Below are 57,671 nucleotides of genomic sequence, written 5' to 3' on the forward strand. Positions count from 1 at the left end.
TCACATAATCAGTTTCCTGACGCATTTCCATCATCACATAAACCACATTATCTTTCACTTCAGCAAACCAAGAATGCCCTTCATTTAGTTGATCACCTAATACTAGCCTTAAGGTCCTTTTCATAATTCAAATTTGAATATCAACCCCGATAGTTAACAATTGTTAATAAATGATGACAAGTAATTGCATTAAAGAAAGATTAATGCAATTAATACTAAAATAATAATTGAATACCCCACCTTATTCTGTAAGTGTCGTTAATAATTTATAAATTTACTGTAGTATAAAATCAAGATTAAATTATGAAAAAGCTATTAATCATCTTAGGTAGTATAATTGCACTATTTGCTCTAACCATCGTTTTGGTTCCTATTCTTTTTAAAGATAGAATAGTTTCTGCCGTTCAGACAGAAATTGATAAATCCGTTAATGCAAAAGTGAATTTCGAACCTTCTAAAATCAGTATCTCACTTTTATCGGACTTCCCTAATCTAACCTTAGGGGTTCGTGATTTTTCCATTACAGGTAATGATACTTTTGAAGGCGATACTTTATTTGCTGCTAAAGATTTTTCTGTTGAGATGGATATTGTAGCTATTATTAAAGGGGAACCCTTAAATATTAAAGGCATCATGCTAGATCAACCTCTGATCAATATTTTAGTTTTGGAGGATGGTTCTGCAAATTATGACATCACTTTTCCTTCGGAAGAAGAGGAAGAGGAAACTACTTCGGATGAGGAATTAAAACTTGGAATTGACCATTGGGAAATCAAGAGTGGTAGAATTAACTATTATGACCAAATGAGTGATGTAGCACTTTCACTTATAGGAGTAGATCATACAGGGAATGGTGATTTCACCCTCTCTGTTTTTGATATGGAAACCAAAACAAGCGCTAAAGATTTTTCATTTGCCTATGGAGGAGATGTATATGTTGCTCATAAAAGCCTAGAAGCTGAATTGCTATTGGGAATGGATTTGGACAGCATGAAATTTACATTTAAAGATGCAAAAGCAACCTTAAATGAATTTCATTTGAAATTTGATGGCTTTTTTGCCATGCCTACCGATGATTATGAAATGGATATCAATTTCGCAACCACTGATACGCAATTCAAAAATGTCCTTTCATTAGTACCAGGCATGTATGCTGATGGTTTTGATGATTTGGAAACCCGCGGTGAATTTGATTTCTCTGGCTTTATTAAAGGAGTTTACAGCGAAACAAGTATGCCTGCTTTTGCTGTTGATTTAATTGTGAGAGATGCTTTTGTGAAATCTCCAGACGTTCCTCTTCCTATTGAACAAATAGCAATGGAAATGCATGCCAAATCAGAATCTGGAGATTTGTCAGATGGATATCTAGAAGTGAAAAATTTCGGATTAACTATCGACAAAGACCGATTCACTGCTAAAGCAAAGGTTAATAATTTTGATTCTCCAATCTGGGATTTAAGTATGCAGGGTGGATTAAACTTGGATATAATTTCAGAAATTGAGCCTTCTCAAGATTTCAAAATAGGTGGTATTATCAATGCTAATATCAATTCAAAAGGTTCCTATGCTGATGTAGAGAAAGAAGATTATACCAAGCTAGAAACCACTGGTAATCTTAAAATGCAAAACTTTTCTTATGCTGAAAAAAACGCACCTGATTTTATTATCTCTAATGCGGATATGAATTTCAATCCTGAATCAGTTAACCTAACTACTTTAAAAGGAAATTACGGTAAAAGTGATTTCAGTTTGAATGGAAGTATCAGCAATTATATCGCTTATGCCATTGATGATAGTGCAGTCATCAAAGGAAATATGAGATTAACTTCTACCCTATTGGACATAAATGAAATGATGGGTGTTTCAGAGGAAGAAACCGAATCAATTGAAGATACAACTGCCATGGAAGTAGTCGTAATTCCTAAAAACATAGATTTCACTTTTGATGCCACAGTGCAGACTATTAAATATGATAATTTCGAAATGAAAAATGCTGTAGGACAAATAAAAGTGAAAGACGGTATCTTAACACTTGATCCTTTAAAAGTAGATATGCTTGAAGGAAATATAAAAATGACAGGTTTATATAATAGTCAAGATGAATATGAACCTAAATTTGATTTCACACTAGACATATCACAATTAAGTATTCCTGAAACATTCAAGAATGTAACGACAGTCCAAAAATTCGTTCCAATTGCTGAAAAAATGCAAGGAAAATTCAGCACTGATTTCAAAATTAGAGGATTATTAACGCAAGAAATGATGCCTGACTTTGCGACTGTACAGGGAGCTGGTCTAATCAAAATTATAGATGCTGCAGTAAAAGATTCTAAAGTAATTAATGGAGTTACTTCTTTATCCAAATTAGATAATACCGATGAAGTAGTACTTGATAATGTTCAGGTTCAAGCTGAAATCAAAGATGGGAGGTTTAGTGTAGAGCCGTTTGATGTAAAAATGGGAGACTATAAAGCCACTGTGGATGGAAGCACAGGCTTAGCTGGAGACATTGCTTATAATCTAAAATTGAATGTACCTACAGGCAGCATGGGACAAGCAGCCAATACAGCAATCTCTAATTTATTAGGAAGTAAAGTAAAAGCAGTAGGTAGTTCCGTCAACCTCAATTTCAACATTCAAGGAACTTATGATGACCCAAAAGTAAAATTAGGAAAAACTACTACTGAAGGTGGGGGGTCGGTTACCTCCTCAGTGAAAGAACAAGTTGGTGATAGGATTGATGAAGAAAAAGATAAACTAAAAGCAGAGGTTGAAGCTCAAACACAAGCTGCAAAAGACAGTGCAAAAGCGGAAGCTGAAAGACTAAAAAAGCAAGCAGAAGAAGAAGCTAGAAAAAAAGCAGAGGAAGAAAAAGAAAGACTTAAAGACAAAGCTAAGGGTAAATTAAAGGATATTTTTGGGGATGGAATTTAATGTCAGACAATAATTAGATGTAAAGGGCAGGGATTTTAAAAAATCCCTGCTTTTTTCATTTATAATTAATTGCGACTTTTTTGATACAAAGATTCTCATCTCATTTAACAAATAAATCCTCGATAGAAAATCACCCACTTTCCAAACAAAATATTTTAAAATCGTAAGCAGAGAAGAGAGGTGAATTTTCATTGCTTTTGGTAAGGCAAACTGAAATATTTACCTAATTTTAGATTTTTATTTTTCATAGCGTAAAATTATTACAGATTATGCCAACAGCAATTTATAAGGTACCTATTCCAAAAAACGAACCGGTAAATAGTTATGCACCAGGAACTCCTGAAAGAGCCTCTTTACAAGCTAAGCTTAAAGAATTAAGAGCACAGGAAGTTGATGTTCCGATGTATATTGGTGCTGAAGAGGTAAGAACAGGAAAAACACTTCCTTTAAATCCTCCTCACGATCACCAACATAAATTAGGACAGTTTCACGAAGGTGATGGTAGTCATGTTGAACAAGCTATTAAAGCTGCTTTAGCTGCAAAGCAGGAATGGGCTGATTTGCATTGGCAACAACGAGCTTCTGTTTTTCTAAAAGCTGCTGATTTAATTGCTGGTCCTTACAGAGATAAAATCAATGCAGCCACTATGTTGGGACAATCAAAGAATGCATATCAAGCAGAAATTGATTCCGCATGTGAGTTAGCAGATTTCTTAAGGTTCAATGTGAAATACATGACCGAAATCTATGAAGAACAGCCTTTTTCACCTGATGGGGTTTGGAACAGAATGGAATACAGACCTTTAGAAGGATTCGTATTTGCATTAACACCATTCAACTTTACCGCTATTGCAGGTAATTTACCTTCAAGTGCTGCCCTAATGGGAAATACGGTAGTTTGGAAGCCTGCTTATTCACAAATCTATGCTGCGAATGTAGTAATGGAAATTTTCAAAGAAGCGGGTGTGCCTAATGGTGTGATCAACTTGATATTTGTAGATGGTCCAACTACAGGGGACATTATATTCAAACATCCTGATTTTGCAGGTATTCACTTCACAGGAAGTACAGGTGTATTCCAAAATATCTGGAAACTAATCGGAGAAAACATCGAGAAATATAAATCTTATCCAAGAATAGTTGGTGAAACTGGTGGTAAAGATTTCATCTTAGCACATAAAACTGCAGATCCTAAGCAAGTAGCTACAGCAATTACCAGAGGTGCTTTTGAATTCCAAGGACAAAAATGTTCTGCTGCTTCAAGAGTATATATCGCCAATAATATATGGGATGAAGTAAAAGAAAACTTGGTGGCTGATGTAAAAGATATAAAAATGGGCGGCCCTGAAGATTTTGAAAACTTCTTCAATGCTGTAATTGATAGAAAAGCATTCGATAAAATCAAAGGATATATTGATGCAGCCAAAGAAAGTAATGTTGCAGAAGTAATTGCAGGTGGAGAATGTGATGATTCTAAAGGATATTTCATTCAGCCAACTGTTATCGTCACAAAAGATCCGCAATATGTAACAATGCAAGAAGAGATCTTCGGCCCAGTAGTTACCATTTATGTTTACGAAGCTGAGAATTTTGAAGAAACTTTAACATTAGTGGATGAGACTTCTCCTTATGCATTAACTGGAGCTATCTTCAGTAATGATCGTTATATCGTTGAAAGAGCAACCAAACGCTTAAGTCAAGCTGCTGGTAACTTCTATGTAAACGATAAACCAACAGGGGCTGTTGTAAATCAAAATCCATTTGGAGGTGCTAGAAAATCAGGAACTAACGACAAAGCAGGTTCTAAATTGAACATGTTACGTTGGTGTTCTGCAAGAATGGTGAAAGAAACATTTGTGACACCTACTGATTATAAATATCCTTTTATGGGAGAATAAGAATCTAGTTTTTAGATTTAAAACATAAGACTAAGCCTTCGGAAGAAATTTCGGAGGCTTTTTTTGTTTTTCTTGGAAGGCGGAATTTCTTCATATTTAAAGAATATATAATTTCTAACTAGCCAAATCAAAATCAAAATGATTCTACTTTTTTAGAGCCAATCCAAATCTTTTTTAGTCATTTCATTTTCAGTATTTCCAGTATTTAGAGTTGATGAAGGCTCAAACAGCATTACCCAAACCTCCTCTTCTGCCACTGGTTTATGTTCTACTCCTTTTGGGACGATCAAAAACTCGTTCTCACTCACTTCAACTGTCCTATCTCGATACTCCATTTTGAAACTACCTTTCACTACAAAAAAGAGTTCATCTTCCTCATCATGTTTATGCCAAACAAACTCGCCTTTGAGTTTAGCAAGCTTTACATGTTGTCCATTAAGTTCACCTACAATTTTGGGTGACCAATGCTCTGAAAACAATGAAAATTTCTGATTTACGTTTACTTTTTCCATTAAAAAAAAATTGACCTTGAAATTCAAAGATGTTAATTGTCACATAGCCACTTGAACTAAAGTAATTATAATTCTTTCATTACTAAATAAACAGTATAAGAAATATAAAACGTTAATAGAAGAGCGGCTTCCCAACGGTCTAGCTTTTTTCTTTTGCCCGTTACCATAGCTATCAACAAAAATACTGTCCCTCCTATCAAGATATATAAATCCAAATTAAATTTCGGATTGAATTCTATTGGATTAATGATGCTGCTTATCGATAAAATTAATAAGATGTTAAAAATATTAGACCCAACAACATTACCTATGGCTATATCACTATTCTTCTTGGTGGCAGCTACAACTGAAGTTACTAATTCCGGCAAGGATGTTCCTGCAGCTACAATAGTTAATCCAATTATTTTTTCACTAACCCCCAAACTATTGGCAACATTCACTGCATTAGTTACCACTAGCTGTCCTCCAATTATTAAACCGGATAATCCAACGGCAATTAGCACCCAGATTTTTGTTGTCGATTTTGGTACAATATCTGATTGAATATTCGGATCACTTTTCATTTGATTGAATACATAATACAAAAACATAAGAAACAAGATTAGCATGATGGTGCCTTCTAATCTGCTTATGCTACTGGGCTCAGAAAAGCTAAAATCATTGATCAAAAACAACATTAAAACAGCTACAAATAAAGAAATAGGGATTTCTTTCCATGCCGTTGATGACTGAACAGAAATGGGCAATAATAATCCAGAAATACCCAATATGATAAATAAATTGAAATTATTGCTTCCTACAATATTTCCAACTACTATATCAGAATAGCCTTTAACTGAACCCACAATATTAACTACTAGTTCTGGAGCTGAAGTACCAAATGCAACAATGGTCAAACCAATTGCTAAATCCGACACATTATATTTTTTTGCTAAAGATGATGCTCCGTCCACCAGCCAATTTGCCCCAAAAACCAAGCAAGCAAATCCAACGACAATCAATAAGATTTGAACGATCATAATATCTATAATTTAATCTAAATGTAATAGATAGATATTAATTTTGTACATAATGGACTGACTTTTTGAGTTAATCAAATTATATAATATGGTGATTTACTGATGAATTATTTATTATAGTATTTGGATTGAATTACTGTTGATTAATTGTAAACTTATGTGTTTACTAGTCAAGAACCATGTCCATCTATAGGTTTACTTGTAATAATTTTATGTTGAGAATTACTTAAATAAGTCGGAAATTTCATTTTTCACTTAACTCCATACAAGCCTTTTACCTTTTCAAGATCAGTTGCCTCACCAATTTCATAAAAATACTCAATTTGCCATTTTTGAGTTCTTATGGCTTGTTTACTTTTGGCTATATCCCAAATTGGATAAACACGAATAGCTCTTTTCCCTTCTTTCTTGTTGGTGCTGATTACTCCCTTTTTAATCAACACTGATTTAGGAAAAACAAATTGACCGAATTTATCTTCAGCCTGAATATTCACTACAAAAAAATCAATTGGATCCGATTCATGAAAAGGTTCAATTGGTCCATTTCCATTTCGCTTCCAAAAAGTCACAAATTGTCCAGCTTTTTTAGGTGTTACTTTTGCACTTCTGCTGATAACATTCAGTCCATTTAATTTAAATTGACAAGCATCATATTCTTTGCTTTCTGATTCGGCTTTAAAGTTTAAAAGTGCTAGTCCGCATTTGTTGTAGATAGTGTTCTGGATGGATTTTAGGCTTTGGTTCATTGGTTTTCCATTATTATCTTTTGTATTATTTCTGACAAGGCCCAATAAAGTATTTCATGTGCATGTTATTTATTTTTAAGATCTTTAATTCTTGTTTCTAAGGATTCGCTGGGTTTCAAGGCTAATTCTTTTTGGAAATACTCAATTGCTTTATCTTTCTGATCTTGAGTAAGGTAAAATTCAGCCATTGAGTTATAAACTTTAGGGCTGTTTGGATAATTTTTTATATTCATTTTAAAAAATGCATATGCCTTATCATAATTTTCAGACCATATCATTTCATATCCATATGAATTAATCCAGTTTTCGGGAGGAGCTATTTCATATTCGAATTTTTTGGTTAAATGTTCAAAGTGAGATTCTACTACTTCTACCAATCTTTCAGTACTGAGTGAATCCTCAAAAAACTGATAGGGATTTTCAAATCTGTACCAAGAGAAGGTCGACCGCATAGCATCATAGGTTGAAATCAACGGTATACTGATATGATTTTCATTTTCATAAAATTTCCAATCGAATTGCAAGCCATTCTGACTATTTGATAAAGCTGTATTTGAGTAATCTATAATGGAACGTACATGTTGAGAAATAATAGAAGTATCCTTTGCTAGGCCTTCCAAATCCAAATCTTCAATATCTGGATCAGAAGCTGCCACAAATAGGGATTTATTCACAAATTTCTTACTCCGAAGGATTTCTTTTGAGGCTTCATTAAACTTACCATTATCCCACCAGAGACTAGGATCTAATGCAATAAAATTGTTGAAATACTCGGTGTAATTCTCCATTGCATATACCGCCATCAACCCTCCATATGAATGACCAATAAGTGTTTTGTAGGAAGTTGTTGGGTAATTATCATTAATATATGGCATAAGTTCGTCTACCATAAACTTCATGAACTGATCTCCTCCACCTGTATCTTGCAACCACCAAACACTAGCAGTAGTATCTACTGGATAGGGTGTTAAGTCTCGGGTTCTATTGGTATTTTTAATGCCAACAACCATCATTTTTGGCCAATATTGATTTCCACCATTGCTAAGGTGTTTAATGGTAGCAACTGTATGTTCAAAATTGTTACGAGCATCCAAAAGGTAGACTACAGGAAATTTTTCACTTTTGAGTTCATTCTTTGGGACATGTATTAATAACGCTCTGTTTTCACCCAATATTTTAGAATAAAGGCTGTCTGTTTTGCCGATTACAATTTCACCATTTTGAGCCGTTGATTTGATGACAGAAAGTAAAAGCAGAAATGTTAAAAGGATTTGCTTTTTCGTCATGATTAAATTCTATGTTCTATTAATTGCTGCTGATTTTTCGCGATATAAACCCCAAGTGATTTCAGAGCTACTAATTTATCAAAGTATAACAAACTTTGATGGGGAAAGAAATCTCTTTATTAGCACTTCGACCTAGTGGTATATAACCACAGATACTAAATTAGCAATTTTTAGGCAGTTTCAGGAATATATCCCCATGCAATAAGTTCCTTTTTACTTTTAATTTCTTTTGTACCACCATCATGAATTATTACAATCCGAGTTGCCATGTCAAGAATATTCCTATAATCATGGTCAGTAATTATAAATCCTTTATCAACCGATTGTTTTTTTATCAAATCTTTTATGGCCTCCTTATAAACCGGGGCGATCCCGTTAAATGGCTCATCAATCAGCGTATAAGCCGATTGCGAATATATAATTAAAAAGATTTCCAATAATCTTTTTTCTCCGCCAGAAAGTTGCTTACTCTTTCTATTAAGCATTGGTGCTATTAAATCATGCTTTTTAATCAATTCAGTTTCATTTTTATCGCAAAACAGCTCAATTATAGTTTTAACTTTCACATGATTTGGCAAAAAATTATCTTGTGGTAAATATTTTATCAGTTTTCGATTATCAAAAAGACCTGAAGATATTTTTTCTCCTATTTTAACAAATCTACTATCGGCTTGTATTGAACCGAATATTATTTTTAAAAGGGTTGATTTTCCAGTTCCATTTCGTCCAAGTAGTCCAATTATTTCTCCTTTTTGACAGGAAATAAAAACATCTGTCAATATTTGCTTGGTAGCAAAGCTCTTTATTACGCTATCAACGTGTAGTTTGCTCATAATAAGAAAAAAAATAGTCCGATTGATAAGTTTAAAATAAATGTGATTATCCAAAGACTTAGTCGGCTTAACCACAAATTGTAATAGAAATAATATTCATTACTATTTTCTACTTCATATATAAAATAGTGGAATAAAAGTCCTAAAAAGATATAGGAGACTCCTGTAGTTGTAAGGGAAAATTCTCCTGTGATTCCAAATCCAATTAATGCCATTAATCCTGATAAAACTAAAGTAGGAATAATCAGCTTTTGATAAAAAATCAATATGGTTTTTACTATTCGCATGGTCTAACTTCTGCTTGCTTGCGGACTTATAAATCCCGTTGACTATAATAAGCTATAAAATACTGAAAGTGGCAATGGATGTGATTTCTACATATCTGCCAATTTTATTAATTGCAAAATATTAGAATCACATTGAGCAATAATTGAACCAGAAACTGCTTAGTTGCTAATTTTAACCCGAAAAATTGATATGAATTTTTCGTCCGAAGGACAGACAATTTGTAAAAACCCGATTATTAGATAATCACTTTATAATTCTCATATTAAAGCATAATTTTAAAAACACCCAAATTTGGGCCATAAGGTTTTTAAAATTATCGGGGTTAACCCTAGTGTAATCATTTGATAATCAGTTATTATAACTTGAAAATCGCTATTCCTCATAACCTTATCATGAATAATGTGGGTTAAAATGCAAACATAAATTTGAACTAGTTCCCTACAAATTTTCTATTGGGTGTTTTCAGATGGGCTTATAGTATTTTATTAATCTTCACTATGCCAACGCTCAGTCTCCGAGTTAAACCAATTAGTCACTCCTAAGTAGCTATCATAGCTCAACCAATATCGACTAGTGGTATCTGTCCTGTATCGAAATTGACGTATTCCTATTCCTTGGCCAGTAGAAGGTATTGATTTTATTTGTTTACCTGCTAAATCATCAAGCCTTGCAGGATATTTATGGTTTGATTTATGAAACCTATTTATGGCTTCGATCAATTTATTTGCTCGATTAGTAGATAAGTTGCTCTGAATTTTACTTACTATAAAAAATGAAAATATAGAGATTAAAATGAGGAGCGGAAATACCAAAAAAGGTATGTAAAATCTAGATTTTGTCCTCAATGCTACTAATAAAATAATAAGACCTAAGATCAATGATTGAATAAGTACTATAACAGATCCAATAAGACCAATAGGAATCAGTCCAAAAGATAGTTCCATTATTGCCAAAGTCATAAATACTACTGCTAGCAAACAGAGAAAGATTTTAGTTTTTGAATTCAAGATTGTTTGTTTAATAAAAAGAGCACACTAAATACAATTAGCAATCCTTCCCAAAATACTTTTTAAAATTGACCTTAATTTTTGATTTTTTCATTCAATCTTTGATTTCTTGTAAAATGATGAGTGTGACATAGAAAATACCAAGCTTGACATCTGCACACAGCCACAGCAATTAATAAATTTACAAATTGTGGCTGACTTTCCAAGTACCGCCAAACTTTCCTGACTGATGAAACCCCATTCATTCATAGGTGATGTTGCCAATCGTTTTTGGTCGAAAAGTTTTTCGGATAACAGGCTGGTTCTGATCGTCAAATTCAGTTAAAATAAGGGTGGTATACTTACCTACTTCTATGAGCTCAGAAATTACATTTCCTTGTTTATCATATTCGTATTCAAATGAGTTTGATCCATGTAGGGAAGAATGTGTTTGTTTGATCTCTCGCCCAAGTTCATCGTATTGAAATTTGGTTGTTGATATTGTATCATTCTCCTGTATATTTATGGCTCCTATAAGTCTATTTTTTAAATCAAATTTATTATATGTTACTGTAGTGTCGATTTTATTTCTTCCCTTCAGTTTAGATTTATTTAACGTGACTATTCTGTTACATTTACCTTTTTCATCATAGTACTTAAGTATCTCAAGTTGCACCGTATCTACATCCACTATTTCCATCTGATCATTGTAGTCAGGTCTGATAGATAAATATTCTGTACGTCTTAATTCAGTATTTTTATAAAAATTTATTTTGTGTTCCTGAATTAACCCATCGACAGAATCAATTTCTTCAACTAATTGTGAAGTTTTATTGTATCGATTGATTTGATGTTGCCATTTAATTGAATCACCATTTTCTAGCTTATAGTGAATCTTTTCAAGAAAGAGTGCGTCTTGATATTTTCTTACTATAACTGACGTGTCAATTAACTTTATAAGTTCAGTATTGGTATTAAATGAAGAGTAGATAATCTTAATTCTTTCATTTCCATTTTTAATATGGTCGAAAGTCTCCGTCCACTTCAAATCCCAATTATCAAGTATACTCTGACCTTTTGAGGTATAAGACATGAGAAAAGTAAATAACACTAGTATAATATATCTAATCATGCTTTTCTTAGGGAATATGTTTGCTAAATGTTAAGAATATGAGGCATTGGGCATTTCAAGGCTCTAATCTACCAATCCAATGCATATTTTCTTAAATGTAATCATTTTCAACTTTAGCACTATCTGCCCCATGACCTATATTTAGTGTTAGCAAAAGTTCTTTACTCTTCAGTTTGTAGTTTTATCCAAGCTTCAATTTCCTCTAATGCAAGCGGTGAGAAAGTCTGTTCGATGGTTGAGTACTCATCTGGCAAACCAGTGTCAGCTTCTTGAAATAAATGGTTCAGTTTCGGCATTTTTTTGATCGTCACCATATCGTTTCCCCCTTTATCTAAGGCCGATTTTATTGCACCTAAGTTTTCTTCTCCTGGAATTTGCAGATCTTTTGCTCCATTTATTGCCAAAACCGGACAGTCCACTTGTTCCAGAGCGACACTTGGATCATACTGAAGAAAATTTTGAAACCATGCAGCCGTAAAAATCTCAAGAATTTTATCTACGTCCTCAGCTTTCACTTCATCAGGTAAACTCTCTGGTTGAGCTTTTAAGGATGCTGATAGGTCAGATCTGGTCTCCTCTAAATCGCTGGATTCAATAACAGCACTAAAGATGCTTTCATAAAAGACTAATTCGGCTTCTGTTATATCAGCGCTAATTCCTTTGGCTTTATTAAGGGTTTCTGTCTGTAGTAAAATCAACTCATATCCAGAGATGGCTGGGGCAGCCATCATCACGATAAAACTTATATCCTTTCTTCGGGAAGCAACTAATGGAGCTATCAATCCACCTCCACTATGACCAATCAGACCAATTTTATTTGAATTGACGTCTTTTCTAGACTTCAAATAGGCAACTGCGCTCTCTACATCACTTGCTATTTCAGCGTAAGCAGCGACTTCATATTCTCCTTCTGACTGCCCTACACCTCTGTCATCATACCTCAAAACACCAATTCCGTTTGAGGTTAGGTAGTCAGCGATTACTAAAAATGGTTTATGTCCTGCTACTTCTTGATTTCTATTATGCGCGCTGCTCCCGGATATTAAAACCACTATTGGAAAATCAGTTTGGCCATTAGGTAAAGTTAATGTACCAGATAATGTAATCTTTGCTTCTTTATTTTGAAACTTTACATCCTCTGAAAAATAAGGGTATGGCTCTGTTGGTTCTTGAGGCCTTGGTCCAATTTCAACATCCTGAGCCGTTAATGGATAAAGCGTAATCACTAGGAATAATAAGATTATAAGATGCTTCATATAATTTTTGGTAATGTTACATTGGTTAAGGTGGATTCAATTTTCGCCAACGGGCTAGTATAAAAATAGTAGCGCATTTATATTCACTAACCCTTTTTATATTTACTTTCTTCCCTGTAATCGCTTTTATTTTTAAAGTTGTTGGCAAAAGTATTTTCTTTTTCCCATTTCTTGATTATCACAAACCAAATTACGATTGAAACACCTAAAATCACGATTTTTTCAGTTCCGTCAATTCCGTTTTTTATTAACGCATTAAACATCATAATTTGGATAATCATATGAAAACAAGCACTCGCTACAATCGACTTTGTCGATTCAGCTACTTGTCCAATTCCCCAACTTCCAAGAATCATCATTCCTAAAAAGAATAGGTTATCTCCAACAGTTGCCTTTGTTAAAAATGTCAAATGCCATAAATACCATATAAATCCGATTATTAGATATTTTTTCCAAGGCTTCAATGTTTTTAATTCTTCTTGCAAGTATCCTCTCCACCCATATTCTTCCATTATACAATATAGAAAAGTCCCAATGGCAGCTATAAGTCCGTACAGGTGATATTCCATTTCAAAGTCATTTGTTACTCCAATTATTGTCAAAATTATAATTGGAATAATAACCATTACAAGGCTTTTAGACTTTGAAGTTCCAAATAATGATATTTCCGTCTTTCGCTCTTTCTTCAAAAAAGGAATAATAATTAATGCGCCTATTATCACTCCGCTACCTTCTAGAAGAACAGTAGTAAATATAAAAACCCAAGTTGGTAGTTTTTCTAATACAGATTTAAGTTCAAAAATGTCAAATCGGAAAATATTCGACATTAAAGTGGCGATAATAAAAAATATCACTACTCTTTTCCAACTTATATTATTCTTCTCCATTTCGTCTTTTATATTATTGCCAACGTTTAGTATAAGAATAGTAGCCGATTGCGTGGCACTTTCCTGTCAAGTTACAAGAAAGTTGAAGCGGGTTACAACCCGTGAATTTACTACTACTTCGGCTATTATTTTTATACATTGTTAGCCACTGGCATTTATCCAACTGTTAATATTATCACCTTTGAATTATCAGTCAATTTCTCCAAATTCTCGGAGATAGCTTTTATTCCTTCCAATTCGGCTTTTGCAAATTCAGGGTCAGAATCCTCAGAAAAATCTTTATTAAATTCAATTAGTTCTTCAGTTGTGATATTAACCGAATTAAGCTTTTCTAAATATAACTCCTTAAGTTTATATGTAAAAATTATCGTTGATATTCCACGTTTCTCAGAAATCCAATTGGCAATAGAGTCATGTTCGCTGTCAAGTATATTAATCTCCTTTTTCTCTTGTAAGAAAATCAATAGATTGCCAAATACATAGCCTGACCAATCAAAGTCCTTTAGTTTTTCTGAGTTGGAATCAAGAAATGTCCAAAATTCGTCAATCTTTTCTTTTTTAAACAATCCTTTTTTTACTGTCTTGACCTCTGATTTCTCTTTTAATTCGTCAAGTTTATTTGTTTCTATAATCCTAAATTCTGCTATTGCTGACATAATTAATTATTTTATTTCACTATCAAGTAATTCTTTATAGCTATTTGCTTTTTTAACCGAATCAATCCATTTAGGAACAAAGTCATTAGTATTTATTTCGTCTAATCGTTCTAACATGAAAGTCCTTAAATCGTCAAGTGTTACTTTCTTATTTTCTTGAATGAAACTAAGTTCTACTTTGAATACATTTGGCAGAAATCGAAAAAAGTTCCGCCAAAAAGAAACAGGTGGTCTTCTATCAACTACCTTAAATACATTTCCCTGACAATCACAAAATTCTTTATCCTTGTAATACTGTATAAATAAATCCTCTTGGTTGGTATAAATAAATTCGTCAAAGAGCATGTAAACTGTTAAATCATCCTCTTTGTCCCAGTTTTTATCGGATATGTTTATCATCGGATATTTAATGCTCATTTTTTGCAGTATGTTCTTTTTGCTTGTGGCTAACGCCACTGTATAAATTCGTGGCTGATTAAAAGTATAAAAATTTGCGTTAACTAACGAGGCAATCCGCAGGATTGCTTACTAGATTAAATTCTTATAGGTAAGTCAATCCTTATCTTATGGATAAAGCAAGAGAGTTCAGGTAGTTTTTGTCATATTTTTTATTGTTACGAATAACCGCAAATAATCGATGAATGAGTTTAGACCGAACCGCATTTAAAACTAGCATTTTATTTTTTCCCTCTTCCACTTTTCTAGTGTAGTAATCTCTTAATTCCCCATCAACCTGGATGGCTGAAAGGGCTGCCATATGAAAGACTTGCTTTAATTTTTTATTAGCACGTTTAGAAACTCTTGCTTTGGTTTTTAAACTGCTACCAGACATAAATTGAAAAGGAGCTACACCAGCGTGACAAGCGAACTTTCTTGGGTCTGAAAAGTCTTTAAATCCTCTGGTAGCCACAATAGTTTGTATTGCTGCTTGTGTTCCTATTCCAGTTATTGAGGTAGATAGATTAAACTGATGCTTTAGATTATCATCGTCAGTTATGAGGTGATCAATCTGATCCTGTATGGATTTAAGCTGCAAGACCAGCGTTTTAATAATAGCCTTATATCGTTTGACTTTGTTTTTGTAGAAAGAGTCAGGGACATGTCCTTTTTGATCTTTGATTTGAGCAGTGTATTTAGTTTTGTCTGTTAAGATTAAATCTCTTTCATTTAATAAAAATTTGAGTTCTTCAATAACTTCATCATCTCTATTATATAATTTCACTAAGTCTTTAAATCGGAAAGCATAAATGGCTATTTTTTCAGAATCAATTTTATCATTTTTAGATCTAGAGATACCCGAACGGTGTTTGATCTGAGCAGCATTTTCAATCCACAGATCAATAGCCATAGCTTTACAAGCTTCAACTAAGGAGAAAATATAAAGTCCGGTAAACTCTGCACAAACCAAGCTGTTTTCAATATCAAAGCCATTTCTTTTAAGTGACTTTAAATGTACAATAATACTTTTAGAGTTGTTTTTACAAACTGAGTGATTGAGTTCACCATCTGTGTTTAAAGTAGTAATGTCAATTTTAGCTTTGCTAATATCAATACCAATAAAATTAGAATAATTCATAGATTTACTTTTAAGGATGAAACATAAAGGGATTAAGTACACTCCTAATGACCTTAATAGTCGAGACTAATATCTTATTGAGGTTTTGAGTACTTAAAAAATAGAATAGTACCTATAAGGATTCTAGATTTTATCTAGCGGATTGACTGGTTTACTATTCTACCTCCTTTCTTATTATAATACAATATCGTAAATCTAAGGTGCGGATTGACGGGCTTTCTACAAAGAGCAGAAGTCGCAATCACCTACTAAACAGCCATGATTTATAGCCCCTATGTAAAAGCATAAGTCCTTAACAGCTAACTTCTTAAATTAGGGTTGGAGAACAAAAATTAAAAGAAAGGAGCAAGGACTTATGAAGACTAAAGTTAATGATTTTTCAGGAATGAATATCTATGCAGGAATAGATGTTCACAAAAAGAGCTGGTCAGTCACTATTCTAGTAGATGAACAGGAGCATAGAACATTTAATCAACCACCAAGTGCAGAAGTACTATACAAGTATTTAAACAAACATTTCTCAGGGGCTAGCTATCATAGTGCCTATGAAGCTGGCTTTTGTGGTTATGGACACCATCGTCAACTGCTGGAACTAGGAATTGATAATATGGTTATCAATCCAGCTGATGTACCCACGACTGGTAAGGACAAGGCAGGAAAGACCGATAAAGTAGATAGCCGCAAGATTGCAAAAGGCCTTCGAAACGGGAGCCTGACTGGTATCCATATATTTGATGAATCGGGTCAGGACCTACGGAGCTTTGCCAGGATGAGGCATAATATGCAGAAAGATTTACGCAAAGCAAAGCAACGCATAAAAGTGTTTCTCAATTTTAACACCATTACTGTTCCTGCGCATCTTGATGATGATAATTGGAGTAAAGCTTATGAGACCTGGCTTGAAGAGGAGGTTAAGTTCTCTACTGAAAATGCACGGACTGCTTTCGATTTTATGTTGGCCAACTATCATTATCAAAAACAGCAAGTAAGACAGATAAGCAAGGAACTTAGAGCCTACTTTCGCAAATATCATAAACAAGATTATTTCCTACTGCGGACTATTCCCGGTATTGGTCCATTGTCAGCCATTGCCATTATCAGTGAAGTGGGAGACATTAATCGATTTGCTAATGTCGATAAACTCAGTAGTTATGTTGGATTACTACCGCTGACCAATAACAGTGGAGAAACTGAAAGAGTAGGAGGCATGAGTTATAGGTGTAATAATTATCTACGCACTATTCTAGTAGAAGCCTCATGGCAAGCCATCAGAAAAGATCCTGCCATGTTGCTCTACTACAAAAAGCACGCAGCCAAGGGGAATGGAAAGCGGGCTATTGTGAAGGTGGCTGCCAAGTTGCTCAATAGAATCAGATATGTATTAAAAAACAAAGAAGAATATGTGTTGGGCGTAGTAAAGTAATAAATTCTAATGAAAATAATTTTTAACCAATTATAAGACAATTAATGAAAGAGGTGATCGCAAAACATTCGTTGCAATGCTTTTTTGAAAGTAGTTGCATTTATAGCATGCGACCCTCTTTACATAAATAAGACATTACAGGGAAATACGAAGAAGCAGTGCTTTTATCGCAAATAGCAGCATGGTCTTATAATTTCATACACACAGCGCAAAACCGTTGACAGTGGATAAGTTGGCATCCCAAGGGCCCTGCCCAAAACTTACCCACAATCAACAGTTTCAACAATGACAGTAGTGATTTGAAATAAATAGTGTAAATTTATAGAGCAGACCTCCTAATTATAGTTGGCTGGAACTCTTATGGCTTTTCATAGCACAGGATGTTGGCGGTAGTTTTTTATTTTTTAATAGTCGTATTCAGCAACATAAATGAGTATTCTTTTCCTTCGTCAATTAAGTCACCAGATACTTTTATTTTATGATTGGATGTCAATTTTTTCTCATCTGATTTCTCGAGAAAAAGCACGATGATTTTTCTTTTTTCTCCTTCGTATTCGATTTCTGTCGAAATGTAATGGTGTCCACCGTCAGCACCATTTGATAAAACCTTATAGTCGGTCAGTTCCGCTTCAAACGGTTTGGATTTTATCATTTCAGAGTTCAATAAGTATTTGGTGTCACCTGGTTTATTTTCGTAAAGCCAGTTTTTCCGCTTAAGAAGTTCCAGTGTTGAGTCAAAATCCACTTCATCATCAAATTCCATTCCTAGTTCGTTCCGAATATCAATGTAAAATCCTGCCCCGTTATGGTTTTTCAGATACTCAATTATATGTTGCTCTTTAGCTGTCATTTTAAATTACCGCCAACGTTAAGAATATAGAGCGTTGGGCACTTCAGGGCTCAAAGCTATCAATTCCCAACATATTTTCTTAAATATAATCATTTTCAATTTTAGCACTATCTGCCCAATGAACTATATTTAGTGTTATGCATTTTTCTATTCTCTGCTATTTCTTGTTTTTTGTTGCATTAAAATATCCTACCCATAAGGGAAGTAATATAGCCAATGTTCCAAATAGAATTACAGGAACTGAAACACCTTTAATTATTGCATATATTATGGATAATAGAGAGGTCGCTGTTAGTATTAGCAGTACTGGCAAGACCCACTTTCGTTCAAAAAATGACTTTTCTTTTATTATTTCATTTGCATTCGCATCATTATATTTTCTAAGGACTTCATCAAGACTCTTGCAGTAAATGTCAAAACCCAAGGGGTCACAAAAATTTGAGTTTGCAAGGATTTTAAATTCTCTGCTGTCTTTAAACTTTATTCTTAGTTTTGTGCCCTCAAAATTTTCAATTTGATAGTTTTGAATTCCATTGAAGTCCACTCTTCGATTGAATGTCGATAAGTTAAGGTCGGTAAAAGAATCTTGAATTATTGCAGAGCCCTCTTTTCTAAAGCCTCTCTTTTTAACCCAGAAAAACAAAATTGGTATAGAGAATGAAATAATCAAAGCTATTATCACTCCTAGAGATTTAATGAATATAAATGTTAGAATCATTAAGCACGCAAAAATCAAAGCAGTTATACCGAATATTTTAAGGATGTAGTTTGTGTCGGTATATTCAAAGTTGTATTCTTTCATTGTTGTATTTCTGTCCATGCGACATTATGCATAACGCCACTGTATAAATTCGTGGCTGATTAAAAGTATAAAAATTTGCGTTAACTACCGAGGCAATCCGCAGGATTGGCTTATTAAATTAATTCTTACCCAATAAATCAATCCTGCAGATTGACGGGCTATCTACAAAGAGCCGAAGTCACAATAACCTACTTACAGCCATGATTTATACAGAATGTTGTGCCCAGTTTTCTTTTATATTCTTGGTTTTTAAAATCCATATTAACATTCCCAAACAAAGAAGTCCAAAGCAAATGATTGCAATTGCTGCTATTGAATGGTTTTTTTGATAGTCAGAATGATTTACAATTATCTGTCCGTTAGATTCTATTTGATAAACATTATTTGTTGGGCTTTTATCAGAGGAGTCGTAGTAAAATATTGTTATTTGTTTCCCTTGGTTTAACTGTTTCTGTAATTCATAATAGGACTGCTTAGGGTTAAAGGTTCCAAACAACTTGTCATGTTCTTTTAATTTAATTCCAAAATAATCTTGGTCAGTGTAGGTAAATGGTACAGCTCCTACCTTTTTATTATCAGTTACAATTTGAGTTAATTCAATAGTCCCTGTCAATTTGTGTGTGTCGTCTAGATTTCTCGTCTGGTTATCAATTAGCATCTTGAGACCCAGAATTGACATCACCAGTCCAAGTCCACTAAGACTTATTAATGCAAGAATGTTTTTTAATATGGTTTTATTCATTTTTTAATTGGGTACAACAAGTGAATATAGTCACCCCCCGGTGACTATATATCTATTATACATTTCTAAACTTACTAATAAATTAATTGAAAAAAAAGACCTTAATAACTGACTTAAATAAACTATTCAGCCATTAACCGTAGAATTAAACGTTTATTAAACGTTTAACTCTACGGAAAAATATTACTCCAAAATCTCTTGAATAGGCTCACCAGTGGCGCCATTTGGCAGGGAAGTCCCCAAAATGTGAGCCAAGGTCACTGCTATATCGTCTATATTTTGTCTTTTGTAGGATGTTCCGCTTTTGATGCCGGAGCCATACCAAATCAGTGGCACATGAGTATCATAAGCATAGCCTGTTCCATGGGTAGTGGCTGAGCGAGTTTGGTAAAACCAGCCTGGTTCTAATATTAACAACACATCTCCAGAGCGCTTAAAATTATAACCCATTTGCAAAGCCGCAGCTTTATGTTGTGTAAATTGAGTGCTTTGCATATCGGTAGCCGAATAAGCTTCTGCTACTCCTTCTAATTTTAAAGCTTCATTAACCATGAATTTTCTGATGGCATCTAACTCAATATTCATTTCAGTTATTAAATCATGATTTAAGAAAAACTGCTCATTGGAAAAATCTTCAATCCATTCGCCTTCACCAAATTTCTGATTTAAAGCATTACTCATATTTTTCACATAGGCTTTGCCATCATAATGATCCGCAGGAATTTTATTGGCTTGCAAATATTCAGGTACTTCCGCACATCCGTGGTCAGAAGTCACAAAAATCAGATAATTACCTTTGCCCACTTTCTCATCTAAGTGTTTGAACAACCGGGCTATCTCTTGGTCTAATTTGATGTAAGTATCTTGCACCTCCACCGAGCGTGGACCAAATCCATGACCGATATAATCTGTTGAAGAAAAGCTAAGCGCTAGAAAATCAGTAACATCATCTTTCCCCATTTCTTCTCCTTCCAAAGTGGCAATAGCCAAATCAGCCAAAATAGTGTTCCCATAGGCGGTATTCGGCAACAAGCTAAAGTTTCCATTTTCTGCTCTTAAAGCTTTCAAATTATAAGGAAAAATGGGTTTCTTTTTACCTCTTACCATCATTTCATAAGGCATATCATCTGCAGTGGATTCAGTATAGTCTGCCAAAGGCATTGAAAGCTCCCATGTTTGGTTTAAATAATCATCCGCCAGATTACGGTTATTGAAATCTTGCAGCCAAGTCGGTAATCTCTTTTTTCCATAATAACTACTGCTTACAAAATGTCCATTGCTTTTATCATACCAAAAAGAACCCGTTGGGTTATGACCAGCTGGCAAAATTGACCCTCTGTCTTTAATGGAAATCCCTATTACTTTTGATTTGAAATTGGTAGCCAGTCCTAACTCATCCGTAATGGTGCTGCTCAACATTCTGTGTGGCGACATTAAGCCAGCCTCAGAAGTAGAACCAATGGTATAAACAGAAGTATCTTCTGCGCAATACACAGAGGTTCTGATATTTTTATCATACCAATTATTGGCGATTATTCCATGCGTAGCTGGTGTAGTTCCGGTATAAACTGACGCATGACCCGGGCCTGTAAAGGTTGGGATATAGTTGTAGTGAGTGTTATGGTTATAAAATCCATCCGAAATCAATCTTTTAAAACCATCTTCTCCAAAATTATCAGCATAACGCTCAAAGTAGTCATGGCGTAGCTGGTCAATCACAATTCCCACCACCAATTTAGGCTTTTTTACTTTTTCTTCTTTTTTCTGAACCGCTTGGCAAGAAAATAAAATCAATAGAGCCAAAGCTCCGCTAAAATATCTCATCATTGAAATTGAATTATAATTTTTTGCAAATTAAAAATTTGAACCGAGTTATGATAGGAATTTAAGATTAAGGTTATGTGAATAAAAAAAAAGCCCTTAGCTCCCAAAGGCAGAATTCAATATTATTAAGTTAAGAAGATTTCTATTTTTCGCTTTAGCGAAAAACCTTTTGTTTTCTTTTATATCTCTTGTGGTAAAAAAATCTTTGTTAATGTGGACTAACCTCAGCAAATTTCTACCACAAAAGAAACAACAGAACACAAAGTAAAATATCCAAGGTTATTTTACAGGATTGTATTAAAAGTTAAGGCTTGAAAGCTTAACTTAATAGCATTGAAGGGAATTGGATAGTCTCACAGATTTGGCTTAGCAGAAAACTACAATTTTCATCAATATTCTTTGTGAATTTAAACCAAAAAATTGATGGAGTGGCTCTGGAATTCGCTTCGGTCTGACGGTTTTCCACCGTCTAATCGCTCTGCAGTCTTGCCTAAACTACGATCAAAATCCTGTGTGTACACCCTTTAGGCATTAGGGGCTGGCTGGCGTTAATCACAAGCAGTTTCAAGATAATCATCAAAGTTTAGTCCTTCTTTGAATAAAACTCTTCCGTTTTTATCAAAATAAGCAATTACTATATAGTTGATTTCTGACAGTCTTCGTTCGGCTATCCAGTAGAGCTCACCTTTACTTTCATGAGCTTGCAGCTCGTTGAAAATAGATGGAATAATTTCCTCACCTAACTGATTGAGCACTCCATATCCTGCGCTTCTTCGGATGATATAAAATGGTTCTTCTGCAAATACCACTCTTTCCCAAGTGTCTAAATCTTCATACAGATATTCATTTTGGTAAATATTCAATATTCCGATTTCTCCTTCCTCCTCTACTATGGCAGTCGAATCATTAAAATATTCAATGGATTCAAAATCTGCATTCAGTAAAATTTCGGAGGAAACATCGCTTATTCCTACTAAATCATCTTCCTTGAAAATATATAAGGAATCTTTGAGAAACTCTTCCAATTTACTTTGAGAATGAGCAGGGATGATTTTCAAGCTATCCACTATTAAAGCTCCAAACTTTTTATTTTGCAAAATTGGAATCAAACCATTTTGAAATGCTCCAAAAGCCTCAGCTTTTTCAATTTTAATTTCATTGCCGGCAGAATCAATTAATTGCTTCTTCTTATTTTGATGGATTTGAATCAATTGGGGAGTTAAGATATTGATATCGAGTTTTTCGCCTTCTTTTATTTTTCTTCCAAATCCATTATATAACTTGAAATATCCTTTATCATTGGAAATTTCCACAAAGCGTATTTGATCCGCAGATTCTGAAAAAGCAACATTATAATTCTTCAAGATTCTAAAGGATTCCTCTCCTTCTAATTGGATTTTTTTACCTGATTGAAAAAGCAGAGATTTAGCGGAGTCCTGAACTGTAAATGTTAACCAGCCATTAAAAATTCTTATCGAATCATATTCAAATTTTGGAAATCCTTTTAATCCATTATTAAAAACTGACCAAAGACTATCTTTTTGCAACGCTAATACACCTGATTTAAATTGATAGTCATCTAACTCCTCTTCAAATAAAGAATTTCTATTTTCATCTAAAACACTAATATTACCATCTTTTTCCTTGACCCAGAAATTGTCAAAATAGTCAAATCTAGCTTTCTCTAAAGGAAAAATAACTAGTGCCTGATTATCAATAATGGTTTCATAATCATTTGAATATAACCTGATATATTGCTCACCTAACCAATCGTAATCATCATAAAGAAAGCTTAATGATTTTAAATCATCTTTAGCTACTTTTTTGAAATCAGCTGAAGAAGCAATCGCCATATCATCTCCTTTTTTGAAAAAGAAAATACCTTCTTCTTTCCAGACACTGTCAACCGGCTGTTTTAAAATAGGCTCCCCCAAAATTGAAACCAATTGCCATCCCTCAAATTCTTTTTTTGCAATATGAAACTTATCCAATGCTAGGAAAGCTAGCGCTTTTAGTTTCAACTCTTCTTTTAAGCTGTAATGAATCAAGTTTTGCTCACGACCGAAATCATTTATTTCAAAAAATCCCGAAGTCATATAGTCAATAGACTTGATTTTTAATTCCTCTATTTTTTTACCGTTTTTTAAATATGCATGGATCTCATTATTATGATTACTTAAAATGTACGGATTCTTGATAAAAAAGCAAGAATCCGTTATCACTTGATCAAATTGAAAGGACAATAAGCTTTCTTCCTCCAAATTATAGAAATAGTAAAGGCTATCTTTTTTATGAGCCAGCAATTCGGGCACACGCTCTTCATAATTCAATCCATTTAGAATTGATAGTGCTGTTTTAGAAGCCTCAAACTTCTCATATTGATCGATGAATCGTTTATAATCTGAAGATTCAGCTCCAGCACTTATTATATTTAAAATTATTTTAGCCGCTTCTTCAGCAAATGATGTTTGTGGTCTTTCTTCCACATATTCAATATATTTACTAAGTGCTTTATTTTGGGTTTTCTTCTCGTAATAAAGTGTTTCAAAAACATTTCGTGCCTTTTGAGCTTGAGGTGCATCAGGATATTTCTTGAAAAACTCACTAACTGCCTGAGTAGTATTTTGTGCTATGGCATCTTCATAAGCAACCTGATTTCTTAATTCAATAGCTCTCTCTTCAAAAGTTAAATATTGATAATTGGTGAGATAATGATTAAATGATTCTTCTTTATTTTTGGATAACGCTCTCTCAAATGCCAAACTATCAATAATTAAAGCTTGATTCACTACATCTAGACTATCGAAGCCATTTTTTGCTAATTTTTCAGTGCTTTCATCATTAAGCTTAGGAAAAGTATCGCTCACGGATTGGATATAAAGGTGCGCTGAATCTACTGCATCAAAAGACCAGACTGGATGGCTGTAATATTTGGCCAACATAAATTGAGCGGCAGGATTTTTAGAATTCTTTTCCACCGCCTTATCAATTCGCTGTTTAGCCTTTGCCATTTCGTTTTTCTCCAAAAATTTATCCGCCTTTAGTACTTTATAAGCACATCCAGATAAGAGTGAAATGGCAGTAATTGTAAATAGAAAAATTAATAGTTGACGCATACACCTCATGATATTCGCTTAGAGCGTCTTAAAAATACTCGACAAAGTTATAAATAATATTAAAGCTTATGGAAGGTTTGATAGCAAACTGAAAGAATTAATAAGTGAAATAAATAATGTAATTGCCAATTGCCGGCTAAATAGTATATTGCGCATTGTTTTTAGGCAGGTATAAAACTATGGATAAAATAGCCATTATAGATTTAGGCACGAATACTTTTCACTTACTCATTGTAGAAGTTAAAGATGGGGAAGAGAAAATTATTCATAAAGAAAAAATTGCAGTTAAGCTTGGTGAAGGTGGGATAAGCGAAGGCAACATCAGCAAAGATGCTGAGGAACGGGCTGTAAAAACCATGCTTTATTTCAAAGATAAAATCAATGAAGAGAAGGTAGATCAAGTATTTGCTAGTGCAACTTCTGCTATGCGTAATGCAAGCAATGGAACGGAAGTTATGCAAAGAATCCACGATGAAACAGGGATCTCCATAGAGTTGATTTCTGGACTAGATGAAGCAAAATTTATTCATAAAGGAGTTAAGAAAGCTTTAGAAATTGGACCTGAACCAGCTCTAATTATGGATATTGGAGGCGGTAGTGTTGAATTCATTATCTGCAACGAGACTGAGGTTTTCTGGATGCAAAGTTTTGAGATTGGTGCTCAAAGATTATTGGATAAATTCCATAAACACGATCCCATCTTACCAAAAGACATTGAGAAGCTTGATGATTTCTTAAGAAAAGAATTAGCTGATCTCAAAGTGAAAATGGACATTTACCAACCTCATCATCTGATTGGTTCTTCCGGCACTTTCGATACTTTGATAGATATTAACTACCTACAAAAAGGAGATGATAAACCTGAGGATGTTGCTTTTTCACTTTCTCTTGAAGATTTCGATCGTATGTTCAATGAAATCATCCAAAAAACTAGAGAAGAAAGAATGGAAATCCCCGGCATGATTGAAATGCGTGTGGATATGATAGTAGTAGCCGTTTGTTTAATTCAATTCCTGATTGAAAACAATGAGTTTATTGATATCAAGGTATCCACTTACGCGCTTAAAGAAGGTTTATTGGATGCCATTATATCAGATGAATTAAAATTATCATAATGAGTCCCTACAATTACAAAGCATTACAAAATTTCGTAAAAGAGGTATTCAGTCAAATGGGTTGCCCTGAAAATGAAGCTGCGGAAGCATCTGAAGTTTTGGTTAATGCAGATTTACGCGGAGTAGATTCTCATGGTGTGGCTCGTTTGCATGGTTATATAAGACTATGGGAAGAAGGCAGGATTAATGCAAAACCCAATATTAAAATCGTGCATGAAACGCCCAGTACTGCAGTAGTTGATGGAGATAAAGGCTTAGGGTTGGTAGTAGCGCCATTTGCCATGCGAATCGCCATGGAAAAAGCAGAAAAAGTAGGTACTGGCTGGGTATCGGTTAAAAACTCCAATCATTATGGGATAGCCGGCCACCATAGTATGATGGCCTTAGATAAAGATATGATTGGGTGGTCGATGACGAATGCAAGCCCTTTAGTTTCCCCTACATTTTCAAAAGAAAGATTATTGGGTACTAACCCGATTTCCATTGCTATCCCCACCAAAAACCAACCTCCTTATGTAGCGGATTTTGCGACTACTACTGTTGCGAATGGCAAACTAGAGGTTCTAAAAAGGAAAAATGAAAAAGCTCCTTTAGGCTGGGTACAAGATAAAGATGGAAAAGGAACAACTGACGTAGATGCTTTGAAGAAAGGTGGTAGTATGCTGCCTTTAGGTGGTTCAAGAGAACACTCAGGTCACAAAGGATATATTCTTGGTTCTATTGTAGACATCTTCTCTGCAGTACTCTCAGGCGCAAACTATGGTCCTTGGGCTCCTCCTTTCGTTAGCTTCTTGCCATTGAAAGAAAACCCTGTAGGTGAAGGCTTAGGTCATTTCCTAGGAGCGATGAGAATTGATGCCTTCCGACCTGCCGAAGACTTCAAATCACATATGGATAATTGGATTAAAACTTTCAGGAATGCTGAAACAACCGGTGAAAACGATAAAGTACTAATTCCTGGTGATCCGGAAAGAGAAATTAGTGAAGAGAGGAGAGCAAACGGAATACCGTTATTGCCAGCAGTGGTTGAAGATTTAAGTGAAATCGGTAAGAAATTCGACTTGAACTTTCAAGACTATTTTAATTTACCACAATAACAAAAGAATACAAAAGGACAGCCCAAGGCTGTTTTTTTTTTACCACAAAGGAACCAAAGATAAATCACAAAGTTACACAGAGGCTTTCATAACTTTTCCCAAAATATCTAGAGAATTCCTCTAAGAAATAATCAGAAACTTAAAAAAAGTATAACTAAAGCATCTTATGAAAAAGAAATAACCATCATTACATGTTTTATTTTTGCGCTCTTAGTGATAACCTCTGTGTCACTCTGTGGTTAAAGTAAAAGTAGTCTTTGACTACCTTTCTAGTTCCAAAAAACCTAAATAGCAAAGCCTACTCGTAGGACAAAAGGAGATCCATAAGGTGAGCGGCCAGGATAATGTAGCAAATTATATAGCGCCATCACGGTCACACCTGCTCTGTTTCCTAATGGTTGAAAATAACCCCCACCAATGAAATATGCGGGGACCCATATTCTACTTAAATCAGAAGACGGTGTTGGTCTAAAATCCCTATTAATATTCTCATATTCAGTATACCCAAAAAGTTGATTGGAAAAATTATATCTACCAAATAATTTACCGCCATAAATATTGGTTTCATAATCGCCTACTTGGCTATTTCCTCTGATTCTAAAGTACTGGTAGATTACTCCAACCCCTGCTGATAGCTTATCATTTATCATATAACCAGCAATGGGTGATGCCTCTATGTGAGTGTAGCTCCCAAATTGGAGTCCAAAATTTCCTCCAAAGTATAGTCGGTCTACAAATCCAGAACTTTCGTCCACATACTTCTGGGCAGAAACAGTTTGATCTGAGAAAGCAATCAAAACAGTAAAAAGGGAGAAAAATGTAATGAGATTTTTCAATGTTATTCTTTTTCGACAATAACGAAAAGATCTTCGGATTCTTTTTTCATGAGATATCTTTCTCTGGCAAATTTCTCGAGCAATTCATCATCACTCAAAAGCCCTTCCCTATCCAGTTCGACATCCTTTATCATTTCTTGATAATATTCTTTCTCCTTCTGCAAATCACTATACCTTGAGGCAAGCCTCCATTGAGAAATCAAATCATTACCATCAATGAATAGCATCCAAATCAGGAATACGGCACCTGCTATGAAGTAAAAATTCTTAAATATTTTTGGAATCCTATCCATGATACTCATTACTACTATTGATACTTTAAATGTAATATAAAAAAATGTAATCGCCTAAAAACCTGAATTCGATTCAAATTTAGGTAAAAAGTAAAAAGGCTATTGGCGAATACACCAATAGCCTTCTTATGGAATTATATAATATTAGAAGTTAATGCCAGGGAAATACGCCATTTCGCCTAATTCTTCTTCAATTCTTAACAATTGATTGTATTTCGCCATTCTATCAGAACGAGAAGCAGAACCAGTCTTAATTTGACCAGAACCCATTGCAACCGCTAAATCTGCAATGAATGTATCTTCTGTCTCTCCAGAACGGTGAGAAATGATATTTTTATAGGAAGCTTTATCTGCCATTCTGATGGCATTGATTGTTTCTGTTAAAGTACCAATTTGGTTTACTTTAATCAAAATTGAGTTTCCAATTTTCTCATCAATTCCTCTTTGTAATCTCTTAGTATTGGTAACGAATAAATCATCCCCCACTAACTGAACAGTTCTTCCGATTTCACGGGTTAGTTTTTCCCATCCTTCCCAATCATCTTCTTGCATTCCATCCTCAATAGAAAGGATTGGATATTTTTCTGTCCAGGTTTTCCAATAAGCAACCATCTCTTCAGATGTTAGCTCATCACCCGTACTTTCAAATACATATTTCTTTTTGCCTTCGTCATAGAATTCAGAAGCTGCTGCATCTAAAGCAATAAAGATATCTTCACCTGACTTGAAACCTGCTTTTTCAATAGCAGTTAAAACTACTTCAATAGCTTGTTCATTTGATTCGATATTAGGTGCAAATCCACCTTCATCACCTACGTTAGTGGATAATCCTTTGCTTTTCAATACTTCTTTCAAGTGATGAAAAACCGTAGTCCCCATTCTTAATGCCTCCGAAAATGACTCAGCATTAACAGGCATTACCATGAATTCTTGGAAATCAATTTTATTATCAGCATGACTACCACCATTCAAGATGTTCATCATAGGAACTGGTAAAGTATTAGCATTTACTCCGCCAATATATCTGTAAAGTGACTGACCTGAAAGTTGAGCAGCTGCTTTTGCACATGCCATAGAAACGCCTAAGATAGCGTTTGCACCTAGCTTTGCTTTATTTTCAGTTCCGTCTAATTCTATCATTATTTTATCGATAAGGTTTTGCTCAAATACAGAAAAACCGATTAGTTCTTCTGCAATAGCGCCATTAACATTATCAACAGCTTTCAAAACCCCTTTTCCCATGAAAATGGATTTATCCTTATCTCTTAATTCTACAGCTTCATGAATTCCAGTACTAGCTCCAGATGGAACAGCAGCTCTGCCGAAACCACCATTTGAAGTAAATACTTCTACTTCTACTGTAGGATTCCCTCTTGAATCCAATATTTGTCTTGCGTGAATGTTCTCTATTATACTCATAGTTTTATTAGTTGATTAGTGAAATGAATTGGTCGAATAAATATCTTGAATCATGTGGACCGGGAGATGACTCTGGATGATATTGTACTGAAAACACCTTTTTGTCTTTCATCCTTAATCCTTCAACCGTATTGTCATTTAAATTCAAATGTGTGGCTACAACCAAATTTGATTTCTCAACATCTTCTGTGACAATACTAAATCCATGATTCTGGGACGTAATTTCGCTTCTTCCAGATTCAGTATTCAAAACAGGTTGATTCAAACCTCTATGCCCATTGTGCATTTTAAAGGTCTTAATTCCGTTTGCCAATGCAATTAACTGATGCCCAAGACAAATACCAAATAAAGGCTTACCACTTTCAATTATTTGTTTACTATTATTAATAGCATCTGTCATCACCCCTGGATCACCAGGGCCGTTTGATAAAAAGTACGCTTGTGGATTCCATTCTTCGGTTTGTTTAAAATTATAATTTGAAGGAAATACTTTACATCTAAAACCACGCTGTACTAATTGCTTTAAGATGCTACTTTTAATACCATAATCCATTACAGCTAACTTAGTACCATCTTCTTGCCCTAATTCAAAAGGTTCCTTGGTAGTAACATAAGACGATAGCTCAAGACCTTCCATTGAAGGGACTTTAGCTAATTCTTTCTTTAGTTCATCTATGTCTGTAATTTCAGAAGAAATAATAGCGTTCATAGCACCCTTGTTACGAATATGTCTTACTATTTTGCGTGTATCAACATCACAAATTCCAGGTATTTCGTGCTTAATAAGATAATTATTAAGATTATCTACAGCTTGACCTCTACTATAATCATCCGAAAAGGCATTGATTACCACACCGAAGATTTTTGGGCTGTCTGATTCAGATTCGTCAGGATGAACACCGTAATTACCAATGTGAGCATTAGTATTCACCATAATCTGTCCGTAGTAGGAAGGGTCAGTGTATACTTCTTGGTAACCCGTCATTCCAGTGTTGAAACAGATTTCACCACCTTTAGTACCTGAAAAACCGATTGATTTGCCATGGAAGACAGTTCCGTCTTCTAAAAGTAAAATTGCTTTGTTTTTGTTTTTATACTTCATCAGATATCATTCTGAAATTGAAAATGAAAAGGAGCTATATTTTAATCGAGACAAAAATAAATAAAAAAAAAGGGATTGAATAAATATCCAATCCCTTTTATTAATTCTATTTATAGAAAGATTATTCATCTCCCTTTTTCTCATCTGCTTTATCGTCAGATTTTGTTTCTTTATTCTCATCCTTAGGAGCATCCTCTTTCTTAGCCTCAGCTTTTGGAGCTTCCTCCTTTTTTGCCTCTGCTTTTGGAGAATCGTCTTTCTTAGCTTTTTTAGGAGCTTCTTCCTTAGTCTCTTTTGTTGTACTTTCAGTCTTAGCTGATGCAGATTTAGAGCTACCACCTCTACGGCTTCTTCTAGTAGTTTTCTTCTCTTTCTTATCTTCACCACCTAATAACATCTCATTATAATCAACTAACTCGATCAATGCCATTTCAGCATCATCCCCAAGTCTAGATCCTAATTTGATAATTCTGGTATAACCTCCTGGTCTGTTAGCGATTTTAGTAGCTACTTCATCAAAAAGTTCTTTAAGTACTTCTTTATTTTTCAAAGAAGAGAAAACAATTCTTCTATTGTGAGTAGTATCCTCTTTTGATTTTGTCAATAAAGGCTCAACATACTTCCTTAAAGCTTTTGCCTTAGCAACAGTAGTTGTAATCCTTTTAGAAAGGATTAAAGAACCTGCCATGTTTGACAACATAGCGTTTCTATGGGAAGCAGTTCTACTTAAATGATTAAATTTCTTACCGTGTCTCATTGTCCTTATTCTTCGTCAAGTTTGTATTTGGATAAATCCATTCCAAAGGTTAACCCTTTATCAGCTACCAATTGCTCTAGTTCAGCTAAAGATTTCTTACCGAAATTTCTAAATTTCATCATGTCAGAAATTTCAAGTGCTACCAAGTCGCCTAAAGATTTAACATCAGCAGCTTTCAAGCAATTGTAAGCTCTTACGGAAAGATCTAAATCATTTAGAGCTGTTTTAAGTAATTTGCGCATATGCAACATTTCCTCATCTACAGCTTCTGGCTCATCAGATCCACCTGCATCCAATACCATATTTTGATCAGAAAACAGCATAAAGTGTTTGATCAAGATATTTGCAGCACCCTTCAATGCTACTTCAGGATGAATACTACCATCAGTTTCAATATCCAAAACTAATTGCTCATAATCAGTTTTTTGTTCTACCCTTGTATTTTCAACGCTATATTTAACGTTTTTGATTGGGGTAAAGATTGAATCGATAGCAATATAATCAGCCACCTGATCAACTAATGTGTTTTCCTCAGAAGATACATATCCTCTTCCCTTTTCGATAGTTAATTCTATCTCAAAATTAATTGATTCATCCATGTGGCAAATCAATAATTCAGGATTTAAGATTTCATAAGCAGTAGTGAACTTGTTAATGTCACCAGCTTTGAACTCCTTAGTATTTTTTAGAGAAATATTAATCTTGTTATCAGCAACTTCTGAAATCTTTTTAAACCTTACCATTTTGAGATTTAAGATTAATTCAGAAACATCTTCCACTACACCTTCTACTGCAGAAAACTCATGCAATACACCAGGGATTTTAATACCTGTTATAGCATAACCTTCAAGTGAAGATAACAAAATTCTTCTTAGGGCATTACCTACTGTAACACCATATCCTTTTTCTAATGGTTTGAATGTAAAAAGCCCGTGAAAATCATCTGCTTTTTCCATTGCAACCTTTTCAGGCATTTGGAATGCTAAAATGGACATATTATAAAATTTCTTTAAATTAACTGATTATTTTGAGTACAACTCGACAATTAGCTGCTCATTGATATTCTCTGGAATATCTTCTCTTTGAGGAATATTTACGAATTTCCCTGACATTGAAGATTTGTCGAATTCTATCCAAGAATATTTTGATACTGTATTAGATGAAAGACTATTAGTAACAGCTTCAAGAGATTTAGATTTCTCTCTAACACCAATTACATCTCCTTCTTTCACTTGGTAAGATGGGATATTTAAAATTTCTCCATTTACCAAAATATGTTTGTGACCTACCAATTGTCTTGCCGCTCTTCTAGTAGGAGCAATTCCTAATCTAAATACAACGTTATCCAATCTGCTTTCCAATAATTGAAGTAAAACCTCACCAGTAATACCCTTCTTTCTTGAAGCTTTATCAAATAGGTTAGCAAATTGCTTTTCTAATACACCATAAGTGTATTTAGCTTTTTGCTTTTCCATAAGCTGTACAGCATATTCAGACTGTTTTCTACGTCTTCCTCTGCCGTGTTGCCCAGGAGGATAAGCTTTTTTGGATAATGCTTTACTTGCACCAAAAATTGGTTCATTAAACCTTCTTGCTATTTTGGATTTTGGTCCTTTATATCTAGCCATTTTCTTTAATTACTTAAACGATGAATTAAACCCTACGTCTTTTAGGTGGACGACATCCATTATGAGGTAATGGAGTAACATCTTTAATCACCGTTACTTCAATACCTGTATTCTGTATAGTTCTGATAGCAGAATCTCTTCCTGCTCCAGGACCTTTTACAAATACTTCAACCTTCCTAAGACCTAAATCATAGGCGGTTTGTGCAGCATTTTGAGCTGCAACCTGCCCTGCATATGGAGTGTTCTTTTTAGAACCTTTAAATCCCATTTTACCTGCAGACGCCCAGGAAATTACCTGACCTGTAGAGTTTGTTAATGAAATAATGATGTTATTGAACGAAGCTCTGATGTGAGCTTGGCCTATAGCCTCAACATTAACAACTCTTTTTTTAGCTTTATCTTTTCTCTTTTGAGCCATGATCTAATGATTACTTAGTAGCTTTCTTTTTATTTGCAATAGTCTTCCTTTTTCCTTTACGAGTACGAGAGTTATTTTTAGTTCTCTGCCCTCTCAAAGGAAGCCCTTTTCTGTGACGTAAACCTCTGTAACATCCGATATCTAACAATCTTTTGATGCTCATTTGAACCTCAGATTTTAGTACACCTTCTGTTTTAAAGTTTTCACTTATGACAGTTCTAATGCTATTCGCTTCGTCATCAGTCCAATCACTTACTTTTTTATCAGCATCAACACCAGCCATTTCTAATATCTTTGCTGATGAACTTCTACCAAGACCAAATATATAGGTCAAGGAAATAACTCCCCTTTTATTATCAGGAATATCTACTCCGGAAACTCTTGCCATAATTACCCTTGTCTTTGTTTGAAACGTGGATTCTTCTTGTTGATCACATAAAGCTTACCGTTTCTTCGGACTACTTTACAATCAACACTTCTCTTTTTGATTGAAGCTTTAACTTTCATAATCTTTTTATTTGTACCTGTATACTATTCTACCTTTTGTTAAGTCATAAGGAGACATCTCCAATTTCACTTTATCTCCAGGAAGAATTTTAATATAATTCATTCTCATCTTTCCTGAAATATGAGCTATAACCTCATGACCATTACTTAATTCTACACGAAACATAGCATTTGATAATGCTTCTGTTATTGTTCCATCTTGCTCTATTGAACTTTGTTTTGCCATAATTATTAATTAAGCTACCGCTGTTCTTTGTGATGAACTACCTTTTACTTTACCTGATTTCATCATTCCTTCATAATGACGCATCAATAAATAACTCTCAATTTGTTGCAAGGTATCAAGAATAACACCAACCATAATGATTAGTGAAGTTCCACCAAAAAATTGAGAGAATTGAGAACCAACTCCAGCTCTAGCTACAAATGCTGGTAATATTGCTATTAGTGCTAAATAAATAGAGCCAGGTAAAGTTATTTTTGTTAAAATATTATCTATAAAATCAGAAGTTTCTTTTCCTGGCTTAATGCCTGGTACGAAACCACCATTTCTTTTCATATCATCTGCTATTTGACTAGGATTAATCGTAATAGCTGTATATAAGAAAGTAAATACTATAATTAATAAAGCAAATGTTAAGTTATACTGCCAACTTTGAAAGTCAGAAAAAACATTCCCAATATAAGCTGCAGTGTCACTGTCATCAGCCCATAAATTTGCTAATAAAGCAGGAAGGAACATTAAAGATTGAGCAAATATGATCGGCATTACACCTGATGCATTCACTTTTAATGGAATATATTGACGTTGACCGCCATAAACTCTTCCACCTACCACTTGTTTAGCGTACTGAACAGGTATGCGTCTCGTAGCTTGAACTAACATTACTGTTACCATCACTACAAAGAATAGTGCCACTATCTCAAGAATGAAGAATAATAAACCACTCATTCCTAATGAAATAGCTTCAGCTACTATTGAGCCTGGGAAACGAGATATAATTCCTATCATAATCAACATAGAAATACCGTTTCCAATACCCTTATCTGTAATTTTCTCACCTAACCACATACAAAAGATTGTACCAGCAGTTAAAACAATTACTGAAGTAAAGGTAAAGAATGTCTGACTCATCATAATTGCTTCACTTGGAATAGTTCCGGCAACATAACTCACACCTTGTACAAATGTGATAGCGATGGTCAATACTCTTGTAATTTGTGTAATTTTCTTTCTACCAGATTCGCCTTCTTTTTGCATTTTCTGGAAGTATGGGACAGCTACAGTTAATAACTGAATCACAATACTTGCAGAAATATAAGGCATTATACCTAACGCAAAGATGGATGCGTTTGAAAACGCTCCACCTAAAATGGTATCTAATAGACCGAATATACCCTGGGCATCCCCTGATAATTTAGAAGGATCCACTCCAGGCAAAACTACAAAAGAGCCTAAACGGAAAATAATTAAAAACCCAATGGTATTTAAAATTCTATCTCTAAGCTCCTCTATAGAGAAAATATTCTTTATGGTAGAAAAAAAACGATTCATATTATATTTTTGATGCAGTTCCTCCAGCTTTCTCGATTGCTTCTAATGCAGTTTTTGAAAATGCATTAGCAGTAACATTCAATTTAGCCTTTAAGGTTCCGTTCCCTAAAATTTTAACCAAGTCATTTTTAGCAACAAGTCCTTTGCTTTTCAATAAATCCAAATCAATGGTGTCAACACTATACTTCTCTTGAAGTATTTGAAGATCACTTAAATTGATAGCTTTATAGCTTACTCTATTGAAATTATTGAAACCAAATTTAGGAACTCTTCTTTGCAATGGCATTTGTCCACCTTCAAAACCTTGTTTTGAAGAGTAACCACTTCTAGATTTAGCACCTTTATGACCTCTTCCTGCAGTACCGGCAGCACCAGATCCCTGACCTCTACCAATACGCTTTCTATCTTTAATAGAACCTTCTGCTGGTTTTAATGTATGTAATTTCATCTTATCCTTCAGTTACATTAACTAAGTGATCTACTTTCCTCAACATTCCTTCGATTTGAGGAGTTGATTCTTTAGTCACAGTTTTATTAATTCTACCTAATCCTAAAGCTTGTATTGTCAACTTTTGGTCTTTAGGTCTTCCTATTACACTTCTGATTTGTGTTACCTTTATTTTCTTAGCCATCGTAATTACCCGTTAAATACATTAGAAAGTGCAATTCCTCTATCTTTGGCTACTGTATAAGGATCTCTTAATTTAAGTAGCGCATCAAAAGTAGCTTTCACTACGTTGTGTGGGTTAGATGAACCTTTAGATTTAGCTAAAACGTTATGAACACCAGCACTTTCGAATACAGCACGCATCGCACCACCTGCAATTACACCAGTACCTGGAGAAGCAGGCTTCACTAATACGAAACCACCACTGTATTTACCAATTTGTTCGTGAGGAACAGTACCTTTAAGAATAGGAACTTTTACCAAATTCTTTTTAGCATCATCAATTCCTTTAGTAATAGCATCCGTTACCTCATTGGCTTTACCCAATCCATAACCTACAACACCATTACCATCTCCCACAACTACGATTGCAGAGAAGCTAAATCTTCTACCACCTTTCACAACCTTAGCAACCCTTTTAATGGCTACTACCTTCTCTTTCAATTCGATTTCGCTTGCTCTTACAGATTTTATATTACTCTGAGACATATTTTTAGAATTTTAAGCCACCTTTACGAGCACCGTCAGCCAATGCTTTTACTCTACCATGAAATCTGTAACCACCCCTATCAAAGACAATTGCTTTGATACCAGCATCTTTTGCTCTTTCAGCAAGCGTTTCGCCTACTTTAGAAGCCGTATCGATGTCAGCATTACTTTCAGCTCCAAGTTCTAAAGAATTGGCAGCAACTAAAGTATGACCTTTTAAATCATCGATTACTTGTGCATAAATGGCACGGTTACTTTTAAATACCGTCAAACGAGGTGTTTCGGCAGTTCCGGAAATCTTTCTACGAATTCCTAATTTAATTCGAGCTCGTCTATCTTGTTTACTAATAGCCATTTTAAATATTATTTAGCGGCAGTTTTACCTGCTTTACGTCTAACTTGTTCACCCACAAATCTAATTCCTTTTCCTTTGTACGGTTCAACAGTACGTAAGGACTTAATTTTAGCGGCTACTTGTCCAATTAATTGTTTATCAAAACTTTCTAAAGTAACGATAGGATTTTGTCCTTTAACCGTTTCTGCAGATGCTTTTACCTCATCGGGTAAACCTAACAATATACTGTGAGAATAACCTACGTTCAACTCCAATATATTACCTTGTACGGTAGCTTTATAACCTACACCTACAAGTTCTAATTGCTTTTTGTAGCCCTCAGACACTCCAGTAACCATGTTGTTCAATAAAGCTCTGTACAAACCGTGCATTGCTTTATGTCTTTTTGATTCTGTAGCTCTTTCAAGTTCAATTACTCCATCCGTATTTTTAACAGAAATAGCATTATCAACTTGCTGCGTTAAAGTACCTTTAGAACCCTTTACCGTTACTAAGTTATCCTTAGCAATTTCAAGCGTTACATCTTGAGGCAATTTTATAAGACTTTTACCTATTCGTGACATTTCTATTATTTAATATACGTAGCACAATACTTCACCACCGATTTTAAGCGTTCTTGCTTCTTTATCAGTGATAACTCCTTTAGAGGTTGACATAATTGCAACACCCAAACCATTTAAAACTCTTGGCAAATTCTCAGAATCAGAGTACTTTCTAAGCCCTGGTTTTGAAATTCTCTCCAAGTTTGAAATAGCTGGAGTTTTAGTTTCAGGATCATATTTCAAAGCAATTTTAATATTACCTTGTGCGTTATCTTCCTCAAATTTATAATTCAGGATATAACCTTTTTCATGAAGCACTTTGGTCATACTCTTTTTCAAGTTTGATGCCGGTACTTCTACGATTCGGTGTTTTGCTTTTATAGCATTACGAACCCTTGTAAGAAAATCAGCTATTGGATCAGTTACCATCTCTTAATTAATTATAATTTCTAGTTGCTCTGCCGAAACAGGCGTGCAAAGTTAAGAAATTAATTTGTTTATAAAAATAAAATATTAAAAATCACCAACTTGCTTTGGTTACTCCTGGTATTTTCCCCTGTGAAGCCATTTCACGGAAGGTAACTCTGGAGATTCCAAATTTACGCATATATCCTTTTGGACGACCAGTTAATTTACATCTGTTATGTAATCTCACTGGAGATGCATTTTTAGGTAATTTATCTAAAGCCTCATAGTCGCCATTAGCTTTTAGCTCAGCTCTTTTGTCTGCGTATTTAGCGACTAATCTTTCTCTTTTTTTCTCTCTGGCAATTACTGCTTTTCTAGCCATAATTATTTATTGTTTTTACTGGCAAATGGCATTCCGAAAGCTTTCATTAATTCGTAGCTTTCTTCATCTGTATTTGCAGTGGTTACAAAAGTAATATCCATACCGGAAATAGTTGAAACTTTATCAATACTAATTTCCGGGAAAATAATTTGTTCTTTAACACCAAGAGTATAATTTCCTCTTCCGTCAAAACCTTTATCTTTCACACCTTGAAAGTCACGTACACGAGGTAAAGAAACAGATACTAATCTATCTAAAAATTCGTACATTTTTTCTCCTCTAAGCGTAACCTTAGCTCCAATCGGCATTCCTTCTCTTAACTTAAAATTCGAAATTGAATTTTTAGCATAAGTAGGTACAGCTTTTTGACCAGTTATCATAGTCAGTTCTTCAACACCTATGTCCACTAATTTCTTATCAGCTGTAGCTGCTCCGATCCCTTTGTTAATCACTATTTTAGTGAGTTTAGGGACTTGCATTGCAGAGCTGTATTGAAACTTCTCTTTCAAAGCGGGAATTATTTCACCCAGGTATAAATCTTTTATTCTTGGATTAGCCATTGTTGATTACCTCCCCCGTTTTTTTTGAATATCTTTGCAATTTACCTTTATCATCAAGCTTGCGCCCAGTTCTAGTTGCATCTCCAGTTGCAGGATCAACCAACATCAAATTACTGATGTGAATTGGTGCTTCAACTTTATCAATACCACCTTGAGGACTATTTGCAGAAGGTTTGTTATGTTTTGTTATAACATTAGCTCCTTCTACGATAGCTCTTTCTTTCTCGCCTATCATTTCTAACACTTTACCAGTTTTGCCTTTAGCATTCCCAGCAATAACTTTCACAGTGTCACCCTTACGGATATGAAATTTCTTTTGTTTATTTTTTTTCCTTTCCATAATATTATAATACTTCAGGTGCTAAAGAAACAATTTTCATGAATTGCTTTTCACGCAATTCTCTAGCAACAGGTCCGAAAATACGAGTACCTCTTGGCTCATCATTAGGGTTCAATAATACAGCTGCATTATCTTCAAAGCGAATATAAGAACCATCTTTTCTTCTAACCTCTTTCTTAGTGCGTACAATTACAGCCCTAGAAACGGTACCTTTTTTCAAACTACTTGAAGAAAGAGCAGACTTAACAGTTACAATAATCTTATCGCCTATGGAAGCATACCTTTTCTTAGTACCGCCCAATACACGGATACACAATACCTCTTTGGCACCACTATTATCCGCTACACTTAATCTTGATTCTTGTTGTATCATGGTTATTTAGCTCTTTCTACGATTTCTACTAATCTCCATTTTTTATTCTTGCTCATAGGTCTAGTTTCTTGTATTCTGACGGTATCGCCAATCGTACAATCATTAGCCTCATCATGAGCCATGAATTTGGTATTTTTCTTTACGAATTTACCATACATAGGGTGTTTGACCTTTCTTTCTATAGAAACGGTAATGGACTTATCCATTTTGTTACTTACAACTAACCCTACTCTTTCCTTTCTAAGGTTTCTTTCCATCTTAGCAATTATTTAGCAAGTACTTTACTTCTTAGTTCAGTCTGCAAACGAGCAATATTCTTACGAGTATCTCTTATTTGCATAGGATTCTCTATTGGAGAGATTGCGTGTGCAAACTTCAACTTGTGAAGTTTTTGTCCTTCAACTTTTATATTCTCATTGAGCTCGTCAATGGATAATTTTTTAATATCAGCGTTTTTCATGATACTATATTTTCTGCGTAATCCCTTCTAACTGAAAACTTGGTTTTCACTGGTAATTTCTGAGCAGCTAGTCTTAGTGCTTCTTTGGCATCAGCCATTGATACACCACCAGCTTCAAACATGATAGTACCAGGTTTAACGGTTGCTACCCAATATTCTGGAGCACCCTTACCTTTACCCATCCTTACTTCGGCAGGTTTTTTGGTAATTGGTTTATCAGGGAATATTCTGATCCAAACTTGACCTTGACGTTTCATCGCTCTAGTCATGGCAATCCTTGCTGCCTCAATCTGTCTACTGGTAATCCAACCCGGCTCCAGTGACTTTAAAGCAAAACTTCCGAAGGCAATTCTATGACCTCGTTGAGCAATTCCTTTTACTCTACCCTTTTGCTTTTTCCTAAATTTTGTTCTTTTTGGCTGTAACATTTTCTAAAAATCTTTTACCAAGAAAGCGCTTATTTACGCTTTCTTTTAGGACGTTCACTTCTTCTATTATTAGCCGGGCCACCACCTTTATTACTAGGTGCGCCTGCCCCAACATTAAGCGACAAGTCTCTCTTGCCGAAAACCTCTCCTTTGAAAACCCATACTTTCACACCAATAGTTCCATAAATTGTATGTGCTGGGGTTGTTTCATAGTCGATATCTGCCCTCAATGTATGCAAAGGAATTCTACCTTCTTTATACATTTCGGTACGTGCCATTTCAGCCCCGCCTAAACGACCTGAAACTTTTATCTTTATACCTTGTGCTCCTACTCTCATAGCTGAAGCAATTGCTTGCTTCATTGCTCTTCTGTAAGATATTCTAGCTTTCAATTGTTGACCGATAGATTCACCAATCAATTTGGCATCTAATTCAGGACGTTTGATTTCAAAAATATTGATTTGAACATCCTTAGCTGTCAATTTTTTAAGCTCCTCTTTCAATTTATCAACTTCACTACCACCTTTACCAATTACAACTCCTGGTCTAGCAGTATGTACAGTTAAAGTGATTCTTTTTAAAGTTCTTTCGATAACAATTTTAGAGATCCCACCTTTAGGAATACGAGCTAATATATATTCTCTTATTTTTTGATCTTCTATTAGTTTATCAGAAAAAGACAAACCCTTTCCCCCGTACCAGTTGGACTCCCAACCGCGAACGATACCTAAACGAAAACCTATTGGATTAACTTTCTGTCCCATTGTTATTTATTTTCAGCGTTATCAGTTTCAGCCAATACCGCTTCACTCGCAGCACTGTCAACAATCAAAGTTACATGGTTTGATCTCTTTCTAATTCTATGAGCTCTACCCTGAGGAGCAGGTCTAAGTCTTTTCAAAACCCTACCACCGTCTACTTGAACAGATTTTACAAATAAATCAGCATCTTCAAGATCAAGTTCTGGATTGGCTTGTTGCCAGTTGGCAATTGCAGAAAGCAATAATTTTTCAACTCTAGCTGCTCCATGCTTAGATTCAAATTTTAGAATATTCAAAGCACGATTAACCTTTTCACCTCTGATAAGATCCACTACCATCCTCATTTTACGAGGAGAAGTAGGTACGTTATTTAATTTAGCTATTGCTTCCATTATCTCCTACCTTTATCTTTTTTGTTAATATGACCCCTGAAATTTCTAGTAGGAGAAAACTCACCTAGCTTATGTCCTACCATGTTTTCAGTTACATAAACAGGAATAAATTTATTCCCATTGTGAACTGCAAAAGTATGACCAACAAAATCAGGAGAAATCATAGATCTTCTTGACCAAGTTTTGATAACCGACTTCTTTCCGGAGTCATTCATATTATCAACTTTCTTTTCAAGACGAAAGTCGATATAAGGTCCTTTTTTTAACGATCTAGCCATCTATTATTTCTTTTTACCGATAATTAATTTATTGGAATATTTTTTAGGCGTTCTGGTTTTCAAACCTTTCGCCAATAAACCTTTTCTTGATCTTGGGTGACCTCCTGAAGATTTACCTTCACCACCACCCATTGGGTGATCAACTGGGTTCATAACAACCGCTCTTGTTCTAGGTCTGCGACCTAACCAACGTTTACGACCTGCTTTACCTAACTTCACAATCATGTGATCACCATTAGAAACAGTTCCTACAGTTGCCATGCATGTAGCTAATATCAACCTCATTTCACCAGAAGGCAATTTTAAGGTTGCATATTTACCGTCTCTTGCCAATAACTGTGCATATGAACCAGCACTTCTTGACATAGCACCACCTGCACCAGGCTTGATTTCAATATTATGAATGATAGTACCTAAAGGAATATCAGATAACGGTAGTGCATTTCCTACTTCAGGAGCAATGCCTTTACCTGATACAATAGTATCACCTACTTTCAATCCGTTTGGAGCTAAGATATATCTCTTTTCTCCATCAGCATAGTGCAATAAAGCAATAAATGCTGTTCTTCCCGGATCATACTCTAAGGTAGCTACTTTAGCAGGAATGTTTAACTTATTCCTTTTAAAATCAACAATTCTTAAACTTTGTTTATGACCACCACCTAAGTAGCGCATTGTCATACGTCCTGAATTGTTTCTTCCACCTGATTTTTTACTTGGAGCAAGTAATGACTTCTCAGGAGCCACTTTACTTAACTCGGTATAAACCGGTGCTAACCTATATCTTTGTCCAGCTGTAACTGGTCTTAATTTTTTAACTGCCATTTTTCAGATCATTAAATTTCGCTGTAGAAATCGATTACCTCTCCTTCTGCTACAGTTACAATTGCTTTTTTGAAACTAGGCTTTCTACCAGTAAGAATCCTAGACTTAGTGTAACGAGATTTTTGTTTACCTAAATACTTCATAGTATTTATGCTCTCTACATTTACACCGTAAGTTTTTTCAACCTCAGCTTTAATTTGGATTTTGTTTGCATTGATATTGACAACAAATCCATATTTACCATTTTCGTTGAGGGCTGAGACTTTTTCCGTAACAAGTGGTTTTATTAAAACGCTCATATCTTTTACTTAAATAAGTTTTCAATTTTCTCTAAAGAACCTTCAACAAAAAGTAACTGATCAGCATGAAGTACATCATATGTATTTAATGAATCGACTGTAGTTACTCGCGTATTTTTAATATTTCTACCAGATAAAACGATATTCTTATCTACTTCTGGAAGAACTAAAAGTGTCTTTTTAGCATCTAAAGACAACTTGTTCAACATATCTGTATAGTTCTTAGTTTTCACTTCATTAAAAGTAAAGCCCTCTAATACAGATATCATCTGATCCTTTGCTTTGTAAGTTAAAGCTGATTTTCTAGCAACCGCTTTTAACTTTTTATTTAATTTAAAGCTGTAGTCTTTTGGTCTTGGACCAAAAACTCTACCACCACCTTTAAAGATTGGTGATTTAATACTACCAGCACGAGCAGTACCCGTACCTTTTTGCTTTTTAATCTTTCTAGTTGAACCAGAAATTTCAGCTCTCTCTTTAGATTTATGCGTTCCTTGTCTCGCATTAGCCATTTTCTGTTTCACATCTAAATAAATAGCGTGATCATTTGGCTCTATATCAAAGATGGCATCCGATAAAGAAATTTTTCTTCCGGTGTCTTCGCCTGTATGTTTTATAATTGAAAGCTCCATCTTTATTTCTCTATTATTACAAATGAATTTTTAGCACCCGGTACTGACCCACTTACTAAAAGTAAGTTTTTTTCAGGAATCAATTTCAAGACTCTTAAGTTAGTATTCTTAACTCTATCGCCTCCCATTCTTCCAGCCATACGCATACCAGGGAATACTCTTGCCGGATATGAAGCACCACCAATTGAACCCGGTGCTCTTTGTCTATTATGCTGACCATGAGTTGCTTGACCAACTCCACCGAAACCATGACGTTTTACAACACCTTGGAATCCTTTTCCTTTTGAAGTACCTGCAATATCAACAAAATCACCTTCTTCAAAAACATCGCTGATGGTCACTGTTTGACCTAAGTTGTAGTTATCCACGAAAGTATCATAACCTTCATATTCACGAAACTCAACTAGTTTTTTCTTAGGAGTTGTTTGAGCATTTTTAAAGTGCCCTTGCATTGCTTTTGGTGTATTCTTCTCCTTGCGCTCATCGTAGCCCAATTGAATAGCAGAATAACCATCGGTTTCCTCTTTTTTTACTTGTGTAACCACACAAGGACCAGCTTCTATCACCGTGCATGCGACATTTCGTCCATCGACACCGTAGATACTAGTCATTCCGATTTTCTTTCCTATTATTCCAGACATTATTAATTTGATTAACAACCTTTTAGCGGGTTTTACCGTAGCTTTTCCCGAAAGGACTGCAAAGTTAGTAAAATATTATAAGCTACAAAACTTACAACATTAAAAAATGTAAAATTATAAAAAAGAAAAACCAATGATACCCTGACCATTGGTTTTTCTTTTTTTAAATAATAATCTATTACACCTTAATCTCAACATCAACTCCACTAGGAAGCTCAAGTTTCATTAAAGCATCAACTGTTTTTGCGCTATTTGAATAAATGTCAACTAATCTTTTGAAAGTACATAGCTGATACTGCTCACGTGATTTCTTGTTCACGTGAGGAGAACGCAAAACTGTAAATATTTCTTTCTCAGTAGGCAAAGGAATTGGACCACTCACTACTGCACCTGTTGTCTTTACAGCTCTCACAATTTTCTCAGAAGACTTGTCTACTAAATTGTGATCGTATGATTTTAACTTTATTCTAATTTTTTGATTCATGATTCCTAATTATTTAACAGTCTCCCCTTTAGATTTTGCAATTACTTCTTCCGCAATATTACGAGGAACTGGGTCATAGTGTGAAAAAGTTAAGGATGCAGTTGCTCTACCAGAACTAATTGTTCTTAGATCAGTAACATATCCAAATAATTCAGACAATGGAACGTCAGCTCTAATTACTTGAGCTGCACCTTTAGGATCCATCCCTTTCATTAATCCTCTTCTCTTATTTAAATCACCTGTAACTGGACCAGTATATTCTTCTGGAGTAAGTACTTCCACTTTCATTACAGGCTCTAACAATTGAGGGCCCGCTTTTTTAGCAGCTTCTTTAAAACCGATTCTGGCAGCTAATTCAAAAGATAAAGCATCTGAATCGACATCGTGAAAACTACCATGATATAACTCAACTTTCATCGCTTCAATTGGATACCCAGCTAAAGGTCCATTAGACATAGCCTCAGTGAATCCTTTTTGTATTGCAGGGATAAATTCTTTTGGAATTACACCACCCGTAATTTTATTATCAAACTGTAAACCAGGTTGGATTTCTCCTTTTTCATCTGGCTCAGCCGGAGATAACTTAAATACGATATCTGCGAATTTACCTTTACCACCAGATTGCTTTTTATAAACCTCTTTGTGATCAACTAAATTAGAGATAGCTTCTTTGTAAGCAACTTGAGGAGCTCCTTGATTGATATCAACCTTGAATTCTCTTTTCAAACGATCCATGATGATATCCAAGTGTAACTCTCCCATTCCTCTTAGGATAGTTTGACCAGTTTCTTCATCTGTGTTCACAAGAAGAGTAGGATCTTCTTCTACTAATTTGGCAATTGCCATACCCATTTTATCAACATCTGCCTGAGTTTTAGGCTCAATAGCATAGCCAATAACAGGCTCAGGGAATGTCATTGATTCAAGAACGATTTTATGTTTCTCGTTACAAAGCGTATCTCCTGTTTTTATATCTTTAAATCCTACAACCGCAGCAATATCACCAGCATGAAGAGTATCAATTTGGTTTTGCTTATTAGCATGCATTTGGAAGATTCTAGAAATTCTTTCTTTTTTGTTAGTTCTTGTATTAAATACATAAGAACCAGAATCTAAGGTACCTGAATAAGACCTAACAAAGCATAAACGCCCTACGAATGGATCAGTAGCAATTTTAAATGCTAATGCTGCAAACGGATCATCTGACGTTGGCTTTCTAGAGGTTGGCTCGTCAGTATCAGGGTTAGTTCCAATAATTTTGTCTCTATCTAAAGGAGAAGGTAAAAGCTCCATCACATAGTTCAATAAAGTTTGAACACCTTTGTTTTTAAAGGCAGAACCACACAACATAGGAACGAATGCCAAATCTAAGGTAGCCGCTCTTAATGCCGCAATCACTTCATCCTTACTTATTGACTCAGGATCTTCAAAGTATTTCTCCATTAAAGATTCATCATACTCAGCAACTGACTCTAATAAGTGTTCACGATATTCACTCACATCGTCTTTCATGTCAGCAGGTATTTCTACCTCTTCCCAAGTCATACCTTGATCTTCTTCGTTCCAGACAAAGGCTTTCATTTCTACTAAATCAACTACCCCTTTGAAATTACCTTCGGCACCGATAGGCAATTGCAATGGCACTGATTTAGTACCTAACATTTCTTTAACCTGTTTACATACGTTTAAGAAATCGGCCCCATCTCGGTCCATTTTGTTAACGAAACCAAGTCTGGAAACATTATAATTATCAGCTAGTCTCCAGTTAGTTTCTGATTGAGGTTCAACACCATCAACAGCACTAAACAAGAACACTAAACCATCTAATACTCTTAAAGATCTATTTACTTCAACAGTAAAATCAACGTGACCTGGAGTATCAATTATATTAATATGATATTCTTCATCTTTGTAAGGCCAGAAAACAGTTGTTGCAGCAGAAGTAATAGTAATACCTCTTTCTTGCTCCTGTTCCATCCAGTCCATAGTGGCTGCACCATCATGAACCTCACCTAGCTTGTGACTTACACCAGTGTAGTATAAAATCCTTTCAGTAGTAGTAGTTTTTCCGGCATCGATATGTGCTGCGATACCTATATTACGTGTTAGTCTGAGATCTCTTGCCATTATATTAGCTTTTAAAATCTAAAATGAGAAAATGCTTTATTTGCTTCGGCCATACGGTGCGTATCATCTTTCTTTTTGATAGCAGCTCCTTCACCTTTAGAAGCAGCGACAATTTCGCCAGCTAAACGCTCCATCATGGTTTTTTCACCTCTTTTTCTTGAAAAAGTAATCATCCACTTAATTCCAAGAGAAACTTTTCTTTCAGGGCGAACTTCAAGAGGCACTTGGAATGTTGCTCCACCTACTCTTCTACTTTTCACCTCAACTGCAGGAGAAATGTTAGCTAAAGCTTTTTTCCAAACTTCTAAACCGTTCTCTTTTGTTTTTTCTTCCACCAGACTTAGGGCATCGTAAAAAATACCGTAAGCAACACTTTTCTTACCATCAACCATCAGATAGTTAACAAATTTTGTAACCAAAGTATCTCCAAATTTAGGATCTGGAAGGATATATCGTTTTTTAGGTTTTGCTTTCCTCATCGTTTTTTATTTCTTAGGTCTTTTTGCTCCATATTTTGATCTTCTTTGGGTACGACCGTTTACACCGGCAGTATCCAACGCACCCCTAATAATGTGATATCTCACACCGGGTAAATCTTTTACTCTACCACCTCTGATTAACACTATAGAGTGTTCTTGAAGGTTGTGACCTTCACCAGGGATATAAGCGTTTACTTCTTTTTGATTGGTCAACCTAACCCTAGCCACTTTTCTCATTGCTGAGTTTGGCTTTTTTGGAGTGGTGGTATAAACACGAGTACATACACCCCTTCTTTGTGGGCAAGAATCCAAAGCAGGAGATTTTGACTTTGAAGTCAATTTCTTTCTACCCTTTTTAACTAATTGTTGTATAGTAGGCATTTATTATAACTTTATCTTCTATTACTACTTGAGATTTTTAGGACTGCAAAGGTAAAAAATCAGATGCATTATCCAAACACATCTGATTAATTATTTTCACAAAGTCCTAATTTATAAGGAATAAGCTTAAGCTTCTCCAACATTTGACCCGAAATTCATTGGGAATTTCGGTGATTCTTCTGACTGCTTTATTGGACCAAAGTTTTTTTCATACTTATTAATATTGTCCTTTAAAGCATTTAGAAGCCTTTTAGCGTGCTCCGGAGTTACTACAACTCTAGATTTTACCTTTGCTTTTGGCACACCTGGCATTAACCGGATGAAGTCAATCACAAATTCGCTGTTTGAGTGCGCAACCATCGCCAAATTTGCATAAACTCCTTCCGCTACATCATCAGGAAGCTCAATGTTAATTTGGTTTTGTTGTTTCTTATTACCTTTATTTTCCTCCATTATTATTGGATTTATATTTAAAAGAAAGACTGAATTAAGCTTCAGTCTTTTCTTCTTTTACTTTACTTTCTTTCATGCTATCAAGCTCATCCTTAGAGCCTACAATCATTTCACTCCAATCTTTCAGACCAGTACCTGCAGGGATTAAATGTCCTACAATCACATTCTCTTTAAGACCATTTAAATGATCTGCTTTACCTCTGATAGAAGCTTCACTTAGAACTTTTGTAGTTTCCTGGAATGAAGCAGCTGAAATAAAGCTTTCAGTACCTAAAGAAGATTGTGTAATACCTTGTAATGTTGGTTTTGAAACTGCTGGTTCAGCGTCCCTAGTTTTCACCAATTTCAAATCTTTTCTTTTCAGCGTAGAGATTTCATCTCTTAATTTTCTAGCTGAAATGATTTGACCCGGCTTCAAGTTAGGTGAATCACCTGCATCAGTTACCACTTTCATATCCAACACTCTGTCGTTTTCTTCTCTGAAAACAAATCTATCCACAACTTGATTAGGTAAGAATGTAGTATCTCCAGATTCTAAGACCTGAACTTTCTGCATCATTTGTCTTACGATAACTTCGATGTGCTTATCATTGATCTTCACACCTTGTAATCGGTAAACTTCCTGAATTTCATTTACAATGTATTCTTGAACTGCAGTTGGTCCTTTAATTGACAAAATATCAGAAGGTGTAGTAGCACCATCAGATAGTGCATAACCTGCTTTCACAAAGTCATTATCCTGAACCAAGATATGTTTAGATAGGGATACCAAGTATCTCTTCTTAACACCATCTTTAGATTCAATAAATATTTCTCTGTTACCTCTTTTAATTCCTCCGAAAGTTACAACACCATCAATCTCAGATACTACTGCAGGGTTTGAAGGATTTCTTGCTTCAAACAACTCTGTTACTCGAGGTAGACCCCCTGTAATATCTTTAGATTTACTTGTTGACCTTGGAATCTTAGCCAAAATCTGACCTGGTTTAATGGTAACTCCTTCGTCAACAGAGCATGTGAGCTCCAACCGGAATATTATAAGTTTTAGGATCCTGACCTTTTGTATTTACAATAACAGCAGGGTTCTTAGTTTTATCTTTTGTATCGATAATAACTTTCTCTCTGTGTCCTGTTTGCTCATCAGATTCCTCTTTGTAGGTAATTCCTTCTTCAATACTTTCGAATTCAGTTACACCTTCAAATTCAGAAAGAATTACAGCATTATATGGATCCCAGAAACATAATTCCTGATCTTTTTCAACTTTTTCTCCTTCTTTAACCTTAAGTGTTGCACTGTAAGGAACATGATTACTCATCAATACTTTTTTGCTCTTAGGATCGATGATTTTGATTTCACCAGATCTTCCCATCACAACAGTTCTTGATTCGCCTTCATCATCCGTAGATTGAATAGCTCTTAAGTCTTCGAATTCTACAATACCACCAGTCTTCGCTTTTATAGTAGCTTCAACAGCAATGTTAGAAGCAGTACCCCCAACGTGGAAGGTTCTCAATGTTAACTGAGTACCTGGCTCACCGATTGATTGTGCTGCAATTACACCAACTGAATCACCTTTTTGAGCAATCTTAGATGTTGCTAAGTTTCTACCATAACACTTGCTACAAACTCCTTGACGAGTTTCACAAGTTAATACAGATCTTATTTCAACTTCTTCAATTAAAGCTTCATCAATTTTATCACAAATATCATCAGTGATAGTTTCACCTGATTCAACTATCAATTCCTCAGTTTGTGGATGGTAAACGTCATGAACACTCACTCTACCAAGAATACGCTCATATAGTGACTCAACAACTTCATCATTATCTTTTAATGCAGAAACATTCAATCCTCTTAAAGATCCACAATCCACATCATTCACAACAACATCCTGAGCAACATCAACAAGTCTTCTTGTTAAATAACCAGCATCAGCAGTTTTCAATGCAGTATCGGCAAGACCTTTTCTAGCACCGTGAGTAGAGATAAAGTACTCAATAACATCCAATCCTTCACGGAAGTTAGATAAAATTGGGTTTTCAATAATACCTCCTACTGAACCTGCTAGGTTTTTCTGTGGCTTAGCCATCAAACCTCTCATACCACCCAACTGACGAATCTGCTCTCTTGAACCACGGGCTCCAGAGTGCATCATCATATAGATAGAGTTAAATCCTTGATTATCCTCTTCTAATTGTTGCATCAAGGTATTAGTCAATTGAGAGTTGATTCTAGTCCAAATATCAATTACCTGATTATAACGCTCATTATCTGTGATAAGACCCATTAGGTAATTGTTCCAAACTACATCAACTTCTTCCTTGGCTTGCTCCACTAAAGTATCTTTAACTTCAGGAACCATAATATCACCAAGTCCCATAGAAAGACCGCCCTTATAGGCACTCATGAATCCTAATTCTTTGATATTATCTAAGAAATTAGCCGTTTTAGCAGAACCCGCAATTTTATAAACGTGTGCAATTATACCTTGCAAGTTTTTCTTAGTCAATAATTGATCAATATAACCTACCTCTTCAGGTACGCTTTCATTGAAAATTACACGACCAGCAACTGTTTCTATTAACTTAGTTTCTAGCTCACCATCAGCATTTCGAACTTTAGTTCTCAATTTGATATTTGCATGCTTAGAAACTTTTTTCTCATTGATAGCAATAATTACTTCTTCAGAACTGTAAAAGCTTTTACCTTCTCCTAATACTGGCTCTTCTTTAGTAGATTTTCTACCTTTAGAAACATAATACAGACCCAAAACCATATCCTGAGAAGGAACAGTAATAGGTGCCCCGTTAGCCGGGTTTAATATATTATGAGAAGAAAGCATTAAAGTTGAAGCTTCCAAAATTGCTTCATGTCCTAAAGGAACGTGAACCGCCATTTGGTCACCATCAAAATCGGCATTAAATGCAGTACATGCTAATGGGTGTAACTGAATTGCTTTACCTTCAATCAATTTAGGTTGGAATGCTTGGATACCTAACCTGTGAAGTGTTGGAGCCCTGTTTAATAATACAGGATGTCCTTTCATCACGTTCTCCAAAATATCCCAAACCACAGGGTCTTTTCTGTCAACAATCTTCTTAGCAGATTTAACAGTTTTAACAATTCCCCTTTCGATTAATTTTCTAATAATAAAAGGCTTGAAAAGCTCAGCTGCCATATTCTTAGGCAAACCACATTCGTGCATTTTCAATTCAGGTCCAACAACAATTACTGAACGACCAGAATAATCCACCCTTTTACCTAATAAGTTTTGACGGAATCTACCTTGCTTTCCTTTCAACATATCTGAAAGTGATTTCAAGGCTCTGTTACCATCAGATCTTACAGCATTTACTTTTCTAGAGTTATCAAACAATGAATCTACAGCTTCCTGCAACATCCTTTTTTCATTTCTAAGGATAACTTCAGGAGCTTTGATATCGATCAACCTTTTCAAACGGTTGTTTCTGATAATAACTCTTCTGTATAAATCATTTAAATCAGAAGTAGCAAATCTACCACCATCAAGAGGCACTAAAGGTCTCAATTCAGGCGGAATAACAGGTACCATTCTGATAATCATCCATTCCGGACGGTTTTCAATTCTTGTTCTAGCATCACGGAAAGCTTCCACTACTCTCAATCTTTTTAAAGCTTCTGCTTTTCTTTGCTGAGAAGTATCTGTAGCTGCTTGATGTCTTAATTCGTAAGAAAGCTCATCCAACTGGATTCTACCTAATAGCATATCCAAAGACTCCGCTCCCATTTTAGCTATAAACTTGTTTGGATCATCATCGTCTAACTTCTGATTTTCTGCAGGAAGCTTATCTAAGATATCTAAATATTCATCTTCCGTTAAGAAATCCATATAGGCAATTCCATCTTCTTCCTTAACACCCGGCTGGATTACTACATATCTTTCGTAGTAAATAATCTGATCAAGCTTCTTGGTTGGTAAGCCTAAAAGATATCCGATTTTGTTCGGTAAAGATTTGAAATACCAAATATGAGCAACAGGCACTACCAATTCGATATGGCCCATTCTCTCTCTACGAACTTTTTTCTCAGTTACTTCAACACCACATCTATCGCAAATGATGCCTTTGTATCTGATTCTTTTATATTTTCCACAATGACATTCCCAATCTTTAACAGGACCAAATATTCTTTCACAGAATAGACCACCCATTTCGGGCTTATAAGTTCGGTAGTTAATGGTTTCAGGCTGAGTGACTTCACCATGAGAACTTTCCAGAATAGATTCTGGAGAAGCCAAACTAATGGTGATTTTGGAAAAGTCAGTGTTGATTTTTTTATTTTTTTTGAACGCCATAATAAATGTATCTAAATGGGGCCGGTTAAGGCCCCGATAAAACAATTGAAATTAGTCTAAAGTGATTTCCAATGCCAAACCTCTTAACTCATGAACCAATACGTTGAATGATTCAGGAATATTTGGTTTACCCATATTTTCACCTTTTACTATCGCTTCATAGGCTTTAGCTCTACCAATTACATCATCTGATTTAATTGTAAGAATCTCTTGAAGAACATGAGAAGCACCAAATGCCTCTAATGCCCAAACCTCCATCTCACCAAAACGCTGACCACCAAATTGAGCTTTACCACCCAATGGTTGTTGTGTAATTAATGAGTATGGTCCAATAGAACGAGCATGCATCTTGTCATCAATTAAGTGACCTAATTTCAGCATGTAAATCACCCCAACAGTAACTTTCTGATCGAATATATCACCAGTTAAACCATCATAAAGATGAGTTCTACCAAATTCTGGTAAACCTGCCTCGGCTAGTTCAGCTGAAACTTCGTCTGAAGTTGCACCATCAAAAATTGGAGTCGCATACTTACGACCTAATTTTAATCCAGCCCAACCTAATACAGTTTCATAAATCTGACCAATGTTCATCCTTGAAGGTACACCTAATGGATTCAATACGATATCAACTGGTGTTCCGTCTTCCAAGAAAGGCATATCTTCATCACGAACAATTTTGGCTACAACACCTTTATTTCCGTGACGACCCGCCATTTTATCTCCTACTTTCAATTTACGTTTCTTAGCAACATAAACTTTAGCAAGTTGAACGATACCTGCTGGCAATTCATCCCCCACTTCAATAGTGAATCTTTCTCTCTTGAATTTACCTGCGATTTCGTTTCTTCTCTTGTTATAATTTCTAACTAAATCAACGATAAGCTTATTCGTGTTATCATCATTAGTCCAGTTATCCAAGATCAAATCAGAAATCAAGTTAACTTCTTCAGGAACATTGTAGTTACTCTCATCTCTGTAGATATTTTTTTCAGGGAATAAGTTCTTTTCAATGTTATTCTGAGTGAATTTAACACCTTTACTCATGATCTCGTCACCAAACTTATGCTTGATTCCTTGACAAGTTTTACCTTCAAGTAAAGTCGCTAATTTTTCGATCTTAAGATTTCTCAATTTCAATAATTGACGGCTATATTCTTTAGCCAAAACAACTACTTCTTTTTTAGCGTCAGCTCTTCCATCCTTATCCTTTTTGTGTCTAGCAAAAAGTTTAGTATCAATAACAACACCTCTTAACGATGGAGAAGCTTTCATAGAAGCATCTTTAACATCACCAGCTTTATCACCGAAGATGGCTCTTAAGAGCTTCTCTTCAGGAGTTGGATCAGTTTCACCTTTAGGGGTGATTTTACCTATAAGAATATCCCCTTCTTTGATTTCAGTACCAGTTCTGATGATACCGTTTTCGTCAAGGTTTTTAACTGCTTCTTCACTAACATTAGGGATTTCAGAAGTTAATTCTTCTTCTCCACGTTTAGTGTCTCTTACTTCTAGTTCAAATTCTTCAATATGAATAGAAGTAAATATATCATCTCGAACAACTCTTTCAGAAATTACAATGGCATCCTCAAAGTTGTAACCTTGCCATGGCATAAATGCCACTTTCATGTTACGACCGATAGCTAATTCACCTTTTTCAGTTGCATAACCATCGCAAAGAATTTGACCTTTTTTTACTTTATCATTCTTATAAACAAGTGGTCTAAGATTGATAGTTGTATTTTGGTTAGTTCTTCTGAATTTGATTAAATCATAAACTCTTTCATCATCTTCGAAAGAAACTAATTCCTCTTCATCATTCATGTCGTATTTCACGACAATTTTAGTAGCATCTACAAAAACAACAACTCCGTCTTTTTCTGCTACAATCATTGATCTAGAATCTCTAGCAACTCTTCCTTCAAGACCAGTACCTACGATTGGTGCTTCTGGTCTTAATAATGGAACTGCTTGACGCTGCATGTTTGATCCCATCAAAGCTCTGTTTGCATCATCATGTTCCAAGAAAGGAATCATAGAAGCTGCAACCGATACAATTTGGTTAGGCGCAATATCCATGTATGAAAGCTCTTTTGGCTCTAATACTGGGAAGTCACCTTCAAATCTTGCTTTAACTCTATCGTTTAGATACTTACCTGAATCGTCAATTGGTGCATTTGCTTGAGCAATGTTGTGATCATCTTCCTCTTCAGCAGTAAGGTATAATACATTACCACTCATATCCACTTTACCACCTTCAACTTTTCTGTACGGAGTTTCAATGAAACCCATACCGTTTACTTTGGCATGAACACATAGTGAAGAAATCAAACCAATGTTTGGACCTTCAGGAGTTTCAATGGTACATAATCTACCATAGTGAGTATAATGAACATCACGAACCTCAAAACCAGCACGCTCTCTAGAAAGACCACCAGGTCCTAAGGCTGACATTCTTCTTTTATGAGTTACTTCAGATAATGGATTCGTTTGATCCATAAACTGAGAAAGCTGATTGGTTCCAAAGAATGAATTGATTACAGAAGACAATGTTCTAGCGTTGATCAAATCAACTGGTTTAAAGTCTTCGTTATCTCTAACATTCATTCTTTCACGGATTGTTCTAGCCATTCTAGCTAAACCAACACCAAACTGAGCATATAACTGCTCCCCTACTGTTCTAACTCTTCTGTTACTTAAGTGGTCAATATCATCAACTATAGCTTTAGAGTTGATCAAGCCAATTAGATATTTAACGATGTGGATGATATCCACTTTAGTTAATACCTTAGTTTCAGCATCAATATCTAAACCTAATTTTTTGTTGATTCTGTATCTACCAACTTCACCTAAGTCATATCTTTTCTCTGAGAAGAAAAGATTTTGAATAATTTCTCTAGCTGTTGCTTCATCAGGAGCCTCAGTATTACGTAGTTGACGATAAATTTGCTCTACCGCTTCTTTTTCTGAGTTAGAGTTATCCTTTTGAAGTGTATTATAAACGATGCTATAATCAGTGATATTTACATCAGTACGGTGAAGAATGATCGATTTAACACCAGCATCTATAATTAAGTCTATGTCTTCTTCTTCTATTACAGAATCTCTTTCTAAAAGAACTTCATTTCTGTCGATAGATACAACTTCACCTGTATCTTCATCCACGAAATCTTCTGTCCAAGTTTTAAGAACTCTAGCCGCTAGTTTTCTTCCGATAACTTTCTTAAGTGCTGCTTTAGTTCCATCTACTTCTTCAGACAAATTGAAAAGATCTAAAATATCTTTATCAGAACCATACCCGATGGCACGTAACAAAGTAGTTACAGGGAATTTTTTCTTTCTGTCGATGTAGGCATACATGACATTATTCACATCGGTAGCAAATTCTATCCAAGAACCTTTAAAAGGAATAATTCTGGCTGAATATAATTTAGTTCCGTTTGTGTGCTTACTTTGAGCAAAGAAAACACCAGGAGATCTGTGTAATTGAGATACAATTACACGCTCAGCTCCATTAATAATAAATGAGCCTTTTTCGGTCATGTAAGGGATGTTCCCTAAAAAAACCTCTTGCTCAATGGTTTCAAAGTCTTCGTTGTCCTCATCATTGCAAATCAAACGTAGTTTTGCTTTTAAAGGAACAGAATAAGTTAACCCTCTATCAATACATCCATCGATATCATACTTTGGTGGATCTACAAGATAATCAACGAATTCCAGTACGAAATTCTCTCTGGAATCGGAGATAGGAAAGTTTTCTTGAAATACTTTAAAAATTCCTTCTTCAGCTCGTTTTTCAGCGGGAGTTTCCAATTGGAAAAAATCCTGGAAAGATTGGAGTTGAACATCAAGGAAATCAGGGTAATCAATAACTGTTTTAATAGACGAGAAATTGATTCTTTCAGATTGATTTATATTAGCCAAGGCTCTGAATATTTAAAGTTTTTGTAATTCTTAAAAGTGCATTTTAGCACTATCCTGCTTCTTAAATTAGTACAAACAGGAAAAGACCTGACCACGAAAACGAAATATCGTTCTCGGGGACCAGGCCTAATTTCTTGGGCAGAAATCAGTTAACCCTTTCAGGATCAACTTATTACTTTAATTCAACTTCTGCTCCAGCTTCTTCAAGTTGCTTTTTAAGCGCCTCTGCTTCGTCTTTAGCTACTCCTTCTTTTACTGCTTTAGGAGCACCATCAACTAATTCTTTTGCTTCTTTCAAGCCTAAACCTGTTAATTCTTTAACAGCTTTTACAACTTGTAATTTAGCAGCACCTGCAGAAGTTAATACAACATCAAAAGATGTTTTTTCTTCAGCAGCTTCTCCGCCACCACCACCAGCTGCCATTACAGGCGCAGCTGCTGCAGCAGGTTCGATACCGTGTGTTTCTTTTAGGTAATCAGCAAGTTCATTAACTTCTTTTACTGTTAATTCTACTAATTGATCTCCAATTGCTTTGATATCAGCCATGATTGTATTATTTAAATTTTAATGATTTTGTTCTAGTAATTTGTTAATTATTGTGCTCTTTCTTCAAGTGCTTTTACTAATCCTGACACCGTATGTCCTCCGCTCTGTAGAGCAGAAATAACATTCTTAGCAGGTGATTGCAATAGACCAACAATATCGCCAAGCATATCTTTCTTAGATTTAAGCTCGCTTAATGGCGTTAAGTGTTCTGCACCTACATAAATATCAGTATCTATAGCAGCAGCTTTGAATAAAGGCTTTTCTATACTATTCTTCTTATGAAATTCTTTAATAGCCTTAGCAGGTGCGTTACCCACTTCAGGAGAAAATAGAATTCCTGAGAAACCTTTTAATGCTCCAAATATTTCAGAATAATCTACTTCTTGCTTTTCCAATGCTTTCTGAATTAAAGAGTTCTTCACTACTTTATATTCTAAGCCCTTTTCATAACACAATTGACGAAAAGTATTGGTCTGCGAAACAGTCATTCCTGAACCATCAGCCAGATAAAAATGCGGGTATTCCGCGAATTTCTCTGTAAGTTCCTCTATAAGTTGTCCTTTTTCTTTTTTATTCATATTAAATTCCAGCTATAGAGTTTTTATCAATTGAGA

The 57,671-nt window shown here is 35.0% G+C and carries 64 protein-coding genes and 1 pseudogene (2 of these 65 cut by a window edge); 5 read left to right on the forward strand and 60 right to left on the reverse strand.

Features of this window, described 5'->3' with window-relative positions:
* Positions 1–124, reverse strand: the start of a protein-coding gene (locus tag QYS49_RS18340; protein WP_308349438.1) for a cryptochrome/photolyase family protein. 1,412 nt of this gene lie to the left of the window's left edge; only the first 124 of its 1,536 coding nucleotides appear in the window; its start codon is at positions 122–124; its stop codon lies beyond the left edge, outside the window.
* A 179-nt stretch (positions 125–303) separates the two neighbouring features.
* On the opposite strand from QYS49_RS18340, the gene QYS49_RS18345 reads away from it, so the two are divergent.
* Complete coding sequence (locus QYS49_RS18345; protein WP_308349439.1) at positions 304–2,937, forward strand: AsmA-like C-terminal region-containing protein; 2,634 nt, start codon at positions 304–306, stop codon at positions 2,935–2,937.
* A 269-nt stretch (positions 2,938–3,206) separates the two neighbouring features.
* A complete protein-coding gene (gene pruA / locus QYS49_RS18350) occupies positions 3,207–4,835 on the forward strand; it encodes an L-glutamate gamma-semialdehyde dehydrogenase (RefSeq protein WP_308349440.1) in 1,629 nt (542 codons plus the stop codon).
* Positions 4,836–4,987: 152 nt separating this feature from the next.
* Here pruA and QYS49_RS18355 read toward each other — a convergent pair whose 3' ends face one another.
* The 12 genes from QYS49_RS18355 to QYS49_RS18410 form a co-directional block, all read right to left on the reverse strand.
* Positions 4,988–5,347 (reverse strand): cupin domain-containing protein, encoded by a 360-nt coding sequence (locus tag QYS49_RS18355; RefSeq protein WP_308349441.1) that lies wholly within the window; start codon positions 5,345–5,347, stop codon positions 4,988–4,990.
* Positions 5,348–5,412: 65 nt separating this feature from the next.
* Positions 5,413–6,366, reverse strand: coding sequence for a calcium/sodium antiporter (locus QYS49_RS18360; protein ID WP_308349442.1), 954 nt, complete (start codon positions 6,364–6,366; stop codon positions 5,413–5,415).
* 251 nt (positions 6,367–6,617) lie between these two features.
* The gene (locus QYS49_RS18365) at positions 6,618–7,112 is read right to left on the reverse strand and encodes a MepB family protein (RefSeq protein WP_308349443.1); all 495 of its coding nucleotides are present in this window, start codon (positions 7,110–7,112) and stop codon (positions 6,618–6,620) included.
* A gap of 65 nt (positions 7,113–7,177) precedes the next feature.
* Complete coding sequence (locus QYS49_RS18370) at positions 7,178–8,398, reverse strand: alpha/beta hydrolase-fold protein (protein ID WP_308349444.1); 1,221 nt, start codon at positions 8,396–8,398, stop codon at positions 7,178–7,180.
* A gap of 170 nt (positions 8,399–8,568) precedes the next feature.
* Complete coding sequence (locus QYS49_RS18375; protein WP_308349445.1) at positions 8,569–9,285, reverse strand: ATP-binding cassette domain-containing protein; 717 nt, start codon at positions 9,283–9,285, stop codon at positions 8,569–8,571.
* Positions 9,286–10,004: 719 nt separating this feature from the next.
* Complete coding sequence (locus tag QYS49_RS18380; protein ID WP_308349447.1) at positions 10,005–10,496, reverse strand: hypothetical protein; 492 nt, start codon at positions 10,494–10,496, stop codon at positions 10,005–10,007.
* A gap of 271 nt (positions 10,497–10,767) precedes the next feature.
* Positions 10,768–11,598: a hypothetical protein gene (locus tag QYS49_RS18385; protein ID WP_308349448.1), complete on the reverse strand. Its 831-nt coding sequence runs from the start codon at positions 11,596–11,598 to the stop codon at positions 10,768–10,770.
* 200 nt (positions 11,599–11,798) lie between these two features.
* Complete coding sequence (locus QYS49_RS18390; RefSeq protein WP_308349449.1) at positions 11,799–12,893, reverse strand: alpha/beta hydrolase family protein; 1,095 nt, start codon at positions 12,891–12,893, stop codon at positions 11,799–11,801.
* Between the two features lie 86 nt (positions 12,894–12,979).
* A complete protein-coding gene (locus QYS49_RS18395; protein ID WP_308349451.1) occupies positions 12,980–13,780 on the reverse strand; it encodes a CPBP family intramembrane glutamic endopeptidase in 801 nt (266 codons plus the stop codon).
* Positions 13,781–13,935: 155 nt separating this feature from the next.
* The gene (locus QYS49_RS18400) at positions 13,936–14,436 is read right to left on the reverse strand and encodes a hypothetical protein (protein ID WP_308349452.1); all 501 of its coding nucleotides are present in this window, start codon (positions 14,434–14,436) and stop codon (positions 13,936–13,938) included.
* A 6-nt stretch (positions 14,437–14,442) separates the two neighbouring features.
* A complete protein-coding gene (locus tag QYS49_RS18405) occupies positions 14,443–14,853 on the reverse strand; it encodes a hypothetical protein (protein WP_308349453.1) in 411 nt (136 codons plus the stop codon).
* Between the two features lie 142 nt (positions 14,854–14,995).
* Positions 14,996–16,012 carry a transposase gene (locus QYS49_RS18410; RefSeq protein ID WP_308347325.1) on the reverse strand — a complete coding sequence of 339 codons (1,017 nt, stop codon included), beginning with the start codon at positions 16,010–16,012 and terminating at the stop codon, positions 14,996–14,998.
* A gap of 355 nt (positions 16,013–16,367) precedes the next feature.
* Here QYS49_RS18410 and QYS49_RS18415 point away from each other — a divergent pair, with 355 nt between their 5' ends.
* Entirely contained in the window at positions 16,368–17,435 is a 1,068-nt protein-coding gene (locus QYS49_RS18415) for an IS110 family RNA-guided transposase (RefSeq protein ID WP_308349454.1), read from the forward strand.
* Between the two features lie 397 nt (positions 17,436–17,832).
* On the opposite strand, the gene QYS49_RS18420 is transcribed toward QYS49_RS18415, so the two are convergent.
* The 5 genes from QYS49_RS18420 to QYS49_RS18440 all read right to left on the reverse strand — a co-directional run bounded on the left by QYS49_RS18420 (position 17,833) and on the right by QYS49_RS18440 (position 24,769).
* Positions 17,833–18,285 (reverse strand): hypothetical protein, encoded by a 453-nt coding sequence (locus QYS49_RS18420; protein WP_308349455.1) that lies wholly within the window; start codon positions 18,283–18,285, stop codon positions 17,833–17,835.
* A gap of 157 nt (positions 18,286–18,442) precedes the next feature.
* Entirely contained in the window at positions 18,443–19,105 is a 663-nt protein-coding gene (locus QYS49_RS18425; RefSeq protein ID WP_308349456.1) for a hypothetical protein, read from the reverse strand.
* 187 nt (positions 19,106–19,292) lie between these two features.
* Entirely contained in the window at positions 19,293–19,829 is a 537-nt protein-coding gene (locus QYS49_RS18430) for a hypothetical protein (protein ID WP_308349458.1), read from the reverse strand.
* Positions 19,830–20,012: 183 nt separating this feature from the next.
* On the reverse strand, positions 20,013–21,656 hold the full coding sequence (gene pafA, locus QYS49_RS18435; RefSeq protein ID WP_308349459.1) for an alkaline phosphatase PafA: 1,644 nt from the start codon (positions 21,654–21,656) through the stop codon (positions 20,013–20,015).
* Between the two features lie 545 nt (positions 21,657–22,201).
* Positions 22,202–24,769 (reverse strand): hypothetical protein, encoded by a 2,568-nt coding sequence (locus tag QYS49_RS18440; protein ID WP_308349460.1) that lies wholly within the window; start codon positions 24,767–24,769, stop codon positions 22,202–22,204.
* A 179-nt stretch (positions 24,770–24,948) separates the two neighbouring features.
* On the opposite strand from QYS49_RS18440, the gene QYS49_RS18445 reads away from it, so the two are divergent.
* Both QYS49_RS18445 and QYS49_RS18450 read left to right on the forward strand, forming a co-directional pair.
* Positions 24,949–25,884, forward strand: coding sequence for a Ppx/GppA phosphatase family protein (locus QYS49_RS18445; protein WP_308349461.1), 936 nt, complete (start codon positions 24,949–24,951; stop codon positions 25,882–25,884).
* Entirely contained in the window at positions 25,884–26,981 is a 1,098-nt protein-coding gene (locus QYS49_RS18450; protein WP_308349462.1) for an Ldh family oxidoreductase, read from the forward strand. The genes QYS49_RS18445 and QYS49_RS18450 overlap by 1 nt, the downstream gene beginning before the upstream one ends.
* A 284-nt stretch (positions 26,982–27,265) precedes the next feature.
* Here the strand turns inward: QYS49_RS18450 and QYS49_RS18455 are convergent, their stop codons facing one another.
* The 42 genes and pseudogenes from QYS49_RS18455 to rplA all read right to left on the reverse strand — a co-directional run.
* Entirely contained in the window at positions 27,266–27,817 is a 552-nt protein-coding gene (locus tag QYS49_RS18455) for a hypothetical protein (RefSeq protein WP_308349463.1), read from the reverse strand.
* Between the two features lie 2 nt (positions 27,818–27,819).
* Positions 27,820–28,110: an FtsB family cell division protein gene (locus tag QYS49_RS18460; RefSeq protein WP_308349464.1), complete on the reverse strand. Its 291-nt coding sequence runs from the start codon at positions 28,108–28,110 to the stop codon at positions 27,820–27,822.
* Positions 28,111–28,254: 144 nt separating this feature from the next.
* The gene (gene eno / locus QYS49_RS18465) at positions 28,255–29,529 is read right to left on the reverse strand and encodes a phosphopyruvate hydratase (RefSeq protein ID WP_308349465.1); all 1,275 of its coding nucleotides are present in this window, start codon (positions 29,527–29,529) and stop codon (positions 28,255–28,257) included.
* A gap of 7 nt (positions 29,530–29,536) precedes the next feature.
* Positions 29,537–30,631 carry a glutamine-hydrolyzing carbamoyl-phosphate synthase small subunit gene (gene carA / locus QYS49_RS18470; RefSeq protein WP_308349466.1) on the reverse strand — a complete coding sequence of 365 codons (1,095 nt, stop codon included), beginning with the start codon at positions 30,629–30,631 and terminating at the stop codon, positions 29,537–29,539.
* A 121-nt stretch (positions 30,632–30,752) separates the two neighbouring features.
* Positions 30,753–31,388, reverse strand: coding sequence for a 50S ribosomal protein L17 (gene rplQ / locus QYS49_RS18475; RefSeq protein WP_308349467.1), 636 nt, complete (start codon positions 31,386–31,388; stop codon positions 30,753–30,755).
* Positions 31,389–31,393: 5 nt separating this feature from the next.
* Positions 31,394–32,383: a DNA-directed RNA polymerase subunit alpha gene (locus QYS49_RS18480; RefSeq protein ID WP_308349468.1), complete on the reverse strand. Its 990-nt coding sequence runs from the start codon at positions 32,381–32,383 to the stop codon at positions 31,394–31,396.
* A gap of 27 nt (positions 32,384–32,410) precedes the next feature.
* The gene (rpsD, locus tag QYS49_RS18485) at positions 32,411–33,016 is read right to left on the reverse strand and encodes a 30S ribosomal protein S4 (RefSeq protein ID WP_308349469.1); all 606 of its coding nucleotides are present in this window, start codon (positions 33,014–33,016) and stop codon (positions 32,411–32,413) included.
* A gap of 25 nt (positions 33,017–33,041) precedes the next feature.
* The gene (gene rpsK, locus QYS49_RS18490) at positions 33,042–33,434 is read right to left on the reverse strand and encodes a 30S ribosomal protein S11 (protein ID WP_308349470.1); all 393 of its coding nucleotides are present in this window, start codon (positions 33,432–33,434) and stop codon (positions 33,042–33,044) included.
* Positions 33,435–33,444: 10 nt separating this feature from the next.
* Positions 33,445–33,822 carry a 30S ribosomal protein S13 gene (gene rpsM / locus QYS49_RS18495; RefSeq protein ID WP_308349471.1) on the reverse strand — a complete coding sequence of 126 codons (378 nt, stop codon included), beginning with the start codon at positions 33,820–33,822 and terminating at the stop codon, positions 33,445–33,447.
* Between the two features lie 2 nt (positions 33,823–33,824).
* Positions 33,825–33,941 (reverse strand): type B 50S ribosomal protein L36, encoded by a 117-nt coding sequence (ykgO, locus tag QYS49_RS18500; protein ID WP_013455173.1) that lies wholly within the window; start codon positions 33,939–33,941, stop codon positions 33,825–33,827.
* A 7-nt stretch (positions 33,942–33,948) separates the two neighbouring features.
* A complete protein-coding gene (gene infA, locus QYS49_RS18505; RefSeq protein ID WP_013455172.1) occupies positions 33,949–34,167 on the reverse strand; it encodes a translation initiation factor IF-1 in 219 nt (72 codons plus the stop codon).
* A gap of 9 nt (positions 34,168–34,176) precedes the next feature.
* Entirely contained in the window at positions 34,177–35,496 is a 1,320-nt protein-coding gene (gene secY / locus QYS49_RS18510; protein ID WP_308349472.1) for a preprotein translocase subunit SecY, read from the reverse strand.
* 1 nt (position 35,497) lies between these two features.
* Positions 35,498–35,944, reverse strand: coding sequence for a 50S ribosomal protein L15 (gene rplO / locus QYS49_RS18515; RefSeq protein ID WP_308349473.1), 447 nt, complete (start codon positions 35,942–35,944; stop codon positions 35,498–35,500).
* A gap of 1 nt (position 35,945) precedes the next feature.
* A complete protein-coding gene (gene rpmD, locus QYS49_RS18520; RefSeq protein ID WP_308349474.1) occupies positions 35,946–36,128 on the reverse strand; it encodes a 50S ribosomal protein L30 in 183 nt (60 codons plus the stop codon).
* Positions 36,129–36,133: 5 nt separating this feature from the next.
* Positions 36,134–36,652 (reverse strand): 30S ribosomal protein S5, encoded by a 519-nt coding sequence (rpsE, locus tag QYS49_RS18525; protein WP_013455168.1) that lies wholly within the window; start codon positions 36,650–36,652, stop codon positions 36,134–36,136.
* 4 nt (positions 36,653–36,656) lie between these two features.
* Positions 36,657–37,007 (reverse strand): 50S ribosomal protein L18, encoded by a 351-nt coding sequence (rplR, locus tag QYS49_RS18530; RefSeq protein WP_308349475.1) that lies wholly within the window; start codon positions 37,005–37,007, stop codon positions 36,657–36,659.
* 8 nt (positions 37,008–37,015) lie between these two features.
* Positions 37,016–37,570 (reverse strand): 50S ribosomal protein L6, encoded by a 555-nt coding sequence (gene rplF, locus QYS49_RS18535; protein WP_308349476.1) that lies wholly within the window; start codon positions 37,568–37,570, stop codon positions 37,016–37,018.
* 9 nt (positions 37,571–37,579) lie between these two features.
* Complete coding sequence (gene rpsH, locus QYS49_RS18540; RefSeq protein ID WP_308349477.1) at positions 37,580–37,978, reverse strand: 30S ribosomal protein S8; 399 nt, start codon at positions 37,976–37,978, stop codon at positions 37,580–37,582.
* A 91-nt stretch (positions 37,979–38,069) separates the two neighbouring features.
* Positions 38,070–38,339, reverse strand: coding sequence for a 30S ribosomal protein S14 (gene rpsN / locus QYS49_RS18545; RefSeq protein WP_085518298.1), 270 nt, complete (start codon positions 38,337–38,339; stop codon positions 38,070–38,072).
* Between the two features lie 2 nt (positions 38,340–38,341).
* On the reverse strand, positions 38,342–38,899 hold the full coding sequence (rplE, locus tag QYS49_RS18550) for a 50S ribosomal protein L5 (protein ID WP_308349478.1): 558 nt from the start codon (positions 38,897–38,899) through the stop codon (positions 38,342–38,344).
* A complete protein-coding gene (rplX, locus tag QYS49_RS18555) occupies positions 38,892–39,239 on the reverse strand; it encodes a 50S ribosomal protein L24 (protein WP_308349479.1) in 348 nt (115 codons plus the stop codon). Before rplX ends, rplE begins: the two co-directional genes overlap by 8 nt.
* 4 nt (positions 39,240–39,243) lie before the next feature.
* A complete protein-coding gene (rplN, locus tag QYS49_RS18560) occupies positions 39,244–39,612 on the reverse strand; it encodes a 50S ribosomal protein L14 (RefSeq protein ID WP_308349480.1) in 369 nt (122 codons plus the stop codon).
* A 2-nt stretch (positions 39,613–39,614) separates the two neighbouring features.
* Positions 39,615–39,869, reverse strand: a complete 255-nt coding sequence (gene rpsQ / locus QYS49_RS18565; protein ID WP_308349482.1) for a 30S ribosomal protein S17 — start codon at positions 39,867–39,869, stop codon at positions 39,615–39,617.
* An 8-nt stretch (positions 39,870–39,877) separates the two neighbouring features.
* On the reverse strand, positions 39,878–40,072 hold the full coding sequence (gene rpmC, locus QYS49_RS18570) for a 50S ribosomal protein L29 (RefSeq protein ID WP_013455159.1): 195 nt from the start codon (positions 40,070–40,072) through the stop codon (positions 39,878–39,880).
* Positions 40,069–40,500, reverse strand: coding sequence for a 50S ribosomal protein L16 (gene rplP / locus QYS49_RS18575; protein ID WP_308349483.1), 432 nt, complete (start codon positions 40,498–40,500; stop codon positions 40,069–40,071). The genes rpmC and rplP overlap by 4 nt, the downstream gene beginning before the upstream one ends.
* A 29-nt stretch (positions 40,501–40,529) precedes the next feature.
* Entirely contained in the window at positions 40,530–41,264 is a 735-nt protein-coding gene (gene rpsC, locus QYS49_RS18580) for a 30S ribosomal protein S3 (protein WP_308349484.1), read from the reverse strand.
* 2 nt (positions 41,265–41,266) lie between these two features.
* Positions 41,267–41,653, reverse strand: coding sequence for a 50S ribosomal protein L22 (gene rplV / locus QYS49_RS18585; protein ID WP_308349485.1), 387 nt, complete (start codon positions 41,651–41,653; stop codon positions 41,267–41,269).
* Positions 41,653–41,931: a 30S ribosomal protein S19 gene (rpsS, locus tag QYS49_RS18590; protein ID WP_085518305.1), complete on the reverse strand. Its 279-nt coding sequence runs from the start codon at positions 41,929–41,931 to the stop codon at positions 41,653–41,655. The genes rplV and rpsS overlap by 1 nt, the downstream gene beginning before the upstream one ends.
* Positions 41,932–41,934: 3 nt before the next feature.
* The gene (rplB, locus tag QYS49_RS18595) at positions 41,935–42,756 is read right to left on the reverse strand and encodes a 50S ribosomal protein L2 (RefSeq protein ID WP_308349487.1); all 822 of its coding nucleotides are present in this window, start codon (positions 42,754–42,756) and stop codon (positions 41,935–41,937) included.
* 11 nt (positions 42,757–42,767) lie between these two features.
* Entirely contained in the window at positions 42,768–43,055 is a 288-nt protein-coding gene (gene rplW / locus QYS49_RS18600; protein ID WP_308349488.1) for a 50S ribosomal protein L23, read from the reverse strand.
* Between the two features lie 5 nt (positions 43,056–43,060).
* Positions 43,061–43,687: a 50S ribosomal protein L4 gene (gene rplD, locus QYS49_RS18605; protein WP_308349489.1), complete on the reverse strand. Its 627-nt coding sequence runs from the start codon at positions 43,685–43,687 to the stop codon at positions 43,061–43,063.
* A gap of 2 nt (positions 43,688–43,689) precedes the next feature.
* Positions 43,690–44,328: a 50S ribosomal protein L3 gene (gene rplC, locus QYS49_RS18610; protein ID WP_308349490.1), complete on the reverse strand. Its 639-nt coding sequence runs from the start codon at positions 44,326–44,328 to the stop codon at positions 43,690–43,692.
* A 178-nt stretch (positions 44,329–44,506) separates the two neighbouring features.
* Positions 44,507–44,812 carry a 30S ribosomal protein S10 gene (rpsJ, locus tag QYS49_RS18615; RefSeq protein ID WP_013455150.1) on the reverse strand — a complete coding sequence of 102 codons (306 nt, stop codon included), beginning with the start codon at positions 44,810–44,812 and terminating at the stop codon, positions 44,507–44,509.
* 9 nt (positions 44,813–44,821) lie between these two features.
* The gene (gene fusA, locus QYS49_RS18620) at positions 44,822–46,939 is read right to left on the reverse strand and encodes an elongation factor G (RefSeq protein ID WP_308349492.1); all 2,118 of its coding nucleotides are present in this window, start codon (positions 46,937–46,939) and stop codon (positions 44,822–44,824) included.
* An 11-nt stretch (positions 46,940–46,950) separates the two neighbouring features.
* Positions 46,951–47,418, reverse strand: coding sequence for a 30S ribosomal protein S7 (rpsG, locus tag QYS49_RS18625; protein ID WP_308349493.1), 468 nt, complete (start codon positions 47,416–47,418; stop codon positions 46,951–46,953).
* A gap of 6 nt (positions 47,419–47,424) precedes the next feature.
* Positions 47,425–47,799, reverse strand: a complete 375-nt coding sequence (gene rpsL / locus QYS49_RS18630; RefSeq protein WP_013455147.1) for a 30S ribosomal protein S12 — start codon at positions 47,797–47,799, stop codon at positions 47,425–47,427.
* Between the two features lie 126 nt (positions 47,800–47,925).
* Positions 47,926–48,252, reverse strand: a complete 327-nt coding sequence (locus QYS49_RS18635) for a DUF3467 domain-containing protein (RefSeq protein WP_308349494.1) — start codon at positions 48,250–48,252, stop codon at positions 47,926–47,928.
* 34 nt (positions 48,253–48,286) lie between these two features.
* Positions 48,287–52,586, reverse strand: a pseudogene (gene rpoC, locus QYS49_RS18640) (DNA-directed RNA polymerase subunit beta').
* Between the two features lie 51 nt (positions 52,587–52,637).
* Positions 52,638–56,510, reverse strand: a complete 3,873-nt coding sequence (rpoB, locus tag QYS49_RS18645) for a DNA-directed RNA polymerase subunit beta (protein WP_308349495.1) — start codon at positions 56,508–56,510, stop codon at positions 52,638–52,640.
* 172 nt (positions 56,511–56,682) lie between these two features.
* Positions 56,683–57,057, reverse strand: coding sequence for a 50S ribosomal protein L7/L12 (gene rplL, locus QYS49_RS18650; RefSeq protein ID WP_308349496.1), 375 nt, complete (start codon positions 57,055–57,057; stop codon positions 56,683–56,685).
* Positions 57,058–57,104: 47 nt separating this feature from the next.
* A complete protein-coding gene (rplJ, locus tag QYS49_RS18655) occupies positions 57,105–57,635 on the reverse strand; it encodes a 50S ribosomal protein L10 (RefSeq protein ID WP_308349497.1) in 531 nt (176 codons plus the stop codon).
* Position 57,636: 1 nt separating this feature from the next.
* Positions 57,637–57,671, reverse strand: partial view of a 50S ribosomal protein L1 gene (rplA, locus tag QYS49_RS18660; protein ID WP_308349498.1) — the 3' end only. 664 nt of this gene lie beyond the right edge of the window; the window shows 35 of its 699 coding nt (coding positions 665–699); its start codon lies beyond the right edge, outside the window; the stop codon is at positions 57,637–57,639.

It is taken from the genome of Marivirga salinae (assembly GCF_030503855.1).
Lineage (GTDB): Bacteria > Bacteroidota > Bacteroidia > Cytophagales > Cyclobacteriaceae > Marivirga > Marivirga salinarum.

Excerpts from the sequence above, each read along its gene's own strand:
- QYS49_RS18345 (WP_308349439.1), top strand. The coding sequence starts at position 304 with ATGAAAAAGCTATTAATCATCTTAGGTAGTATAATTGCACTATTTGCT.
- pruA (WP_308349440.1), top strand. The coding sequence starts at position 3,207 with ATGCCAACAGCAATTTATAAGGTACCTATTCCAAAAAACGAACCGGTA.
- QYS49_RS18355 (WP_308349441.1), bottom strand. The coding sequence starts at position 5,347 with ATGGAAAAAGTAAACGTAAATCAGAAATTTTCATTGTTTTCAGAGCAT.
- QYS49_RS18360 (WP_308349442.1), bottom strand. The coding sequence starts at position 6,366 with ATGATCGTTCAAATCTTATTGATTGTCGTTGGATTTGCTTGCTTGGTT.
- QYS49_RS18365 (WP_308349443.1), bottom strand. The coding sequence starts at position 7,112 with ATGAACCAAAGCCTAAAATCCATCCAGAACACTATCTACAACAAATGC.
- QYS49_RS18370 (WP_308349444.1), bottom strand. The coding sequence starts at position 8,398 with ATGACGAAAAAGCAAATCCTTTTAACATTTCTGCTTTTACTTTCTGTC.
- QYS49_RS18385 (WP_308349448.1), bottom strand. The coding sequence starts at position 11,598 with ATGTCTTATACCTCAAAAGGTCAGAGTATACTTGATAATTGGGATTTG.
- QYS49_RS18390 (WP_308349449.1), bottom strand. The coding sequence starts at position 12,893 with ATGAAGCATCTTATAATCTTATTATTCCTAGTGATTACGCTTTATCCA.
- QYS49_RS18395 (WP_308349451.1), bottom strand. The coding sequence starts at position 13,780 with ATGGAGAAGAATAATATAAGTTGGAAAAGAGTAGTGATATTTTTTATT.
- QYS49_RS18400 (WP_308349452.1), bottom strand. The coding sequence starts at position 14,436 with ATGTCAGCAATAGCAGAATTTAGGATTATAGAAACAAATAAACTTGAC.
- QYS49_RS18405 (WP_308349453.1), bottom strand. The coding sequence starts at position 14,853 with ATGAGCATTAAATATCCGATGATAAACATATCCGATAAAAACTGGGAC.
- QYS49_RS18410 (WP_308347325.1), bottom strand. The coding sequence starts at position 16,012 with ATGAATTATTCTAATTTTATTGGTATTGATATTAGCAAAGCTAAAATT.
- QYS49_RS18415 (WP_308349454.1), top strand. The coding sequence starts at position 16,368 with ATGAAGACTAAAGTTAATGATTTTTCAGGAATGAATATCTATGCAGGA.
- QYS49_RS18420 (WP_308349455.1), bottom strand. The coding sequence starts at position 18,285 with ATGACAGCTAAAGAGCAACATATAATTGAGTATCTGAAAAACCATAAC.
- QYS49_RS18425 (WP_308349456.1), bottom strand. The coding sequence starts at position 19,105 with ATGGACAGAAATACAACAATGAAAGAATACAACTTTGAATATACCGAC.
- QYS49_RS18430 (WP_308349458.1), bottom strand. The coding sequence starts at position 19,829 with ATGAATAAAACCATATTAAAAAACATTCTTGCATTAATAAGTCTTAGT.
- pafA (WP_308349459.1), bottom strand. The coding sequence starts at position 21,656 with ATGATGAGATATTTTAGCGGAGCTTTGGCTCTATTGATTTTATTTTCT.
- QYS49_RS18440 (WP_308349460.1), bottom strand. The coding sequence starts at position 24,769 with ATGCGTCAACTATTAATTTTTCTATTTACAATTACTGCCATTTCACTC.
- QYS49_RS18445 (WP_308349461.1), top strand. The coding sequence starts at position 24,949 with ATGGATAAAATAGCCATTATAGATTTAGGCACGAATACTTTTCACTTA.
- QYS49_RS18450 (WP_308349462.1), top strand. The coding sequence starts at position 25,884 with ATGAGTCCCTACAATTACAAAGCATTACAAAATTTCGTAAAAGAGGTA.
- QYS49_RS18460 (WP_308349464.1), bottom strand. The coding sequence starts at position 28,110 with ATGGATAGGATTCCAAAAATATTTAAGAATTTTTACTTCATAGCAGGT.
- eno (WP_308349465.1), bottom strand. The coding sequence starts at position 29,529 with ATGAGTATAATAGAGAACATTCACGCAAGACAAATATTGGATTCAAGA.
- carA (WP_308349466.1), bottom strand. The coding sequence starts at position 30,631 with ATGAAGTATAAAAACAAAAACAAAGCAATTTTACTTTTAGAAGACGGA.
- rplQ (WP_308349467.1), bottom strand. The coding sequence starts at position 31,388 with ATGAGACACGGTAAGAAATTTAATCATTTAAGTAGAACTGCTTCCCAT.
- QYS49_RS18480 (WP_308349468.1), bottom strand. The coding sequence starts at position 32,383 with ATGTCCATTTTAGCATTCCAAATGCCTGAAAAGGTTGCAATGGAAAAA.
- rpsD (WP_308349469.1), bottom strand. The coding sequence starts at position 33,016 with ATGGCTAGATATAAAGGACCAAAATCCAAAATAGCAAGAAGGTTTAAT.
- rpsK (WP_308349470.1), bottom strand. The coding sequence starts at position 33,434 with ATGGCTCAAAAGAGAAAAGATAAAGCTAAAAAAAGAGTTGTTAATGTT.
- rpsM (WP_308349471.1), bottom strand. The coding sequence starts at position 33,822 with ATGGCAAGAGTTTCCGGAGTAGATATTCCTGATAATAAAAGGGGAGTT.
- ykgO (WP_013455173.1), bottom strand. The coding sequence starts at position 33,941 with ATGAAAGTTAAAGCTTCAATCAAAAAGAGAAGTGTTGATTGTAAAGTA.
- infA (WP_013455172.1), bottom strand. The coding sequence starts at position 34,167 with ATGGCAAAACAAAGTTCAATAGAGCAAGATGGAACAATAACAGAAGCA.
- secY (WP_308349472.1), bottom strand. The coding sequence starts at position 35,496 with ATGAATCGTTTTTTTTCTACCATAAAGAATATTTTCTCTATAGAGGAG.
- rplO (WP_308349473.1), bottom strand. The coding sequence starts at position 35,944 with ATGAAATTACATACATTAAAACCAGCAGAAGGTTCTATTAAAGATAGA.
- rpmD (WP_308349474.1), bottom strand. The coding sequence starts at position 36,128 with ATGGCTAAGAAAATAAAGGTAACACAAATCAGAAGTGTAATAGGAAGA.
- rpsE (WP_013455168.1), bottom strand. The coding sequence starts at position 36,652 with ATGTCTCAGAGTAATATAAAATCTGTAAGAGCAAGCGAAATCGAATTG.
- rplR (WP_308349475.1), bottom strand. The coding sequence starts at position 37,007 with ATGGCTATTAGTAAACAAGATAGACGAGCTCGAATTAAATTAGGAATT.
- rplF (WP_308349476.1), bottom strand. The coding sequence starts at position 37,570 with ATGTCACGAATAGGTAAAAGTCTTATAAAATTGCCTCAAGATGTAACG.
- rpsH (WP_308349477.1), bottom strand. The coding sequence starts at position 37,978 with ATGGTAACTGATCCAATAGCTGATTTTCTTACAAGGGTTCGTAATGCT.
- rpsN (WP_085518298.1), bottom strand. The coding sequence starts at position 38,339 with ATGGCTAGAAAAGCAGTAATTGCCAGAGAGAAAAAAAGAGAAAGATTA.
- rplE (WP_308349478.1), bottom strand. The coding sequence starts at position 38,899 with ATGGCTAATCCAAGAATAAAAGATTTATACCTGGGTGAAATAATTCCC.
- rplX (WP_308349479.1), bottom strand. The coding sequence starts at position 39,239 with ATGGAAAGGAAAAAAAATAAACAAAAGAAATTTCATATCCGTAAGGGT.
- rplN (WP_308349480.1), bottom strand. The coding sequence starts at position 39,612 with ATGATACAACAAGAATCAAGATTAAGTGTAGCGGATAATAGTGGTGCC.
- rpsQ (WP_308349482.1), bottom strand. The coding sequence starts at position 39,869 with ATGGAAAGAAACCTTAGAAAGGAAAGAGTAGGGTTAGTTGTAAGTAAC.
- rpmC (WP_013455159.1), bottom strand. The coding sequence starts at position 40,072 with ATGAAAAACGCTGATATTAAAAAATTATCCATTGACGAGCTCAATGAG.
- rplP (WP_308349483.1), bottom strand. The coding sequence starts at position 40,500 with ATGTTACAGCCAAAAAGAACAAAATTTAGGAAAAAGCAAAAGGGTAGA.
- rpsC (WP_308349484.1), bottom strand. The coding sequence starts at position 41,264 with ATGGGACAGAAAGTTAATCCAATAGGTTTTCGTTTAGGTATCGTTCGC.
- rplV (WP_308349485.1), bottom strand. The coding sequence starts at position 41,653 with ATGGAAGCAATAGCTAAATTAAATAACGTACCTACTTCTCCTCGTAAA.
- rpsS (WP_085518305.1), bottom strand. The coding sequence starts at position 41,931 with ATGGCTAGATCGTTAAAAAAAGGACCTTATATCGACTTTCGTCTTGAA.
- rplB (WP_308349487.1), bottom strand. The coding sequence starts at position 42,756 with ATGGCAGTTAAAAAATTAAGACCAGTTACAGCTGGACAAAGATATAGG.
- rplW (WP_308349488.1), bottom strand. The coding sequence starts at position 43,055 with ATGAGCGTTTTAATAAAACCACTTGTTACGGAAAAAGTCTCAGCCCTC.
- rplD (WP_308349489.1), bottom strand. The coding sequence starts at position 43,687 with ATGGAGCTTTCAATTATAAAACATACAGGCGAAGACACCGGAAGAAAA.
- rplC (WP_308349490.1), bottom strand. The coding sequence starts at position 44,328 with ATGTCTGGAATAATAGGAAAGAAAATCGGAATGACTAGTATCTACGGT.
- rpsJ (WP_013455150.1), bottom strand. The coding sequence starts at position 44,812 with ATGAATCAAAAAATTAGAATAAAGTTAAAATCATACGATCACAATTTA.
- fusA (WP_308349492.1), bottom strand. The coding sequence starts at position 46,939 with ATGGCAAGAGATCTCAGACTAACACGTAATATAGGTATCGCAGCACAT.
- rpsG (WP_308349493.1), bottom strand. The coding sequence starts at position 47,418 with ATGAGGAAAGCAAAACCTAAAAAACGATATATCCTTCCAGATCCTAAA.
- rpsL (WP_013455147.1), bottom strand. The coding sequence starts at position 47,799 with ATGCCTACTATACAACAATTAGTTAAAAAGGGTAGAAAGAAATTGACT.
- QYS49_RS18635 (WP_308349494.1), bottom strand. The coding sequence starts at position 48,252 with ATGGAGGAAAATAAAGGTAATAAGAAACAACAAAACCAAATTAACATT.
- rplL (WP_308349496.1), bottom strand. The coding sequence starts at position 57,057 with ATGGCTGATATCAAAGCAATTGGAGATCAATTAGTAGAATTAACAGTA.
- rplJ (WP_308349497.1), bottom strand. The coding sequence starts at position 57,635 with ATGAATAAAAAAGAAAAAGGACAACTTATAGAGGAACTTACAGAGAAA.